The organism is Methanobrevibacter curvatus (assembly GCF_001639295.1).
Taxonomy (GTDB): domain Archaea; phylum Methanobacteriota; class Methanobacteria; order Methanobacteriales; family Methanobacteriaceae; genus Methanoflexus; species Methanoflexus curvatus.
The window spans coordinates 1-50,480 of record NZ_LWMV01000191.1 but is presented as its reverse complement, the minus strand read 5'-3'; the positions used below and the strand labels follow the sequence as shown (position 1 = coordinate 50,480).

The window sequence follows — 50,480 nt, the reverse complement described above, 5'->3', positions numbered from 1 at the left end:
GTCCTGAAAATAAAGTTTATAAGTAATGATATTTTTTAAAAGGTTTTATATTCATTTATTTTTCAATCTAAATAATTACAATATATATTTTTTTAATAATAAAATTATTAAATATTATTTTATAAGTTAAAGATAATAACAACTTATATTTATGAAATAGATTGATATTTAAATAAATCATTGATTAGAATCTTTTCTTTCAGGACTATAATTAAAAAAAATATTAGATATTTAACATGGATAAATTAAAAAAAAAAAGAAAAATAATTAAAAAAAATATTAGATATTTAACATAGCTAAATTAAAAAAAAGAAAAAAAGAATTAATAAGTATCAATTCCTTTATTAAATACTTGGGCTTGTCCATTTCTTAATATGTGGACATTATTACCAATTCTGTATCCTTCTTCTTCAGCTAATTCCCCATAGGCAACTAACATTTCTAAGTTGCCGTGAGCAGGAATAATATGCTTAGGTTTAAGCATTCTAATGAAATCTCTGTGGTCTTCGCGACCAGCATGCCCAGAAACGTGGGCATTTGAATACAACCTTGCACCATTTGAAATTAACTTCTTCTCCATAATGTGTCTATTTGCAGCATTGGTAGGGTTAGGAATAATTGGTGCAGAAATAATAACATTGTCTCCTTGGCGAATGCTAAATGGAGTTCTTCCACTAGCTATTCTAGGAAGAAGTGCATCAGTTTCACCTTGGTGTCCTGTAGTCACAAGTAAATATTCTTCTCTATTATCTTCAGCCAACATTAAAGCTTTGTTAACCATTTTTGGTCCGCCAATAACTTGGGCATTCTTAGGCAATTTAAGAATTCCTAAAGATTGTGCAATTCCACAAAATCTTTCCATAGACCGTCCTAAAAACATGATTTCCCTATGACTTTCTTTAGCAATGTCAGAAATTGTTTGAAGCCGTTCAATATGAGAAGAAAATGTAGTTATTAACATTCCTTTCTTTTCAGCCAATGGATCTTTCATTAAATCTTCTAAAATAGTTTTTGCCACTTTTTCAGAATAAGTTTTTACCTCATCGTATTGGGTGGCATTAGTAGTCTCAACAATAAGAGATAAAACTCCTTTTTTACCTAACTCTCTTAGTCTATCATAATCCGGTGGTGGAGATATTTTTTGGTGATTATCAAATTTAAAATCAAGTGCATAAACTATTATGCCATCAGGAGTATGAAGAACTGGAAAAACTGCCTGTGGTATACTGTGTGTAGATTGGACAAACTCTAAAACCACATTTTCTGAAAGTTTAACCTTACTTCCAGGATTTAAACTGTGTAATGGATTATCCACTTCAAATTTTCTCTCACCTTTAATGGTTCGCTCAATTAAAGAAATTGTGTATGGTGTAGCTATTATAGGAGCATCATACCTATGTGCAAGTTTTGCAACAGCTCCAATATGATCTAAGTGACCGTGGGAAAAAATTATTGCTTTAACTTTGCCATCTACATCTTTCATTAAGGTATCATCTGGAATTACACCCCTTTCTATTAAATCTAATGAGTGCATTCTATCAATATCCGTATCTTCATGAATACTAATTCTATCTAGATGAATACCCATATCTAATATGATTACTTCGTCGTCGACCTTAATAGCGGTCATATTTTTTCCGACTTCCTCATATCCTCCAATTGCGATTATTTCTACTGTCAAATTATTTCCTCCTTGCATATTTTTTTGTGTTAAATCCTCTTTCATTTAACCATTCTTTAGTTTCGCCTTTTATAACTAAATCTGCATTTTTTAATTCTTCAATGCTTGAGGCACCAACTAAAAACATGGCAATTTCCAAAGATTTATTAAATTTATCAATATAATTAATTATTTCATTAACCCCATTAAATGCTTCTTGCATCATGGGCAAAGCTATTCCAACTGCATCAGCCCCTAAAGCTATGGCTTTTGCAGCATCTAAGCCAGATCTTATTCCGCCTGATGAAATTACTGGAATATTGACATTTTGGCTAACTTCAACAGTACTTACTGCTGTTGGAATTCCCCAATCCCAAAATAGCTCGCCAAGATACTTATCTTTTGAACGATAAGTTTCAACTGCTGCCCAACTGGTTCCTCCAGCTCCAGCAACATCAATAAAATTCACCCCAGTATCTTCTATAGCCTTTGCATCTGTAGATGAAACACCAGTTCCTGTTTCTTTTATCATAACAGGCACATCTACGTCATTTACAATATTTTCTATAGATTGAAGGTAATTTTTAGCATTTAAGTCGCCTTCAGGTTGTATCGATTCCTGTAAAGGATTTAGATGAATAGCTAAAATATCGGCATCAAGTATTTCAATGGCTTTATTAGCATAATCTATTTGTGGAGCACCTATATTCCCAATTAATAATGTAGAAGGTGCATTTTCTCTAGCAACAGTGTAAGTATCCCTTAATTGTGGATTCTCAACAGCTGCTCTTTGACTTCCAATACCTAAAGCTATTTTTTTCTCTTCAGCTGCAATGGCTAATCTCCTATTTATTTTCAATGCAGCAGGATGACCACCAGTTATTGCCGTTATAAAAAGTGGAGACTCTAATTTTTTACCAAAAACTTTGCAAGATAAATCTATTTCTTTCTGATCTATTTCTGGTAAAGCTTTATGGATAAGTTCTATATCTTGAAAGCCCGTTCTTTTATTTTTATATTGAACATCATGATGTTTACAAATACGTAAATGTTCAAGTTTTCTATCTGAAATCATAATTTTTCCATTTTCGTGTTAAATAAATAATTTATTTATATTTCCTGCACATATTTTATTTTTCATTTAAAATGTATTTAGAATACAAATATTTATTTATCTATTTATTATATTTCCTATTTATTATACTCTTATTGTTATACATTATTATATACTCGTAGACTGTACTTATATATTAATACTTGCATTATTAATATTTGTATTATTATATCTCCTATTTATTACATTTATTTGTTATCAAAGTTCCATTAACCTCATCATCATTTAAAATATTGAATATATTATTTTTTGTATTTGCATTTATAACAAATGAATCTACTCCCTCTTTAGAAAGCTCTAACAATTCTCTTATTTTTCCAATCATTCCTCCAGTCACATCAATATTTGTAGTGGAATCAAATTGTTCTAAGTCTTTTAATGAAGAAAGACATTTAAATAATTTAGCATCACTATTTGTTTTAGGGTTCTTATTGTAAACCCCATCAACATCACTGGCTAAAATTATTTTATCGGGATTTAAATACTTTCCTAAATAAGTTATTATCTGATCTCCAGATACAACAGCCATTTTAAGAGATTTATCTATTGCAACATCGCCATACAATACTGGAACATATCCTTCATCTAAATATTTATTAACTAAATCTATATTAAAACTGTCTATTCTTTTATTATTTGTAGTTAATATAGATGATGTTTGGATAGAAACTGCAGGAATATTATTTTTAATTAAAACATTTAAAACCTGTGAATTTAATGTTTTAACAGCCAATTGAGTTTGAGAAAATCCAATTCTTTTTTTTTGGTAATTGCTTAAATTAAATTTCTCTCCAATTTTGTATTTTTTTGCTGGAGGATGACCAAAAGACCCTGCACCGTGAATTATTATGAGTTTAGAGTCATAACTTTTAAGATAATTTGATATTTCAACAGCTATTCGATTTAAGTTGTCAAAGTCTAATTTAGCAGTCAAAGAATTTTTATCAGTTATTACACTTCCACCTAATTTTAAAATAATCATTAAAGCACCAAATGAAAATTATTCACGAACCTTTGCTAAAGCACCTTTTTGAGTGATTTTAGCTATTAATGCATTATCTTCAACTTTTAAGGCATTAAAAACTTTTTCTGCATTTTTAGGAACCAAAGCTAAAATACTGCCTCCACCACCAGCCCCAGTAATTTTAGCACCGATTGCCCCATTTCCTCTTGCAGTATAAATCATTCTACTGAGTTCATAAGTATTGATTCCTAAAGAATCTAGCAATCCTTGATTTATATTCATTAATTCACCTAATTTAGAGTTATTGTCAGTCATTAAAGCATCTTTAGCTTCATCTGTAGCTTTACCAATAGTCTTTATAATTGAATCTAATATTCGTGGATGTTTATTCTTTAAAAATTTAACTGACTTAACAATTTGTCCAGTGTTACCTTTTTTATTAGTGTATCCTATAACAAAGTTTGATTTAATATCAGTGTTAAATTTAGATATTTCTTTTTCTCGAGATAAATAAACAAGCCCACCAAAAGTACTTACAGCAGTATCTAAAGGACTAGCCATTCCTTGAACACTTTGTTCAATTTTATGGGCTTCATTGGCTAAAACTCTTTTATTAAATGGGAATCCTGTGTAATTGTATAGTGCAGCTAATGTTGCAACTGTAACAGCCGCAGATGAACCTAAACCTGAACCAATAGGAATATTTAAAGACAATTTTACATCAATTGGAGTATGTTCATCATGCCATTTATTTAAAATTTCTAAAACATAACGAATTATTCCAGGCTTTCCTTTAATTAATTTATAAGTTTTTTTCCTAGTATCTAACTCTGCTTCAAAGCCTAAATCATCAGATCTAAATGTTGTAACTCCTTTAGGATTGTCTTTGATAGTAACAATAGCTCTTTTATCAACAGCAGCTGCTATTGCTGGTTGATTATATACAACTGCATGTTCTCCAAAAAGAATTGTCTTTCCAGGTGCTGACGCAACGGATTCCATAAAAATTACCTTTATTTAATTTAAATTTAATTATTTTTAATTAATATAGCTAATATTTAGTATAATTTAATTAATTATTTAACTAATTATTTAATAGATCAGCTATTTAATAGATCAGCTATTTAATAGACAGTAAATATTTAATATAATTTAATTAGTTATTTAATTATAATTTAATTAATGTCTAATTGATATTTAAATAGATTTAATATTAATTTTAATTATTTTAATTGATATTTATTTTAATTTTTCAATAATTAGAGGAATATAAATTTTACAATGCTATTTTTAGAACATTATTCAAATGTGCCAGATAAGTAAGCAACAACAGAATTGTAATCTCCTGAAACATCCCCACTATTTCCATATTTCAATAAATTAAATTTATTTGAACCTAATTTATTAGAAACAATCATTGTAACAATAATTGATCCAAATCCACATATTGAAATATTGTATTTTTCTATTAAATCTAAAATTTTCAATGGGTTAAAGTTAGCTATTTCATCAATAACCAATTTATCTAACTCGTTAGCAGAATCTCCAGAAACATAATGACTGAAATCACTACTCCCAATAATGGTAACTGATCTTTTTGTAGATTCTATTGTGTTAAATAATGCATTAGATAAAATATCAATAGATTCAAGGTTTTGAACAGACATTACAATTGGAACTATTTTAAAATCCTTTGAAAAATACTGTAAAAATGGCAAGTGAACTTCACAGCTGTGTTCTCTTAAATGTGCATAAGAATCATTTGAAATAAACTCAGATTGAGATATTAAATTTTCAGCAAATTCTTTATCTATTTCAACTTCCCCTAAAGGAGTTTCCCATAATTCTTCATCAGATACAGAAATTGGTGCATTTCCAAAACCTGTGTGGTTGGGACAAATAATAATAAATGTCTCTGGAAAGCCATTTTCAACAATGGCTGTGTAAGCATGACTTGCAATAGAACCAGAATAATAATGACCAGCATGTGGTGCAATTAAACCATAAATATTCTTTTTATTTATTCTATCCTTATTGCTATTAGTGTCATGATTGATATTATTATTATTATTATTATTATTAAATTTAGGAATATATCCTACGCCTAAACCATCTAAAAAATTATCTTCAATTGATTTAATTAAATTTTGAGGATTTTCATAATAAAATGTTCCAGCAACAGCTGCTTTCCTTTTCATTTTTTCACTATAAATATGAGTTAATTAAGATGAAAATTAATTTGAAAATTACTAAAAATTTAAAAGATTAAAATAATAATTAAAATTATAAAAATTATTAAATTTATTAAATTTATTAAATCTATTAAATTTGTTAAATCTATTAAATTTATTAAATTTGTTAAATCTATTAAATTTATTAAAACAACTCTTAAGCTATTAACACTTATTTTTAAATGCTAAAATTAGAATTGATGTTCAAAGTCTTCTGATTTGACTTCCCATTCTTCATCTTCAGTTAAAACTATTTCTTCTCTAATTTTTTTGATTTCTCTTGCCAATAACCAATAAACTAATGCAATAGCTTTTCTACCTTTATTATTAACAGGAATAGTTAAATCTACAGTACTTAAGAGGTTTTCAGTATCACATAAACCTACAATAGGCACCCCAATTTGTTTAGACTCTAATATTGCCTGAGCATCAGATCTTGGGTCAGTTACAACAATTACTTTTGGTTCTATAAATTTAGCATACTTAGGGTTTGTTAATGAACCTGGAATAAATCTACCTGGAATGGTTTTAGTTCCAATAATCTCTCCAAACTTTTTAACTGGTGCTTGACCGTACTGTCTTGTTGAAACAACCAAAATATCTTCAGGGTCATATTTTGATAAGAATTTTGCTGCTGCAAGAATTCTCTCATTGGTTTTATTAATATCTAATACATATAAACCATCTTGTCTAACTCTGTAAATGTATTTTTCCATATCATGAGTTTTTTGCTGAGTTCCAATATGTAACCCAGCAGCTAAGTACTTATCTAAGGGTATTAATAATTCTGACATATTACCTTCCTATATTCATTTATCATAAAAAAAATTTAACGTGAAATGATTTTAAACTATGATTTTTTAAAGTAAATTTATTTTAAAAAAAAACTAACTTCATAAAATACTATTTTTTAAATAAAAAATTTTCTAAATAACAGATTTTAAAATCTAAATAACTAATTTAAAAAATATCCATTTTAAAAAAAAATCTAAAAATTTAAAAGTTATTATAATTTAAAATAATCAACAGTTGATTTAAATTTAAAAATTTTTAAAAATCAAAAATAATTATTCATCATCTTCTACTTCAATACATTCTTCTGGACAGACATCCATACAAACTTCACAGACACTACATTCTTCAGGGTCAACAATAACAACTTTATCTCCCTCAAGAACTAAAACTTCCATTGGACAAGCATCTACACATTCACCACAGTCTGATCCTTCACACTTATTGTAATCTATTTCAATTTTTACCATAATATCAAACCCAAAAGGGAAAAAATTTATGAGAAATAATAATAAATTAATAAAAAATTTAATCAAATTTAGCCATTGATGGATTGGCTAGCTCTTCTTCAATTCTAATTAATTCATTTAACTTAGCTATTCTTTCTCCACCAACAGCACCAGTTTTAATTAATGGTGCGGAAAATGCTACAGCTAAATGGGCAATGGTTTCATCAGTAGTTTCACCAGAGCGATGAGAAACAATAGGAGTTATATTATTTTCTTTTGCTAATTTAACAGTTTCATAAGTGGCAGATAAAGAACCTATTTGATTAGGTTTAATAATAATACCATTTCCTGCTTTTAATTCTATTCCTTTAGCTAAAAGGTTTTTATTTGTAACAAAGCTGTCATCTCCGACAATAAGACATTTATCACCAACAGCTTTGGTTAATTGAGCAAAACCATCAAAATCTGCTTCATCAAATGGATCTTCAACATAAAACATGCCATAGGTTTCTATGATTTCTTTTACATATTCAATTTGTTCACCACTATCTCTTGAAATATTATCTTGACCATAAACATATTTTTCAACAGAAGAATCCCATAACTCAGATGCTGCTAAATCTAAGGAAGGTTTGATTGTAATTCCAATCTCATCACCAATTTCTTCACAAGCTTGATGTTGAATTTCTAATGCATCATAATTGCTGATATTAGGAACCCATCCACCTTCATCACCTTTTCCTCCAGTGAAATTTTTGTCTTTTTCTTGAATAAGCTCTTTTAAACGTTTGTGTACTGCAACATTAGCGAAAATAGCTTCTGAAATATTCTTTGCAGAAACTGGTACAACTAAAAACTCTTGTATGTCTGGAGCATGAATTCCTGCATGAGCTCCACCATTTAAAATATTTCCTAAAGGATAAGGAATTTCATTTTTAAAGTTTCCACCTAAATACCTATACAATGGAAGAGAATATGAAGATGCTGCTGCTTTTGCAACAGCCATTGATACTGCAACAGCAGTATTTCCTCCAATATTTGAATAATCATCAGTTCCATCAATTTCTTTCAAAACAGAATCAATATCTGTCAAATCTTCACTATCCATTCCAATGAGTTCAGATGAAATTAAATCTTCTACATCAGTAATCACTTCATCTACTCCACCTTGAGGAAAAGCTGCTACTTCATTAGATCCAGTACTCGCCCCACTTGGAGCTGCTACTCTTCCAAAACCGTTCCATGTAATAATATCTACTTCGACAGTGGGATTTCCTCTACTATCCAAGATTTTTCTTACACGAACATCTTCGATTATACTATCCATAAAAACACCATAAAATTAACAAATTCATTTAAACATGTTAAAATTTTTTTTATAAAAAAATGCAAATTATTAAAATAAATATTTTTTAGATTGATACTTTTTAAATTAATACTTTTTAAATTAATATTTTTTAAATTAATTTTATTCAAAATAAAAATTTTAAAATAAAAATTCTAATAATCTTATCAAAAAACTAATTAAAAAAATATCATTTAATATAATGTTGTTTTTAAAAGCTTAAGTAAAATTAAATTCAAAGAAAAAAACATTAATTAAATATACAATTGCAAATAAACTAATTAAATCATTATAACATTAAAATAATTAATTATAAAAATCAATTAGATATTAAAGCAATACTTTGAATATTAAAAATCGTTTATTGAAAAAATTTTTAAATTACTTATGCAAAAAATTAAGATTGATAACTATCTTTTTATAATTAGAGTCTAATAGAATAAAAGTTAGTGGTTGATTATTAGATTATCTAAAAATAATATAGTCTGAAATTTAAATTATAATATAGATGACATATAAGTATATTGATATATAAATGTATTAATTTATAAGTATATAAACTTAAAGATTTTAAATAAAAATATATAACTCACATCAAATTAAAATATAAATCGCATTTAAAATAAAATATAAAAATTATTCTTCTGGATGTTTTACTTCTAAAGGCAAAACATCTTCTTCTAATTCTTTTTTCGCAATATCTATTGGATCAATAGAATCAGTTATTTTAACCTTAGGTCTAGCACCTAAAGAAAGTTGTAATGCTCTTGCACCTAAAATTCTTGCTTTTTCAAATCTATTTAATTTAGTTGCCATATTATCTCCTAAGTAAAATGAATTAATTTAAAAATAAATTAAACTATAAATTAAATTATAAATTCTGTAAACTTATTCCCATGTTTCAACATGAGTAATAAACATTCTTCTACAACAATATCTCTTCAGCCCTAAATCATCTAAAATATCTTTTTTGCTTTCACCATCAGCTACTCTATTTTGATATTCCTCAAAAAATGCTGAAACTGGTTTACCGCAACTTAAACATCTAACTGGTATCATGTTAAAACTTCTTTTAATGATTGAATATTTAAAATTAAGAAAATAAAATATGAAATAAAATTTTAAAATTACATAGTAATTAAAAAAAATAAATATTAAAAAATTTAAAAAATATTAAAAAAATAAATATTGAAATTCATAATGTATAATTAAAAAAAAAAAAAAAAAATACATAATCAATATTTATAATTTTAAATTAACGGTAACTCTTTTGTTTACGAGCTCTTGCTCCAGGACCGCCGTATTTTTTAGGTTCAGAACGTCTCGGGTCTCCAACTAACATGGTTCTATCATACTGAATATATTTTTCTTTTAAATCCACATCATTGGTCCATTGAACTAAACCTTTAGCAATAACCATACGAGCAGCTTCAGCTTGACCCATAACTCCTCCGCCGATGACTTTAACATTAATATCTAAATCATCAACTATGTCACCAGCAATGGCTAAAGGTTCTTGTAATTTTAACCTTGCAAGTTCTGGAGAGTATAGTTCAATAGGAACCTTATTAATTCTAACTCTTCCTTTACCTTTTCTAACAGTTCCACGTGCAATAGCTGTTTTACGCTTACCGCTTGTATGAATAACATCTACCATAATTCCACATCCATAATATTTAAATTAAAGAAATTCTTAAAATTTAGCCCCTAAAAGCTTTGAAATTTCTCCTAATTCAATTCCTTTTTTAACATCAGAAAACTGAGCTTGAGGAACATTATTTAGCTCGACATCTTTAAATTCTTTTGGAACACCTACAAATGCTTTTAAACCTCTAAAAGCATCTTTTCCTTTAGATTTTTTAAAAGGCAACATTCCCCTTACAGTTCTTCTAAAAATTTCTTCAGGCATTCTAGGATATTTAGGTCCCATATCACGTGGATTTGAAATACTTGCTCTATCCACTCTTTGTTTATATTTTGCATAGGCCCATTCTTTATTACCTGTAAGCATTATTTTTTCAGCATTTAACACAATGATTTCTTCTCCTTCAAGAAGTTTTTTGCTAATAATACTTGCAAGTCTTCCTAAAATATGACCTTCACCATTAATAATCATTATTACACCTATATGTTAATTAATAAGATATTGAGAAATACAATAATAAAATATAATAAAATAACTTAATTTAATATTAAAATTAATTAAATATTAATAAAAAGCTTATTAAATATTATAGAATAACTTAATTAAATAGTTAAAGGCTTAATTAAATATTAAGCTTAATTAAATAGTATAAAAGTTAATTAAATCTATAATTATATGATTAAATCTCTAATAACCTATTCTAAAATTTTTATATTGTTTCCCTTTGGGTTTTCTTCCAATATTTCAGTAAGTGAAATAGTTTTTCCACCAGCATTTTCAATTTTTGTACTGGCTGATTCAGAAAATTTTAAAGCAACAACATTAACTTTATGATCTAAAACTCCATCGGATAAAACTTTTCCTGGAATTAAAACAGTTTCCCCATCAGCAGAATATCTATTTATTTTTGATAGATTAACATCAGGATAACTACGAGTAGATCTTTCTAATTTCTTAGCAACATTGATCCAAATAGCTACATCTTCACTATGGGATTTGTCTTTAAGAGTTCTTATAATTTGAACAAGATTAGGATTGGTTTTGGTATTTTTTCTTACCATTTACTTATCCTCCTTTAAAAAATGTGATAAATTTGTCTGTTTTTTGGTTTAAAACATCACAAGATCTTAATAAAATCTCTTCTGGACTAATTGAACCATCACTTTCTATAGTAAAAATAAAAGTATCATCAATAAAGTCAACATTAATAGCTGAGTTTACACTGTTGGCAATACTTTGAGAAGTTCTGACACATGTTTTACACATTGAGCAGTTTTCAAGATTTCCAAGAGTTATTTTTTTATTCTCTTTATCAAAGCTTAAAATATTTCTTGGACAAGCATCTGCTATTTCTTTAGTAACTTCCATATTTTCATTAAAAGTGATTTTAGGAAACTGTTTATATGCACATACTGTGGTTGGCATCCATTTTGCATGGTCTAACCCTTTACCAATTCTTGCAATAGCTTCCAATTCAACATTTTCGTCTTCTTTAAGTTTAAGAAGAGGTATTGTATCATAAACAGGTTTAATTTTTGAGTCTGAAGAAATTAAATCTCCAGAATATACAATAGCTGGACCTGATTTTTGAAGTGTGAAAGAAACAGTAGAATCAGAATCTAGTAACCCTTCAATAGTTTCTTTATCAGACATAATAGGAACTAAACCTAATCTGTGTGCTAAAACTTCATTAAACATTGCAGAATCATTGACATAAACATTCACTTCATCAATAGCTATTTTTGGAACTTCCATCATAGCAATTCTACGAATAGCATTAACAAATGGAACTTCAGCATTTCTAATAATGAAAACTAGCTCATCTCCATTTTTCTCTCTGACTTCAATTTCCATATTAAACCCTTCTACCCCTTTTACCTCCTGGTCTACCAGTACCATCATGAGGTATAGGAGTTATATCTTCTATTTTACCGATTTTCATTCCAGCACGAGCCAAAGCACGTATTGTAGCTTGAGCACCAGGACCTGGACTTCTTGGACCATTTCCTCCAGGAGCTCTGACTTTAATATGTAAACCAATAAAACCTTTTTCCCTAGCATCATCAGCTGCACGAGTAGCAGCTTCCATTGCAGCGAAAGGAGATGCTTCTTGTCTATCTGCACGAACAACTTTTCCACCAGACCATTGACAAATGGTTTCAGCACCAGTGATATCGGTTACAGTAATTATAGTATTGTTAAATGATGAATAAACATTAGCTATTCCCCATTTTTCATCTTTTGCCATAATAACACCTTATATAATAAAAATAATTGTAATTAAGATTTAGCATTGATAATATTATCCTGATTTCTTAGCACCAGGTTTATTAGCATTTGATTTATTGTCAGTAGCTTTATTATCATTTGACTTCTTATTATCAAATTTTCTGCCAGATCTTCTATTACTTCCTCCACGATTATCTCTTCTATCGTTTCTTCTGCCTCTGCCACCTCGTCCACGAGGTTTTTTAGATTTTTCCTCATCTTCTGGTTTTTTCAAAGCTTTTATTTTGTTGTATTCTTCAATTTGTTTAGAAACAGTTGAATTAGGATAAAAACCAATAGCATCTTCCTGTGATTTTTTAACAAAATAGCTTGGAGAATCTATTTTTTTGCCATCTAATGCAATATGTCCATGTACAACAAATACTCTTGCTTCCTTAGGAGTTCTTGAAAAGCCTTTTTGGAATACAATAGATTGTAATCTTCTTTTTAATACATCTTCAACAGTTAAATTAAGAATATCTTCTAATGGAGCACCTTCAGGTAAAATACCTAAACGATACAAGTGTCCTAATAATTCATTTTTTTCATGAACAATTTGATCTTCAGAAAAACCAAGTAAGTATCTTGCTTCCCTACTGTATTTCCTAACTAAAGTATCGGCTTTCCAAATTTCTTTTTTATTTTTTAAACCATATTTGGACATTAATTTGTTTTCTTCTTTAATCCTTTCAGCATTCCAAGGATGTGGTGGTGTATCATATTTTTTGCTTGATTTTCTTGGATGTCCCATAAAATCTCCTCATTATTAATATTACTAAATTAGCCTCTTCTACGTCTTACACCAACAGATGAACCTTTTCTAAAAGTAGATTTAGTTCTTTGTCCACGAACAGGAAGTCCAACTTCGTGTCTTCTACCTTTGTAACTTCTAGTTTTTTTCATTCTGTTTAAATCGTCTCTTAGAGTCATAGCTAAGTCTGATTCAATTAAATGAAGGGTTTCACCAGTTGTATAATCTTCACGTCTATTTAACATCCAATCAGGAATATTAACACTTTTAGGATCTTTGATAACACTTTCAATTTTTAAAATTTCATCATCAGAGAGATATCCTATTTTTTGGTTTAAATCAAGCCCCATCTCAATACCTATTGTTCTGGATAAAGATAATCCAACACCTCTAATACCAGTTAAAGCATGCTTAATTGTCTTTTTTCCATCTACATCCTTACGAGAAATACGGACTAAATGCTTAAAATCTTCTTCCATTAAATAACCTCCAAAGTTACAGAGCGAATTTTCAGATTTAAAAATTCGAATGTTAAATTCATAAAAACTATTTCAAATAATTATTCAAATATAATAAGAACAAGTAAAACCTATAAATAATATTTTGATATTAATTAATGAAATAATATGAACATAACACAGTTTTTATTAATAATAATCTTTTATTTATGCTAAAATCAATTAAATTAAAATAAGTTAGGTAATAATTAACTAATAATCAACAAATTAGAAGAATATTAAAAAATTAAATAAATACTAAAAAATTGATTTAAAAAAATAAATATTATTAAGTACAAATATTAGTCAATAAAACAAAATCAAATACAGAACTTGGACGGAAAACAGTATTTAAAATTAAAATTATTAACAACGCCGGGACTGGGATTTGAACCCAGGAGGGGAAAATCCCCACGAGATTTCCAGTCTCGCGCCTTACCAGGCTAGACTATCCCGGCTAACAAATTCTAAAATAAATAACATAAAAACATGATATATTAAAAATAGTCATATAATTATAGTACTAAAATATATACAGATTAAAGTATATAAATCTTTTGTAAAAAATTTACTAAAATAATTTTTAATTATATTAAATAGCTTATAATATTATTATAACATTGCTATAATATTATCATAATAGTTTATAATAAATTTGAAATTTTAAAAATAAAATAAAAGTAAAATAATAAAATAATAAAGTAATGAAATAATAAAGTAATAAAAAAAATGAAATAAAAAAATGAAATAATAAAAAAATTAATAAGAAATTTATTATTAAAAAATAATTGAAACAGTTATTTCCACATTATAGGGTATGACCCAGGTTTCATAAAAACTTTAGATGTATTAAAAGCTATTCCTTGTTTGTTTAAAGCAATATCTTCAAAATTTACAGAAGAAATAGCTGAAGCAACAAGTTCTCCTTTTAAAGTTTCTATAACTACTGTGTCTCCAATCCTAATATTCTCATATAAACCTACAATACCACCTATGGATAAATTAGCACCGTGACAAATAGCTTCAACAGCAGAATCTTTAATAATGACTTTTGGTAAATGCTGTGAAGCTTTTTCCATTGGCATTACAATTTTTCTAAGTTCTTCTTCACTGCCTTCATTTTTCCAGTAATAAAATGCATCAGTCAAGTCTTGTAAAGTATGTAAATTTTCTCTTTCAGAAAAGGGTCCAACAATAGCTCTTCTAAGCTCTGCCATATGTGCTCCTGCACCTAAAGCTTCACCAATGTCTCTACAGTATGTACGAACATAAGTTCCAGCTTCACAACCAATTTTAAATAAAACATCTCGTCCATTAATTTCATATATAGTTGAATAATAAATGTTTCTTACTCTCAACTCTCTTTTAACAGCAGATTTAAGTGGTGGAGTCTGATAAATCTTTCCTTGAAATTCATTAAACATTTTTTTAATGTCTTCTTCAGGTATTTCTTTATGCAAATTCATTAAACATACATACTCTTTTGGAGCAGATAACAACAATTGAATAACTCTAGTGGCTTGATTTATCCCAATAGGTAATACTCCAGTGACTTTAGGATCAAGAGTCCCTCCATGACCAATCTTTTCTACATTAAGTATTCTTTTTACCCAAGAGTCTATTTCATGAGATGTAGGTCCAGAAGGTTTATCTAAATTTATAACTCCTTTATCTAAAAAATCTTCAATTGACCTATCTTCAGGAATACATCCATAATTAGGATTTGTTTTAGATTTTGATACCACAACAATATTTTCCATAAAAACAACCATTAATAATTAAAATTATACTAACTCAAATCAAAAGGTAAAAAGCCATTAAAAAAAATAGAAATTAAAACACGATTAAAAATTAAAACACAATTAAAAATTAAATAAAATAAAAAAGATAAAAAGAAATAAAAAAAATAAAAAAATAATATGTAAAAAACAAAAATAGAACATAAAACAAATATGAAAGCAAGCTATAGAAGACGAATTAAATTTTAAACAGATAATTAAATTAATAATCTATAACTAATTAAACTTTTAATTATGACAAAAATATTTAATATTTGAAATATTATAACTTAAAATTTTTCATTAAAAGGGTTAAAAAGTCCTATTTGTTAATAAAATAAAAAATAATAATAAATTAAATATTAATATTCTTAAAACATTAAAAAAAATTATTCATCATCACTATTGCTATAATTTATACTTATTCTTCATCTAAATTATCTTCAGCTTCATCAGCATCAGTAGCCTCTTCAACTTCTACTTCATTATTCTCTTCGATTTCAGAGGTCTCGCTTGCAGAAACTTCTTCTACTTCTTCTACTTCTTCTGTTTCGTCTGCAATAGGTTCTAAATGATTAATATTACATCTTCTATTTTTAATTGAACTTCCATCAACAGATTTTACTTCAACAAAACTACTGTCAATTATATCGACAATTTCACATTTTTCTCCAGCTTCTCTACCTGCTGTCTTAATACAAACTCTTCCAATTTCAATTGCTGCCATCTATATCACCTTTAAACTTGTTAAAATTAAATTAGCAATAGCTTCAGGATTAAAACTATTGGTATTTACTATTAAATCATAGAGTTCTAAATTAGAAATATCTATGTTGTGAATCTCTTTATATCTAAGGGCTTCACTATTTTCTCGAATTAAAATTTCTTCAATAGCTAAATCATATGGCTTAGATTCTCTGTCACAAATCCTGTTTGTTCTTATATCTAAAGGAGCAGTTAACCAAACTTTTAAATCTGCATCAACGAAATGAGCAGATAACCGTCCTTCTAAAATGAGATTTTCAGATTTTTTAGCTATTTCAGATTGTCTTCTATCAATATCGATGTCTACATCGTTGTTGTCTTCAGCGAATTCAGAGAACTCTAAAATAGACATTCCAGACTCTTTTGCTAAAGTTCTAAAAATGTCTCCAGCAGATATAAATGGAATGTCTAATTTTTTAGACAAAACTTCTGAAGCAGTGGTAGTACCAGTACCTGCTAAGCCACCGATAGTTATTATCATTATGTCCTTGCCTCAGCTTTAAATAATTTTCTAGCACATTTAGAACATAAATATCCTCCAAATGGTCTATTAGGTTTCTTTTGAGATTTAGACAATTTTTTTATTTCATATGGTCTTCCTCTTGGAACACCATGTAAAAGTTGACCACATTCAGCACAAACATGCTTACTTGGTTTCTTCTTTTTATATCTGAGTACAGTTTTGCCACCAGGAGTTCTTTTAAAAGTCCTTCTATATGATCTTGATCTGAATCTATTTGCAGGCATTTTTTCACCATTAGTAATTAATTTAAAAAATTATTTTTTTAAAATTTAAATGTTTTTTATAACATTTAATATAAAGTTATTTATTGAGTAGTAAATAAAATTCATGATATACGAGATTTAAGAGAGATATAAATTATTAAATCATTATAAAAAAAATAATAAAAAAATAATAAAGTTAATAATTTAATAAAATTCATGAGAGTAAAAAAATTGATATAAATTAATATAAATTAATATGAAAAATGAATATATAAAAAATTGATATAAATCAAAAATACACATCAAAACATTCAAATGATAATCTCTAAAAACATCTATTGAAAATAAATATTAAAAGAAAATACGAAAATATACATGTGAAAATATGTAATTAAAAAAATAATTACACACCAGTTTTGATTCCTATTAGCTTTCTAAAGATTTGGGATAGTGTAAACGTGCAAAGAATATACCAACCTAGCCATCCAGCTATATAAGGAATAGTGGAACCAGCCCCATAATGGAATACTGCAATATAAACCCATTTCCAGAGAGGAACCAATAAGACATAATAAACAAGAGGAGGTAATGAAACAGCTACTTTATTTAAAACAGATTGAGTCAACCAATAAAACACAAGTAAAATTGGTACAAAAGTGACTATCATTGGTTTAAATGACATTTTCATCATTTCTGATTGTTTTTTCATAAAATCAGATTGCTCAGACTGCATTTTAGCCATTGCTTTAGCATCCCCAGATTTTTGAGCTTCTTTTAAATTATTTTGATAAACCTTCATTTCTTCTCTTAATACTTCCATTTTTTTATGATCCACTAAGTATTTATTAGCAAGTGTGGTGATTATACTAACAATAAGTGAGATGCAAGATAAAGTAATGAAAGGATTTGAAGGGTCGGGATTTAAAACTAACAGTGGAGCAAATAATTGATCCATACTATGAAAAATTACATCTAAAACCATACTTTTCCTCGTTGCTAAATACTATAAATAAACATATATTAAAAAATTAAATTATTGAAATAAATTCATTGAAATTAAATATTTATAAAATAAAATTTCAAATAATTTATAAAACTAAATGAGCTAATGAATTAAATATTTAAAATTAAATATTAAAATTAAATAATTAAAATTAAATGCTTTAAAATTAAACACTTAAAGTTTCAACCAACATTGGAACAACTTTGTCTAATTCACCATTATGATTTTCTAAAATCTTTACTGTGGCTCCAGTTAAAGTAGCATAAGCCATTGCTGTAGCTCTATTAATCTCTTGATGAAGATTAATATCAGAGGCTCGTTGAGAATCTCTATTTCTAGTTTCATCAGAAATTCTTCTTAAAATAATCTCATCAGGATCTGCCTCAACAATAATAAATGTATCAGGGTTTAACTCTTCTAAAACCCAACTAGGAAGTCCTGGTAAAAAACCTGCAGAAGTAGAAATAGTACAATGTGTGTCAACAATAACATTTTGACTAAGAGATTGTTCTTTAATTCTTGCTGCAGCAATTTTTTGAATGTCTTTTTGAATTTCTGGAGATAGTTTTCTTAAATCATCTCTGTCTTCAGCTAATCCTTCTTCTCGAGAAAGTTCAATCATGATATCTCCATAATTTAAATGGAGAAAATCAACTTCTTCTAATGCTTTTGAAAGAACAGTAGTACTTCCTGAACCTGGAATTCCAGTTAAAACAATCAATTTCAATTAAATGCCCCCTATGTGTGGAATATCGATTTACTTATTTTCCACCTAAGAATTTCCTTAACATTGGGTGTGTATCCATAAGTTGTTCTTGAGCTATTTCTTCATAGAGCTTATAGACAATACCTACAGTAAGAAGAACACCAGTTCCTCCACCAAGAGCACTTGTTAAATCAGCACCAAATGCTAAAATACCAACAAACAAACCACCAAATACAGTTAAAGCAGGAATGTATCGTTTCATTAATTTATATAATTGAGTTTTACTACTTCTAAAACCTGGAACTTGTATTCCCGAGTTATAAAGTTGATTAGATACTTCTCGAGCATTTAAACTTCCAATTTCAACCCACAAAACAGCAAAAAGAACACAAAATGCTAAATAAAATATTGCATAAACAAGAACTCTTAAAGGATCAGTCCACAATACAGATAATGTAGGCGTGGTTAAATACAATGCTAAACCACTAATAGCTCTTCCTTGAGAAACCGTTCCAAATATAGGAAGCCCAATTTTTTGGAAAACACTTGCAATAAGCGAAACATTAACCAAAAGAGCACTAGTCAAAATAACAGGCATATTACTTGCATATATAAATTTTAAAGGATATTTACCTACATTTCCTCTAATTTTACCATGGCGACGTGCGGATCCTTGAGATATTGGAATTTCAACACGAATACTCTCCCCATAAACAGCAACTAAAAATACAATTATTGTGGCGAATAATGGTAGCAAAGAAGCAGGGTTAGGTGAACCATTAACCACGGATTGTATAAAACCTGGAATCATACCTGGTAAAATACCTGGTTGAGTAACAGAAGGCACAAAATTAAATGTACCTGTAATTATTGTCTGTGAAACACCTGCAGCAATAAACAGACCTACACCACTTCCAAAGCCCCATTTTGAGATAACTTCATCAAGGAAAATAACTAAAATAGCTCCAATACTTAATTGTAAAATTAACAACATCTCAGAACCTGGAGATGGAGCTAAAACACCAGTAAAAACCATAATAGCTGATTCAAAAACTGAGAATACAATAGCTAAAACCTTTTGAGTTCCTTGAAACAAAGACTTATGTTCATGTCTAGACAAATCTAAGTTAAGGATTTTAGCCCCAACAAGAACCTGTAAAACAATTGAAGATGTAACAATTGGTCCTATGCCTAAAGTTAAAATAGAACCAAAACTACCTGCCAGTACTGCTCTTAACTGTGCAAATTGATCCACAGCACCAGGCATTAAACCGTATAGTGGTATTAACATTAAAAAGAAATATAATACCAAAATAATAGCTGTCCACTTCAATTTTTCATTAAAACTTTGCTTGTGATGAGGAGTTCTAACCTCAGGCAATAATGAAAATAATGGTTTTAACGCATCTAATATCATTTTTATCCTCTAAATAAAATCAAGTATTGAAATCAAGTAGTATAACCAAATAGTTTGTAATCAAATAATTATAATCGCATTATAATCAATTTTTGAGAAAACATTATAACTTCATATCATTTAAGCAGTTATTAAGTATATTACTCTAATTTTTATATAAAATAAAATTTAAATTATCAAATTTTTATTTAATATTAATAGATTTTTTAAGATAAATGTATATTTAAATTTATATAATAATAAAATATCTTTTTTTATACAATATAAATCTTGTTGTTATCAATATATTTTTAAAAATATTTTATATAAATATAAAATAAATAAAAAAATAAAATGAATAAAATAAATATTTAAAGTTAAAAAAATAAAAGTTAAAAAATTGGAAATTAAAAAACCAAAGTTAAAAAAAAAGGATTTAAACTTTGTTTAATTTAAATTATCTTAAATTTAATATAAGTTTAAATAACAATAGCTTCTCCACCAGCTTCTTCAATTTTCTCTTCAGCAGAGTTTGAAAAGCTTGGAGATTTTATGGTTAAAGGGTTTAAGAGTTTTCCTTTACCTAAAACTTTATTGTAACCTAACTCAGTAACATCAATAACAATAGAATTACCCTCTTTGGTGGCTTTTCCTTTGTTAATAAATTTTTCATAATTTGTATCTAAATATTCAAGATTTACTGGATTTATTTTAGTAACAATAGATTTATTTCTTTTAAATCCATGTTTACCAAATCGATCAGGATCAAATTTAACTACCCAAGTCCAATGATGTTTTTTTCCACCAGCTCGTCCTTTTCCACCTTTATGACCTGCACCTCTACGTTTTTTAGTGCATCCTCCACCATTAGAACGAGATCCTCTCAATTTAGTAATTTTACGTTTTGTTCTAATCATTATTTCACCATAATTATCATAATAAAAAAATAAAATTGAATAATAAAAGCTAAACTTTTAAAATTAAGTCATTTTTTTAACTAAATCTTTAATAAGTTCTCCTCTAAAACCTAAAGTTCCACCTTCATTAAATGAAACACGAATAGCTTCATATCCTTTTCTTGGAGGATGTAAACGGAAAACAGGTTTTAATTTAATTTCATCGTAGTCAACTTCACTTTTCAATAAAGCATTAGCTAATTCTTTAATAGAATTATAATTGGTATTTTCACTTAAATACTCATTAGTGACTTTAGATCCACCGACTAGTTCTCCTCTTTTTGAAATAATTTCAACTAAGGTTTCTTCATCAATTTCTCCCCAAGTAATATAATCTTTTGCTTTTTGAAGCATTCCATTAAGACTTGGAGTTTCATCTACTAAAACACCATGATTAAGTCTATGTAACCTTAACATTTTTAAAGTATCAGCAATGTTCTTTTTAACACCAGTGGTTCCTCTAACTCTAACAACAAAATACATGACAAACACTCTCACCTAAATTGAACAAACCCCTAATTGTTTAAGGGATTTATCACTTGCTTTTACTTTACTTAAGCCTTTTAATGCTTCAAAAACTGCATTAGCAAAATTAACAGTAGTTTGAGTTTGTCCACTAGTTTGTGACCATACATCTCCAATACCTGCAAGTGTAAGGATTTTCTTTCCTACATCTCCAACAGTTAAGCCTAAACCTGCTGGTGCTGGGATTAAAGTAACTTTTACACTACCAGTCTTACCACTGACCTTAAATGGAACAGTGTGTTCCCTACCACAAACACAACCCCAATCTCCACAACCTCTTCTAACTTTAATGATGTTATATTTTGCATCATCAACAGCTTTTCTAATAGCTGGACCAACTTCTCTTGATTTACCTTGACCTAAACCAACATAACCGTTTTTATTTCCAACAGCAACAATTACTCTAAAGTTGACTTTTCTACCAGATTTGTGCATTCTTTGAACTAAGTTGACATCCATTACTTCTTCGTCTAAATCTGGAAGTAAAGTATCAATTACTTCTAATTCCATAATTGGAAGACCTTTTTCAAAAATTTCGTCAATATCAGTAATGGTTCCATCTTTAACCATTTGTCCAACTTTTGTTTTTGGTTCCCAATCTTCTAAATCATAATTCATAATTAAACCTCTGCCTCATCAATTTTAGTTTTAATATCATTGAAATGCTTAGATAAATCAGCAGGTTGAAGACCTCTTTCAAGATATTTGGAGAATTTAGCTTTTAATTCCTCTTCATCTAAAGCATTTGCATAATTTACAATATGTTGACCACTAATTCTATCTTCCTCTGGAAGAATTGATTCATTGTGAGGTACATATAACTCTGCATCATTTGCTCCTTTTAATGCAGCATACAGTTTTGAACCTTTGGTTGAAGTTTTTAAACCTATATCTAAATTGGCTTTATCAATACCATTACTAACTGCTTTTTTACCACATAAATATCCAGTTAAATAAGCAGCACTAGTATTTTTAAAACCACCTAACCAACCATAGTTAGATAACTCCTTACTATGTGCTGAAACTATAGTTTTATCACCAATATCATTGTATTTAATAATTTGAACAGTAACATAAGAATTAGATAATCTTACAACTAATCTATAGTTATCGAAATCAACAAGTTTAATCCTAGCACCATAGTTAGTTTTTCCTTCTCTTCTACGTCTAAATGCGACTTTATATTTTGAACCTTGTGCCAAATCCATTCCCCCTCATTTTAATAAGTTATGATCCCTAGCATAAGTTTTCATGTAGGATTTACTTCTAAAGGCTCCGCCTTTAGCCATTCTATATAACTTTCTATAGGTAGTAGGATCAATTTCTTCTGCTTCACGCATAGATTTTAAATCTCTTCTTAAAGCTCTTATAGTAGTCATCCAAGCTTTTTTCTTAGGGTGTCGAGCAAATTTAGCTCCTTTAACACTACCTCTACCTTTTCTTTTTCCTTTTTTCTTTTGTTCAGCTAACTTTTTTGATCTAAAACTACTAATCCCTTGCTGAGGTTTAGCTTTAATAATGTTTTGACCAATTAAGTCTTTGATATTTTCTCTTGAGATTGCTCTTGAAACTTCTTCGTTACGTTTTGGATTTATCCAAACACGGTTTTCTCCCACTTTTAGAATGCTTGCAGCCAATCTCTTTTGAGTTTTAAGATTCATTGAAAACCTCCAATTTACTAAAACTTATATTTTTGAGTATTAAGTTAAATATTAATATTAATTTAAATATCGATACTAAATAAATAATGATATTAAATAATAATATTAAATAATAATATTAAATAATGATATTAAATAATGATATTAAATAATGTTTAAATATCGATATTAACTATTTAGATATTATTAGAATAACTAAATATAAGACATTAAATAAAAAACTTAAAATTATATTATGATAATGAAAATTATTTATTTAAAATTTTAATTCCTAATTCATTTGCTTTTTCTAACAATTGAATTTTTTTCTTTAAACCAATACTGGCAGAAATTCTTCCTGCCTCAGAAGAAGGATCTAATTCAACTAAATCTTTAAGATTGTAAATTAAAACATCCTTATAACCTGATGGATGGAGTCCTCGTAAGTTTTTAGGAGAACCATATCCTATAGAAGGCATTGCAGGCTTACCTGCTTCATATCTTCTCATTTTACTGGTCTTACCTCTTGGTCTTCTCCACTTAATACCTAATTTTTTGTATCTGGCATATTCTTGTCTTTTAAATTTTTTTTGCATAATATCACCAAACCATTATTCCTTACTGACAAGATATATTCCATCCTGAAATACTCTTGGATCTCTTCCTTTAATTTTAGTTGCTTGCTCTAAATTAGCCATTGTTTGACCAACATCTTCCTTGTTAATTCCAGTAACAGTAACATCATCACCTTTAACATTTACTTCAGCACCACCAGCTATTTTAGCAGTTCTTGGATGACGCTCACCAAGGAAATTATCGATAACAACTTTATCACCATTTACTTTCACAGTCATTGGAAAGTGAGCAAATACTATCTTCATTCTATAGGTAAAACCATCAGTAACCCCAGTAATCATATTATTTATATGGGCACGTGTGGTACCAATCATAGATTTATCCTTTTTCTTAGGAAAGGAAGTTTTTAAGGTTAACTTATCATTTTCTTTCTTAAAGGAAACATTAGGATAAGTGAACTTTCTAGAGATTTCACCTTTAGGACCTTTTACCTCAAGTTCCTCACCAATATTTATTTCAACATCAGCAGGAATTTCTATTTCTTCTGTAAAACTAGCAGCTAATACCATAAAAACACCTAATACATATAAGCCAACAAACGTCCGCCAATTTCTTTTTCTTTTGCTTCTAAATGAGTCATTATTCCCTCAGGAGTAGTGACAATTAAAATACCAAAATTCTTTGCAGGCAAATATCTTTGTTCAAACTTCTCAAATTCATCTTTTTTTACTGAATGACGAGGTTTAATAACACCACATTGATTAATATTACCTTCTAATTCAACTATGAATTTTCCAGCTCTCCCGTCATCAACAAATTCAAATTCTCCAATATAATTCTCTTTTTGCATTGTACTTAAAACATGACCAATTAACCTTGAAGCAGGTGAAATAGAACATTTATTATTTACCTGTAATTCATTGTTACGGATATTAGTTAAAGCATCTGCAAGAGGGTCCATAAGAGTCATAAATACACCTCTATAAATAAATACATAAAATTTCAATTAAATTCATTAAAATTAAAAAAATTGGTAATATAAAACTTAGTTAATAATTGTTTAAACTAAACTGATTAATATTAAACCTGATTAATATTAAACATGATTAATGTAAACCTGATTAATATTAAATTTGATTAATTTAAAAACTGTTTAATATTTAATAGTATTAAAAATTAATTAATTATATTTTTTAAATCCAATTTTTGGGGCAACTTCCCTAAAACACTGTCTACATAAATTAAGACCATATCTTCTAATCATGGCAGAATGATCTCCACATCTTTCACATTTTCTTGCAGCTTTTCCATATTTTCTTGGCAAAATATCACCTATTCAATTTTAATTTGGAAATTATCCTTCATATATTGAATTGTATCTTCTTTACTAACTAAATGCTTTTGAGGGATTTTCTTTTTTTGAATTCTTCTTTTTTTGATTCTGTAACCTGGTTTTTCAAAGGTTACATTAACATTAATACCAAAAATACCAATGTCTGGATCATATCTAATTCCTGGCATATCAATGTGCTCACCAATTCCAAAAGAAACATTGCCAAATTCATCAAATTGAGATTCTCTCAAAATATTACCTATGCCATCTAAGACTAATTTAATTGCATTATTTGCTTTTTCACCGCGTAATGTGACTTTGCAAGCTATTGGTTGATGTTTTCTAATACCAAATTCAGGGTTTGTAACTTTAGAATAAGTTTTAACAGGTTCTTGACTGGTTAACTCAGTTAAAAGATTAATTGCACGAGAAAGTCTTTCTCCACCTTCACCAACACCAATATTTAAAGTGGCTTTAGCAATATGTACTTCTTCCATTGGATTCATTATTTACCTCCAGGAAGGGATATAATCGCTTTATCTTTACCAATTACAAATGCATAGTCTCTTAAAGTGACAAAAGTATCTTTTTTACTATTTTCAACAACAATAGTATTTGGATTAGAAGATTTATTAACTACAATTTCATTAATTTTACCTATTTCACCAGTATGCTTACCTGCAGTTACCAATACAGTTGCTCCTTCTTCAAAAGAGAAAGATTCAGTAATCTCTTGTTCAGGTACTTTTAAATTAATAACATCCCCAACAGAAATATCTTCTTCAGTTAATAAATTTCTACCATCATGAAGATTTAACTGGTTTTTACCTTCCTCAATTGTGGTTTTATTTGATACTTTACATAATTTAAATTCTGCATTTTCTTTAGGAATAACATGTAAAGTTAATCTGCCTTTAGCATCAGGTAAAACCCTATAAGTCTCATTTGTATCTGGAATTTCAATAATATCCATGAAACCAACAGGAAACTTGTAATCTTTACTAATTCTACCATCGATTAAAATCTTACCAGTGTTAATTATTCTTTTTGCTTCACGAGCAGTGTCTGCTAAAGATAGAATATCTCTAACTACTATTAACAATGATAAAGAATCCTCAATAGCATGAGGTCCAGCAGAAGGTTTAACAGTCCATTTATTTTCTTTTGGATGAATAGACCAATTTTTAGGAGCTTTAAATCTTTTTAAATGCTTTCTAGATCCCATATTTGCCATTTTATTCTCCCCTCTCTAAAATTTTATTTCTTCTATCATCTTTCATATCAGCATCAACAATAACAAGATTTGATGGATGTATAGGGAAAACAACATTAGTACCATCAGTTTTATTTACATTGACCCCTTCAATGAGAACTTGAAACTTTTTAACATCAACTTTTTCAACTTTACCTTCAGTGTCTTTAAATTCACCACGAACAACTTTGACAGTGTCCCCAACTTTTACAGCTAAAGATCTTTTACCAAAATCTTCTCTTAAATCATGACTTAAATTAACATTCATATATTTACGACGAGCATGAAGTGGTGCATTGTAAAGAACTTTTCTTTGTTTTCTTGGTTGTTTTGACATATAATCACCATAAAACTAATTTTTAAATAAATATTATATTAAAATGCTTGCAGCACTTCCAACACTTGGCCATCTATCAGCTGCTTCTTTAGCAACAGGCCCTCTAATTTCAGAACCTTTTAAAACACCTTCAGGAGTTATAATTACTGCAGCATTGTCCTCAAATTTAACACGAAGACCATCAGCACGACGATATTCTTTTTTTTGCCTTACAACAACTGCATTAACAACTTCTCTTCTCATATCAGCTGTGCCTTTTTTAACAGATGCAACGATTAAATCGCCAACACCAGCCACATCAAGTCGACGACGGACACCTTTATAACCTTTAACTGAGATAATTTCAATTTGACGAGCCCCAGTATTGTCTACACATTGAAGGTTTGCACCAATAGGAAGGGACTTAGAAATATTTGACGTTAATGCTTTCATTGTGAAACACCTTTAACTTCTACAAGCACAAAATGTTTGGTTTTACTTAAAGGTCTACATTCAGCGATTTTTACAGCATCTCCAACATTTACATCTAAACAATCAGGTTTATGAACACTGACTTTAGATTTTCTTTTTTCGTAACGCTCGTATTTTTTTATAAACTTATAAAAACTTCTTTCTACTGTAATTGTCCTTTCTGCTTTGTTGGTTGCAACAATTCCCTCAAGGATTTGTCCACGAACAGGTAAACTTCCATGAAAAGGACAGTTAGGATCATTACATTCTTTTTCTGGTTCTGGAACATCAAGACCGACCATATTATCACCTTAAATTTTTTTAAATTTTTTTTTGATTCTATCTTCAGGACGTGAGACTAAAATTTTCCCATTAATTTCAACAATTTCTCCATTTGGAAGAAATATATTCATTATAACTACATCCTTAGGAATGATTTTTATTTTTTTATTTTTAGTTAAATCGCTTGAAACTTCTAAAGATAATGTCTTTTTACTTTCATCAACTATTTTTCCGTACAAACCAATAAGAGAATCATTAGAAGAATTTACTATCTCCATATTCAACCCTATTAACTCATGACGAAAAATATTATTTGCATCTATCATATTACATCTATCATATTGATACATAGTTTAATAATATAAAATAAAAATTTAAATAAAAATCAAAAATAATTTTGTAAAATGAAAATATTAAGAAATAATTTTAAAAATGAAACTATTAAAAAACAATTTTAAAAATAAAATTATTAAAAAATAATTCTTAAAGTCTTTTAAAATATAATTTTAAAAATTCTTTAACTGGAAAAAACTTTAGTTATAACAATAAATCATTAGAAAACTTACTTTCTAGATTTTCTCTTATTGAATTTTTTATTGGGTTCTCTAATTTCAATTGTATCAGAAGAAAAACCTAAATCTGCAAGAACATCTTTAACTTTTTTCTTATGATCTCCTTGGAGTTCAATTTGACCTTTTTTGGCAGTTCCCCCACAAGCACATCTATTTTTTAGCTCTTTAGTTAAATCTTTAATATCAACATCATGTTCGTCGATACCTTCAACAATTGTCATAAGTTTTCCAAATCGCCTTCTTACTGTAAAAACTTTAACAGTTTGAACTTCTTTTGCAATTTCCTCACAAACACAAAGTTCTTCTGGAAGACCACAAACATCACAAATTTTCATTTATTTCTCCTTCTGTTTTTGACTAATAATAGTAATAACACGAGCTATAGTTCTTTTTAACTCTCTAATTTTGCCCGGATTCTCATTAATACCAGCAGCAGCACTTTTAGAAATGTTTTTTGCTAATTCACTTTTGAGCTCATCTAATTTCTCTTGAATGTCCTCAATTTCCATTTCCCAAATTTCTTTGCTTCTTAAAATTGCCATTTTATCAACCTTGATAATTATTGAATCTAAAATAAATAAAGCAAAAATAAGATTTAAAAATATGAAAAATATAAGTGTATAAAAATTATAAATGTATAAAAATTATAAATCCATAAAAATTATTTATATATCATATTAAAAATCTTAAAATACTTAGAATATTTAATTTGATTCATCACCTTCTTCTTCATCAACCTTCTCAAGGTCATCGATGTCTTTTATATCTTCTAATTCCTCAGTAACAGGCTCAACTGACTCATCAGATTTATTACTTTCAGAGGTTTCTACATCTTCAAGCCCTTGACTATCTTCAACCTCTTCAAGGTCTTCGATATCTTCAAGTTCAACAGACTCATCAACATCATCGATTTCTTCAATATCCTCAATATCTTCAATGTCTTGAGCATCTACATTTTCATCAGTTGATTCTAATTTTTCTAACTCTTCAATATCTTCAACAACAGAATGATCTTTTGCATTAGTGTCATTATTTGATTCTTCTACTGGTTTTTCTATTGATTCTTCTATTGATTCTTCAATTTTTGGAGGAAGAATATCAACTTTATCTGGTAAATCAGCATCAGGAGGCATAATTCTTACAAAAATACCTAAAACTCCAGGTTTTAACTGAACAGTAGAAAAACCTTGTTTAACTAATCTAATTGATGGTTCACCACATTTTTTTATGTATCCTTCAACAAATTTGGCTGTTGCAGATCTTGAACCTCTAATTTTACCAGAAATTGTCACTTCAACACCTTGAGCTCCTGCACCCATAATTCTTCTAATAGTAGAATAAGCTACTCTTCTAAAGTGCATACCTCTTTGTAACATTGAAGCTATTTTTGAAGCCTGTATTTTAGGATTTAATTCTGGAATATTTACTTCTTTAACTTCTACTTGAGGATTGTCAAGGGAATATTCTTCTCTTAATGTGTCAGTAATAGATCGGACAGTTTTTCCTCCTCTACCAATAACCATTCCTGGTCGTTCAGCATAAACAACTACCATTGTTCCAAGAGGATTTTTTTGAACATCCATTCCTCCATATCCTGCTCTTTCTAGCTTAGATTCAAGGAATTCATCAATTTTAGTTCTTTTAAGTCCTTCTGTAACAAAATCTTTTTCTATCATATTTAGACCTCCCCTAAAACAATTTGAATATGTGTAGTTGGAGTGTTAAAAGGAGTTGCTCTTCCAAATGCTCTCGGAATTGATCCTCTAAAAATAAAACCTCTGTGACTAGAGATATGTTCAATTTTTAAGCTTTCAGTATCTAAACCAATGTACTCTGCATTAGCTTCAGCATTTTCTAAAACTTGTAAAATATGAGTTGCAGCTTTAACAGGATAGCGACCACTTGGCCATCCTTGAAGTCCTTTCCTGTGACCAACTTTTTTATTGTGTCTTTTAAAAGGAACAGCTTTATTCATATTAATAACATCATTTAAATAATTTTTAGCTTTTTCGACTTCCAGTCCTCTAATTTCCCTACAAATTTCAACAGAATGCTTTGGAGAAATTTTTAATGACTTGCCCATTGCACGAGCAGTCTTTTTCTCTTCAAATTCTTTGTTGTCCTCTTTATTATAAGCATAATTAACTTTTACCATATTATAAACTCCGTAAAACTCTTATAAGTATCTTAAGAAATCTCTACAAAAATATTTACAAAAATATCTATAAAAATCTCCTTATTTAAGAGGTACAAACATAGAGGAACGTGTAGCTCCCATACCTGGGTCTCCGTGTTGAACTTTTTGGCGAGTAGGTGCAAATTCACCAAAATAACAACCAATCATTTCAGGAGTAAATGTTACTTCAACAAAGACCTTTCCATTATAAATCCCAAAAGTAGTTCCCACCATTTCAGGAAGGACTATCATATCCCTACAATGAGTTCTAACAACAGTAGGTCTTCCACCTTCTGTTTCTTCACCTTTCAACTTTCTCATTTTATCAAGAACAGCTTGTTGTCTTGGTAAAAATCCTCTTTTCAATGACCTTCTTTGTCTTGAAGGGAGTAATTTAATTATGTCATCTAAAGACATTTCTTTTAATTCTTCAATAGTATAATTATGATATTTAAAAATTTTTCTTGCCAGAATAGTCACCTCCTTAACTACCTTCTTTTACCAGTTCTCTTTGCAGCAATTGAACCAACTTTTCTACCTGGAGGAGCATGTCTTGAAACAGTAGTAGGCTTACCAGGGTGTTGTCTATTTCCACCACCGTGAGGGTGATCTACAGCATTCATTGCAACTCCACGAACTGTCATGAACTTTTTACCTTTTGCTTTATAAGCATGCCATCTATTACCTGCTTTGAGGTATGGTTTTTCTTTTCTTCCTCCACCAGCGACAACACCAATTGTTGCTCTACATTGAGGATGGAAAGATTTTAACTCACCTGAAGGTAATTCAATAACAGATTTATCTACATCATGTGTAATTAAAGAAGCATAAGTTCCAGAAGACCTTACTAATTTTCCACCATCCCCAGGACGGTTTTCAATATTGTATATCGGAGTCCCTTCAGGAATTTCTGCTAAAGGTAATGAATTTCCAAAACTAATTGAAGCTGAAATACCACACTCAATTGTATCATCAACTTGAATAGTTTCAGGAGCTAAAATATTCCTTTTTTCACCATTTTCAAATTTAACAAGAGCTATTGGGGCATTTCTACCAGGATCATGAATAATTTCTACAACTTGTCCTTTTAAGCTTGATTCTTTTTCTATTTGATCATAGACTCGGTATTGAATTTTATCTTTAAATCTAAAAGAAGCACTACGATGGGTTGGAGTTCCACGACCTCTTCTCTGATGTATTAAACGTTTTCCCATAAACAGTCCCCCTAAAATACTCCCATACGAACAGCTACATCTTCTGCCTTATTTTCATTTACTAACTTAATAAAAGCAATTTTAATGCCTTTTGAAGTAATATGAGTATTTACATTTTTAACAGATTCTTGAAATAATTGTTCAAATGCATTTTTAATCTGCTTTTTATTACTTTCTCTGTAAACAACAAATGCAAGTTCATTTTTTTCTTCAATAAGATTCATTGTTTTTTCACTAATATGAGGTTTTACAATAATTGAATAAGCATCCATAATATCACCAAATTTATTTTCAATAATTCTTTTCATTACCATTTATATATCTAAAATAAATGGTTAAAGAAATTTATTGAAATAAACCTCCTAATTTTTCTATAGCAGATTTAGTAAAAAGAGTTAATCTACCAGGATGAGTCCCAGGAGCCAATAACTCGGCATTTAAATTTTCAACATTAACCACATCTACACCAGGATAATTTCTAACAGCTAAATTAATACCTTTATCCTCACCAACAACAACTAGTGGTCCTTTTGCAGTTCTGTATTTTCTGCCTCTGAGTTTTCCTTTTCCAGATTTAATTTTTTTACTATTTTTAGCACGAGTAAGATCATCAATAAGACCTAATTTCTCAAATATTTGACGAGTTTCTTTAGTTTTCTTAATTGATGAAAATTCATCATCTACAATTATAGGAAACTGAGGAACATTTTCAACTTTATGTCCTCTATTGGCAACAAGTTCTGATTTAGATGTTGCAGCAACAGCAGACCTTATTGCAAAACGTCTTTCTTTAATGTTAATTTTCTCTTTATACGTTTTAACAGGTCTAGGTGGGTGAGCTCTTCTTCCACCAATAGCTTGTGGTATAAATGCTGCCTTAGAACCATTTTTAATTCTAGGAACCATAGCAGCTCCTCTACCAGAACCCCAACTTTTTGCAGATGTTCTTTTGCCTGCCATTGGATCAGTACCCCAAGGTTGAACTCTTGCTGTCTGAGAAGAAATAACTGCTCTTTTAATAAGATCGGGTCTAAACTCTTCATTAAATATTTTTGGAAGTTCTATCTCTTCAACAACTTCCCCTTCAATTGAATAAACATTAACTTTCATATAATCACACCGATAATAATATAATACATATACTAATTTTTTATTTCTATCTATACACCTTGTTTAGACTTAGTACTTATGAAGTTAATTTGCGGTGCTTCTTCAGACTTTCCATGAGCCCTAATAGCTTTTCTTAAAACGACTAATCTTTTATTTGGACCTGGAAGGGAACCTTTTACTAAAATGAAATCATTTTTAACAAATCCATATTTAACAAATCCACCATCAGGATTTACTTCATCTACTTGAGATGAATCAGCAATTTTTAAGATTTTTTTATTAAACTCAGTTCTTTTATGATATCCCATCTGTCCTGCCATTGGAACAGTCCACATAGTTCTTGATGGAGTCCATGGACCAATAGAACCAACATGTCTACCTTTACTACTTCTTGCAGCTTTACCATACTGAATTCTAATACCCCAACGCTTAACAGGACCTTGGAAACCTTTACCTTTAGTTGTAGCAATTGCATCGACAAGCTTGCCTTCTTGAAAAATTTCTTCAGCTTTAACTTCATTACCTAAAAGCTCTAAAGCATTATTTAATTTTTCTTCAGAGTTTTTACCACCGATTCCTATTTCTAAAATTTCAGGTTTCTTTTTAGGAACAGAAGTTGCTTTAGGATTTGTATGAATGAATACCCTTATTTCTTCAGTATAATCTAAGGCGTTTTGAAGTTTTTTAATAGCTTCTTCTTGATTGTAATTTTTAGGAAGTGTGATTTTCCTAGAAAGCTCTTTATCTAAATTGTCAGCAAGGACTTCTGTAATAACTTTTAATCCTTTAGTAGTTTTTTCATATGCCCTAATTCCCATAACTACAACTGGTGGAACTTCTAAAACAGTCACCGCTGTAGATACATCCAGTCCAAAAGTAGGAGAATTTTTATCATTGTCAACTAATATGACATGAGTCATTCCAACTTTATAACCTGCCAGAGCTAAAAGTTTGCCCTCATCTTCACTAGGCCATGCATGGATACTTGGAGTTTCTTTTGCTACTCTTTTTCTTGGAGAAAAAGCAACAGACCCTTTCCTTGGTTGATGATGTCTAACCATTATTTACCTCCTTAATTATTCTATTGAATTATTTTATTGATTTATTCTATTGATATTATTTTATTGATTTATTCTAAATTTTATAATTTTGAATAATTTTTTAAAAAATTCTTTAAATAAATTTGATTGAATAAATTTAATTGTATAAATCCAAGTGAATCATTGATTGTTAAAATACTAATAGAATAAGCATTATAAGCTATATATTCTATTACATCATCAAATATTCATTATGATTTAGTTTAAGATTAATTAATCACTTTAATTAAAATTAAGAGAGTATAAATAATATTAAACATATCATTAGATTATAAAAGATATTAAACCTCATTAGATAAAAATATAATCTATAAGATATCATATTTTTAGTTTTTAATTAAAAATATAATACCTTAAACATAATATAAGATAAAGAATAATGAACAACCAATGAACAACTTAAAAACAGCTAAATAAATTAACTTATTAAAATTAACTAAAAAAAGATAAGTCATTTAAAACAATCTATTGAGCAATGCCAATAGATATGCAAAGCTAATTAATGTTAATTGATTAAATTAATTAAGATTAAATTAATAGCATTTAAACTAATTACAACAGTAACACTAACTAGATAAAATTTAAACTAATTAGTATGACCTGGTCACAATTTAAAAAAAGGCAATATTGAATTTTAGAAATTCAAGACATTTAATATAGCCATTGTAGAAATAACTGCTTCTTCAGCCCTTACAGTTTCTGTTCCTTGATCTGGAATCATATTAATCTTAATATATTCCCATAAAGAACTATCAATATTCTCGCTTATGCCAGAATAAGGACCTCCAAAACAAACAGCAATATTATTTGAATTTTGAATCTTAGATTCTAAATCATTAAAAATAGTATTTATTTCATCACCAAATTTAGTAGTTTCAATCACTAAATCGGGTTTTATTAATTTCAAGCTATTTTTAAGAGTTTTTTGAGAATAAGATGCATCATATCCCCAATATATGCCATCTGGTACTTCAGGTGTGACAATTATCTCTTTAGCAAACTTAATAATTTTAAAGCTAAAAACTTTATTTACCGTGAGTTGCTCTTTGCAAAAAGCCAGTTGATCTAAACCAATATCTACAAACGTTCCTTTTTTATTTCTTTTAAGAGTCAAACCTTGCCTATAAGTCACTGATTCTTCATCCATAGTTGGATGATTAGGAGTTCTAAGTGGAGGCAAAATTCCAGCATGCTTTAAATCAGCCTGTAAAGGAAAAACTTTTTTTCTAAGATATTGAGGAGTATCCATAAATTGAAGGATGTTGGCAATTAACTTACCATCTTTTTCAAAATCTTTGTCTGAAGATATATCTTTGTAAATTATTACTCGATTCGCTCTAAAAATAGCTGTTGCTCTTCCTATAATTCCAATTTTAGAAGATTTAAGCTTTAAATCTTTAGTTTCACTAAGAAAAGAATCTGGTAAAAAAATAGATATCTGTTTTTTTTGCATTAATCAATATATATTTTTATGAACATATAAATATATCCATAAAATATTTATAGCTATCACTGGGAAACACAAACTCAGTATCATATCAACTATAATACTGGTAGCTTTTATTGAAAGACTAAGCTACTTATTTATACAATTTATATATATTTAAAAAAATCATATTTAAATGTATCGATGAATATTAAAAATGGGTAAGCAAATATTAAAATATATTTTTTATGTATTAATCCCTAAGTTATAAATTATTTATAGATTATTTATTTATTTTTTCAAACCTAAAAGCAGTAACTTTAACATCTTTTGATTCTTTAGAGTGGAAATTATATATGTTTGCTATAGGAAAATTATAAGAAAATTTATGAGTCAATTCACCTCCAAATTCACTAAAATATTCTATAACAAACTTTTCAGTACTTTTCATATGAAAAGAATAAACAACAGGAGATATTTTCATTGCAAACTCTATAAAATCTCTATCTGCAGATTTTTTAGATTTTTTTTGAGAACCAAAAGGAGGATTTTGAATAACAGTATTAATATTCAATAAACAAGGGAATTTTTTCTTAAAAACAAATTCACTATCTATTATTTCTAAAATATGTTTTATGTCTTCAGATATAAATTTAATATTTTTTAAATTTAATTGTTTAGATGTAACTATGGCTGATTTAATGGATTCATCATCAATATCTATACCTAAAGAATATTTTGAATCTAACAAATTAGAAGCTATTGAGAAAATGCCTGTACCACATCCTAAATCTAATATTCTTTTATTATGTATATCTCCAATATTGAATGCATTCCACATTAGATCTGAAGCTATTAATGATGAGGTAGAATATTGTTCAAGTTCAACTTTAGGATTAGGATGGCTAGGAACTTTTTCTAAGAAAATTTCTAAGTTTTTCTTCTTTTTAATAATCATATTATCCAAAATATAAAATTAAGTCCTAAATAAATTAATATCTAAAAAATTATATTTAAAGATAAAAAATTATATTTAAAAAAACTAAAATAATTTAAAAAATATTATAAAATTAGTTATAAAGTTAATTATAAAACTAAATTATAAAAAAATATTTAATTTATAAACTAATATATTATTAATAAAAGATATTATATATATAATATATTAAATTTACTAAATTATTAAATTTACTAAATAAATATATTAAATTATTTTATAAATAAGTATAAAAAAAAGGTAAAAAATAGCTTAAAAATAAAATAAAAATAGCTTAAAAATAAAATAAAAATTATCAAAATCATTTCACAATATAAGAGGAAAATATGTTTAATAAAATTCTTATTGCAAATAGAGGGGAAATAGCTATTCGTATAATGAGGGCTTGTAGGGAATTAAATGTTGGAAGCGTTGCAGTTTATTCAGAGGCAGATGAAAAATCCCTTTACACTAATTATGCTGACGAAAAATATTTAATTGGAAAAGCTGATCCAAAAGATAGCTATTTAAACATTGAAAAGATAATAGCTGTTGCAAACGAATCTGGAGCAGAAGCCATTCATCCAGGTTATGGATTTTTAGCTGAAAATCCCCAGTTAGCTATTGAAGCTCAAAAAAACGGAATATCAATTATAGGTCCTTCACCAGAGATTATTGAATCCATGGGAGATAAAATAACTGCAAAAAAATTAATGAAAAAAGCAAATGTCCCTGTTATTGAAGGAACAGAAAAGGGTATTAGTGATGTAAATGAAGCTAAAGAAATAGCTGCTGCAATTGGATATCCTGTAATTATCAAAGCTTCTGCTGGTGGTGGAGGCATAGGAATGAGAGCAGTATACGAAGAAAATGAAATGGTTAGAGCAATGGAATCTACTCAAGAACTTGCTTTAAAAAATTTCGGAGATGCAACAGTTTTTATTGAAAAATATCTTGAAAAACCACGACATATTGAATTCCAGATATTAGCAGATAAATATGGAAACACAATTCATGTTGCAGACAGAGAATGCTCAATCCAAAGAAGGCATCAAAAGTTAATTGAAGAAGCACCATCCCCTATTATGACTGAAGAATTACGAGACAAAATGGGTGGAAGTGCAGTAAAAGCTGCTGAATATATTGGGTACAACAGTGCAGGCACTGTTGAGTTTTTATATGAAAATGATGAGTATTATTTCCTTGAAATGAACACTAGAATACAAGTAGAACATCCCATTACTGAAATCATTACCAATATAGATTTAATTAAAGAACAAATAAAAATAGCCTCTTGTGAAGAATTATATTACTCACAAAGTGATGTTGTAGTTAGAGGGCATGCAATTGAATGTAGAATAAATGCTGAAGATCCATTAGCTGATTTTATACCTACACCTGGAAAAATTACAGGATATAGATCACCTGGAGGTCCAGGAGTTAGATTAGACAGTGGAATACATACAAACTACACTATTCCTCCATTTTACGATTCTATGATTTCAAAATTAGTTGCCAATGGAAGAAATAGAAATGAAGCAATAAATAGGATGAAAAGGGCATTAAGTGAATATGTTATATTAGGAGTTAAGACAACTATTCCATTCCATAAAGCAATTATGAAAAATCAATACTTCATTGATGGGCATTTACATACCCATTTTATTGATGAATATAGAAAAGGAATTGAAGAAGAAATGATCAAGGTAATAGCCGAAGACACAGAAAGATTAAATCGTTTAAAATCAACATTTATGCCAAATCATAAAATTGCAGCCATTTCAGCAGCAGTTGAATATTATATGACACAACCAAGAGGGAAAAAATGAAAAATGAAATTATCAAGATTTTAGAAGAAAATGAAGACAACATCAATATAAAAAAAATTCCATCACAAATTACAGATGAAAATGAATTAGCAGAACTTTTAAAAAAAATTGGTTACAGTTCTTCAAAATCAAAAAAAAGGCAGGAAATAAATAATTATCTTAAAACCTATTACATTGGTAAAGAAATTTATTTGTTTAAAGAAGTTTTATCTACAAATAATGTTGCAAAATTTTTTGCAGAACATGGTACAGATGAAGGTGCTGTAATAATCTCTGAAACACAAAGCAAAGGAAAAGGAAGCAGAAGAAGAAAATGGAAATCTCCAAAAGGAGGAACATGGCTAACAATTGTTTTAAGACCTGAATTTTCCCCATCAAAAGCACCTTTAATTACATTAGCTACAGGTATAGCAGTTGCAAGAACTTTAAGAAAATATGGTGTTGATGCTCAAATAAAATGGCCTAATGATATTTTAATAGCTGGTAAAAAGGTTTCTGGGATTTTAACAGAAGCAAATGCAAAATTTGCAACATTGGATTATGTTGTAGTTGGTGTTGGAATAGATAGTAACATAGACCCTAATGAGTTTCCAGAGTTAAATAAATACGAAATTACATCATTAAAAGAGGAATTAGGTAGTGCAATTAATGAAAATAAGTTAATTGCTAACTTTTTAAATGAATTTGAATTAGTATATAATGATTTAAAAAATAAAAAATTCAAGGATCTCCTTTTTGAATGGAGAAGTCTTGCTCACACTATAGGCAATTATGTTGAAGTCCACCAACCTCTTGGAAAAACTTTAAAAGGATATGCAATTGGAATAAACAAAAAAGGAGCATTAATTATTGAGCTAAACAATGGAGAATTAAAAAAAATACTTAGTGGAGAAGTAATAAACCGAGACAAACCTTAAATCACTTTGACCAAAACAATTAATTTATTATTGCCCAAAAACAATTAATCTAGACTTTTCAATAGAATTAATGACTTTTAAAAATTTATCAAAAGCAGATTCAAATTTACTGGCTAAAACTTCCATGTTTAAATCTAATGCATCATTAGATGCAAAATCAAAGCGAATAGTAGATGATGCACCAGGCATAGACACAGCAGGAATAGTAATTATTCCTTCTGATTTAAGTAAAATAAAAGACAAAATAAAAGACAAATCAGATAATGAAAAATCATTTAAATTAAAGTAATTATATGAATTATTATTATTATTATTATTATTATTATTATTACTGTTATTAGTATTATTATTATCAGATAAGAAAGATTTTAAAAGAGTTTCATCGATTAAAACACCAGTAGGAGTTTCTTTAAAAAAGGGATAATTAGCTCTTAGAATATCCAAAAAGTCATTCCTTTTTTCAAAAGATTCTAATAGTTTACTTGAGTCAAAAGACTTTAAGCCATTTATCATTGCCAGAATGGCTGAAGATTGTGCTTCAAGACCAAATTGGTTTGATTTAACCTTAATTTTATTTATTAAATCTTTTTTTCCACTCATTAATCCTCCACGAGGTCCAGACATCAATTTATCAGTGCTTGTAATAACCAAATCGGCACCAAGTTCAATTGCAGCTTTTTGATTATAAATAGCAGTTCTAATTCTCGCACCGGAAGCATCATCAACGAAAACAGGTATAGATTCCTCATGTGCCATTTCAATTAATTTTTTAAAGATTTTTTCATCTATAATCTTGTGATCCATTGTTGAACCAGTAATGACTAAAAGAAGAGTATTTTTAGGAATATGAAATTCATCTAAATCATCAAATTCAATATATTTTCCACCACAAAGATTTACACTTCTTTCAATAGCTGGATGACCTGGTTTTTCAGCAGAATAATGAACAAGCCATTTATTTTCCTCAATAGAATTATTGCTAACATCTCTATTAATGTTACTATTAATACTGCTGTTAGCATTACTACTAATATTGCTATTAATATTGCTGTTAGCATTACTATTAATATTATTATTAGCATTACTATTAATATTATTATTAGTATTACTATTAATATTGTTATTAGTATTATTAAATAAGGCCATTACTGTAGCTAAAATACCTGAGCTTGTTCTATTAAAAGCCAATACTTTTTCTCCGCCAAGATGTAATTTAGCCAAAATTTCTAATTTTTCTTCAAAAATAGCTGGACCAAGATAAGTTTCTAAAAGACTAATTTCATCTAAACTTACCTTAAAACCACCAGATAATCCAGTTAAATCTATTAAACCTTCACGACCATATTTCTCAAAAATAGATTTAATAATTTTTAAGCTATTCGTTCTCTTTTTAAGCTCATCTTGTGGATTATTAATTAACATTTTATCGGATTATAGTAATAAAAACATGTAAACATCATATAAAATAAAAAGAATCATAATTTAGTAAAGGGTAAAAAATTAAAAAAAGATAGAATATTAAAAAAAATATAATATTAAAAAAAATTAAAAAAAGATTCTAATAAAAATATAAAATATATTAAAATAAAAAAAATTAACAAATTAAATCTAAAAATTTATTCTAATACATCATCTAGCTGTAGTTTGAAACCATCAAATAACTCTAATAATAGGTCTAAATCTTTACCTGTAATTTCTATTTGATGTGCTTCCCCTTCTTTTTCATAATAATATTCTGCAAAAGTGACTTTTCCATCAGGGGTAGTAATAAAATTAATACCATCGGCTTCTTCTTCAGGGTTTTTAGTTGGTAAAAATATTTCAACACTAGCAGCTAATTCTATAAAAAATTTGCTTTTCTCTTCATCATTTTTAATAGCTTTTTTAAACTTTCGGATTCTTGATTTATATTTTTTTTCTGTAAGCTCTTCTATTTCACTCATAAAAATCACCATATATATGAACTAATATCTCCATATCATAGCCATAAACATCTATATCAATAAACCACAATACTTTCAATTAAAAGCATGCGAAATATTTTAATTAAAGTTATATTTAATTAGATTTATTATTTATTGTATTTAAATTAGATTTATAGTTTGTTATATTTAAATTAAATTTATTAATTAAACATTAAAAAGCTAATAAATTGATTATAAAGTTAATAAATAAAGTGATAAATAAATTAATAATAATATTTTTAAGAATAAAAATTTATTTAACAATAAAATTTTTTTAAATAAACTATATAAATATAACTATTTTAATTTGGATAATTACAAAAAATAAAAAAATAATTGAAAAGTAGTGATAAAATAATTAAAAAATGTAATAAAATAATTGAAAAATGTAATAAAATAATTAAAAAAAATGAAAAACTAGTACAAAAATATTAAAAATGTTAGGAGTATTAAAAATATTAAAAAAAATGCAGAAAAGTTAGGCGGGTGGTATGGTGGTTACCTAACAATTCTGCAAAATTATATAGTGTCTTAACATATATAAGTTTTTGGATATATTTAAAAAAAATAAAATCGAAGGTAAAAAAAAGCTAATACAAAAATAATATATATGGATATATATAATAACATATATTAAAAAAGCATGTATTTATTTATCATATTAAAAAGTTAAAGCTATATCATTACTTATCATTGAATAAATTAATTTTTGATAATTCTAAAAATAATTAAAATAGTGGCATAATGGCTTAATTAAAAAAAAAATGGAGTATTAGATGAAAATAAATGTTTTAGATACCACATTAAGGGATGGAGAACAAACCCCTGGAGTTTCACTTACCAAATCAGAAAAACTTAGAATAGCTAGTAAATTAGATGAAATTGGTGTGAATATTATTGAAGCAGGTTCAGCTATTACATCTGCAGGAGAGAGAGAATCTATAAAAGCAATAAGTAAAGAAGGTTTAAATGCTGAAATTTGTAGTTTTGCTCGTAGTGTTAAAGTAGATATTGATATGGCACTTGAGTGTGATGTAGGTTCTGTTCACCTTGTAGTTCCAACATCTGATTTACATATTAAAGAAAAATTAAACACAACAAGGGAAAAATTGCTATCTCAAGCTGTTGAATCAACAGAGTATGCTCTTGATCATGGATTAATCGTTGAAGTATCTGCTGAAGATGGAACAAGAAGTGATATTGACTTTTTAAAAAAAGTTTTCACAGAAACAATAGCTGTTGGAGCACAAAGAATCTGTGCATGTGATACAGTTGGGATTTTGACTCCAGAGAAATCTTATGAGTTTTACAGTCAACTGAAAGATCTACCTGTTCCTCTAAGTGTTCATTGCCATAACGACTTTGGATTGGCTGTTTCAAATACATTATCTGCAATTAGAGCTGGTGCAAAACAATTTCATGGAACAATTAATGGAATTGGTGAAAGGGCAGGAAATGCAGCTATTGAAGAGGTAATTCTTTCATTAAATAGCTTGTATACTGATTATGAAACAGATGTTAAAATAGATAAGCTTTATGAAAGCTCCAAATTAGTTGCAAGATTAACTGGTGTTTATTTACAACCTAATAAAGCAATTGTTGGTGAAAATGCATTTGCACATGAATCTGGAATTCATACTGATGGCATAATAAAAAATGCTTCCACTTATGAATCAATCACTCCAGAAATATTAGGAAGGAAAAGAAAATTTGTTTTAGGGAAGCATATTGGCTCAAAAGGATTGAAAAAGCGTTTAGATGATTTAAAATTAAATTATAACGATGATCAATTTGTTGAAATCTTTAAAAAAATCAAATATCTTGGAGATTTAGGAAAATGTCTTAGTGATGTTGATTTAGAGGTAATAGCCGAGGAAATTTTAGATATACAAACTGAAACAAGAATTAAACTTGAAGAACTTTCAATTGTATCTGGAAACAAAGTAATTCCAACAGCTTCAATAAAACTTAAAATAGATGACAAAGATATATTAGAAGCAGGAATTGGTGTTGGACCTGTTGATGCGGCAATCAATGCTGTAAAAAAAGGAATAAAAGATTTTGCTGATGTTAAATTAGAAGAATATCATGTAGATGCGATTACTGGAGGAACAGATGCATTAATTGATGTTATTTTGAAATTAAAATCTAAAGATAAAATAATATCTGCAAGAGGAACTCAGCCAGACATTATTAATGCAAGTGTAGAAGCATACCTTAGTGGAGTAAACAGGCTACTAGAAAACCAATAGAAATGGAAAAATTAAAAAAAAATACTATAAAACAAAGGTGAAAATATACTATCAAATGTAGATATTGCAGGATTTAGAGGAGAAATAGAAGATATTAATGAAACTCTTAAAGACATCGAAAATATTAAAAATAGCTGTTGTGATGGCTGTATTATTCAATTAATGAATGCAGAAGCAATATCTGGAAAAATTCACCTAAAACATGCCGTAATCCATGCTTTAAATGCCTTTGAACGAAAAAATAATTTAGCCAATAATTTAGGAATTGAAATCCTAACAAGAGCATCAGCACAGAGACAAATTTCAAAAGCATTTGAAATACTTGGACTTAAGAAAGGAAATATGGAAATAGCTGCTGTTTTAATTAGTTGTCCTGATTACTACCTTGAAGAATTATCAAAACTATTTAAAAGAGAAGATGATGTTCTAAACCCAAATAATGATAAATTAAAAAAAATATATAATATTTCAAATGAAGAATTAAAAATCTACAATATTACAGATATTTTAATTGATAAAACATCACAATTAATTGTAGAACAATAAAAAAAATAAACAGCAAACTTAAGATATGATGATACCAACATTTATTACTGTAGGATTTTGGGGAGTACTGGGAAGTATAGCACTTATTTTAGGTGCCATTATTGGCTATCATTTTAATATATCCGAAAAAATAGTAGCTGCAATCACAGCTGTTAGTGCGGGTATTTTATCATCAGCAGTATGTTTTGAATTAATATTTGAATCATATTCATATGGAGGGTTTTATCCAACAATAACTGGTTTTATCATTGGTGTTCTAGCATTTACAGTTATGGATTATACTTTAAATCATTTAAATAAAAAATACTTCAAAAATCCACTAAAAAACTCTGAATATTATTCTTTTGACTATAAAAATAATCATAATGATGAAAATGCTTATTATAATAAAAAGAAAAATTCAAGCTTAAAAAAGTTTAAAAATAAAATTAAAGGATTTTTTATACATAAATACCAAAAACCTTTTAATAAATACCAAATAGAAAGTATGGTTACTGTTTCTGGTGCATTATTAGATGGTATTCCTGAATCAGTAGCTATTGGTTTAGTATTGATTATAGGTGGACCAATAAGTTTAGCCATGGTAGCAGCGGTTTTTATCTCAAATACTTTTGAAGGAATATTAAGCACAAAAAACATGAAGCTAAGTGGATGGAGAAAAAAATCTATTTTTAGTGTTTGGATATTTGTCACTATAATTACAGGCATATCTGCAATGTTAGGATACATAATATTCTCCCAAACAGATCACCATATACTCTCGTTTGCCTTAGCAATGGCTGCTGGAGCATTAATTTCCATGATTGCCGATGTTTTACTTCCTGAAAGCTATAAAATAACACATGAATTTACAGGACTATTTATGGCATTAGGATTTTTATTATCTTTTATTTTATCCCATTTATAAGTTAAAATAAACTAAAACTTTTCTAGAAGATACGATAAAATTTTTTTATTTTTTAAAAAAAATATTAATTTTTTATTTTTTTATTTCATTAATTGATATGTTAAGTATCTTATTTTATACTTTATTTTTTATAATAATTCATTGCTTTAAACCTCTTTTAATAAATAATATTTTTAGTTTTAGTATTTAGTTTTGTTTAAGATTTTTTTATGATTTTTTGAAAGGTTTAGTTTGTCGTTTAGTTTGTCAGCCAAGTCATAGTTAGTTTTAAGAAAATTTAGTTATGAATATAAACTATGAAAAGGGAGGAAATAAGTATATACTTAAAAAAAAGTAAGCTCAAATTAAAAGACATTTTCACAAATATTAATTATTTCATCAAGATTTTCTTTGTTCAGAGAGTTAGCATCCAAATTTTTTATTTCAATAGCTAAAGCTTTTTCTTTAATACGATTATAATTTGGGCATTTAGTTAAAATAGATTTTCCTTCAACAGTCTTTAAATCTTCGTTTAAAATCTTAAATAAATAATTTGGATTATCATTAGAAACTATTAAATTTATTCCTCTTTTATCATGATGAATAACATTGCTAAAAGACTTTTTAAGGTATCTAGTTGCAGTAACTGCCTTAGTGAAATTTTTTTTTGCATTGTTTAGCTCTGTGTCTATTCCCCTTGCAATAATAGGAGAAACTTTAAATGTATTGAGTAAAAGTTTAGAATTAGAAAAAATATTTTCATCATTAGATGAAATAAAGCCACCATAGCCAAAATTTACAATTTTTGGAGAACCCGAAGAGCAAACAATAATATCAGAATATCTTCCATTGGCTAAATGTTTTTTATCATCTCCTATACCTCCAGAAACATCTTCAACCAATGTTACTTCATTTTCATCACAAATTTTAGCTATTTCTTTAATATCCTGCTCGGCAGTATATCCAGCAAAGCTTGTTAAAAAAAAACCAGAGCTATAACTTACAATTGAGGAATATTTATGGAAAGAATCCTCTAAATCATCTAAATTTATTAATCCTTGATTGGTTTTAATAGAAACTATTTCTTTTTTTAAAAATTTAGCTATTTGTTTAAATCCATGCCATGCACCCTGATCAGGGATAAAAATAGGTCCACTTAAATTGTTCATAGCTATTAAAATTGCAGAATTTCCACTGTTAGTCAACTTAGCATGATTATGTCCAGTCAAAGAACTAATATGATCTTCTGCTGATTTAAAATATTCTTTTTCATTAAAGTTAAACCCATCATATTCAATAACTTCTAAAAGATCTAATTTAGATTCATTAGAACGTTTTTTATAGAACAAATCCATCATATCACCAAAAAAATAAAATAATAATAAAATAATAAGCAAATAATAAAATAATAAGTAAATTTTAAATAATACAAAAAATCAATAATAAAAATAAAATTCAAGTTAAAATCTCTAAAAATATAAATTAAACTTGATATTTTTTATCTTTTTTAAAATATGAATCTAAAGTTGTTTGTTTGTATTGAAGAAGTTCTTTAAGTAAATCACTTTGTTTTGTATACTTATTTAAAGGAATTTTAAGTTTTGATGAAAGATAATTTAAAGAATCTTTTAATGTTTCAAACTCTTTATATTTGCTATTCATTGCATGACGAATATTCTCTCTAACATTAAAAACCCCTAATGGAACATAACCTTCATATGCTTCCCTTAAAACAATTACTCCTGATTGAAGTTGATTTTTAGCCAAATAATCTAAAACAGCCATTTTACAAGTGTAGTAACATCCCCCAACTGAAGAATACTCTTTTTTATCTGTATTTGTTTCATAATCTGAAAATATCATTTCTTCTTTGCCTAAAATTTGGATAAATGCTTCCATCCATTCATACTGCCACTGCCCTGGAAGTAAAATTATACCATAGTAATTTTTTAAACTACTAAATTCAAAAATTCTATATGTATCTAAAGTATTGTAGTATCTAACTTCTTTTAAGAGATTATTAGCTATTGTGCTGTCGCAAGCTGTAATTGACCATCGGGTTGGAACCAACTTCCGGTTTTTTTTTAATCCAAATGCTCCAACAGAGAAAGCCTTTTGCATAGATGAGAAAGGAATCTTTTTTTCATGAAAGTTCATTATAGCATCATTTGATAATAAGTCAGTGTCATAAAAAGACTTTTCTAATTGTTTGTCCCAACGAACATTGTCTATTTCAAACTTTTCAATAACTGCACTTGGACCGTGAGGGGTGCTATCCTCACTTAACTGCATTCCTCGTGGAATTTTTCCAAATTTAGCTTCACTATCAATAGATTTAGAAGAAAGTGAAATTTCTTGAAGTTTTTCAACAAAAGGATTTTCTAAATCATTTATAGATATTAATTGTTTTCCTCTAACAAGGTTTAATCTGTAATCAATGATTTCTTCCTGTGTTTTATTTTCATTAATCCATTTTTCAGGAGAATCCATAATAGTTGTATCCCCATGCTCCCCTACCATCATTGGACCCGCATAAACCTTAGGATAACTCCATCTCCCAATAAAAACTGAAGGTGGTGTACTGCCATCTAAATTCTTCCCTACTTTAATCGATTTCATCTTAACTTTATCAGTTAACTTTTTCAAGTAAGCATTTTTCGATTTAATCATGAAACCAATATCCCTTTGAAATTTCAAAAAATTCTAAATAAATTTAAAAGATATCCAAAAAACAAAATAAAAAAATCATATAACAAAAAAATTAATCATTAAATCAAATCAATGTTTTTAAATTAAACCAGTCAATTAATCCATAACTAAACAATGCAACGCCATCTGCCCCACTATCCAATGCTCCTTGACAAATTTGTCTTAATTTATCTTTTGGAATTGGAGTGAGATTTGAATCACTCTCATATGTCTGTATACCTATACATAGATTAGCAAAGCCAGCATTAGATTTAAAATAATCAGTTGTCTCATTGACCCATTTAGGACCAGCCTTATAGTTACCCATATAAATCATAGGAACTATAACATCAACATAATATGAAATTGCTTTAATGTCTTGACCATAATTTCTTTTATCTTCTTTTTCAGGCATTACTGCAATTGAGAGAGTTAAATCTTTATCTTTAACAGGTTTACTAGCCATTTCAACAAATTTTGTAATTGCTTTAGATGGAGTAATATCATCAGAGTACCCATATTTATATGCATCACCAGGATAGCGAACATAATCTAAATGTATTCCAGATATTCCTGGAATGTGTGTATACCACTCAATTTCAGCGACTTTTTTCTTAAAAAAAGGATAATTAAAATCTTTAGTTTTGCTATCTATAGGATTTATCCACTTTCTATTGTAAAAGCATTTAACCCAAATATGAACTTTTATTCCATGTTCATTAGCTTCTTTTACCCATTTAGCAACTTTTTTCTCTCCATACAAATCAACTGCATTTGAATTTAGAAATATATTTTGCACTCCATTTTTAGAAAGTTGATTAAAGTCTACACTTTCCATGTTTCTTCCATTGATCCAAACAGCATTCCTAATATGATCTTTATTATAAAGGGCAAAAAGTAACACGGTAGAAGATATTATTAGCAATAAAACTATAAAAATAATTATATGGTTTCTATTTAATTCCTTCATTTTATCAAAAAACTTTTAAAAAAATAAAACAAATAAGCAAATAAAACAAATTAACTGCAATGCCAATAGATTAAAATTAGCTTAAAATAGCTTAAGTAGTTTTAAAATAATTAAATTACTTAAAATAAAATAGCTTAAAATAGCTTAAATTAGTTTAATATAGCTTAAATTAGTTTAAAATAGCCTAAAATAACAAAAAATACAGAATATATATATTTATTCATCATATTCTACATGAATTTTTTTAACTCTTTTATCTTTTTCGTCATCTATTAAAATAAGATTTCTTCCATTTTTAAGCATTATGACACCGGCTTCTTTTCCATGACCACAACAAACATACTGAGCACATTCAACATAACCAATACAATTATCATACCCTTCAGGAGATGGCATTTCTCCACAACGAACACATGGACGTTTTATATCAGCTATTTCTCCATTATCTGCATAAACATCTTTGTCATTTGGCCAATTTATAATTATTTCATGTCCTCTTTGAAACTTCCGTCCAGTATTTTTATTTTTTAAACTCATTTTATCGTTGTATTAAACTAATTATAGTTGGAAAAATTAAAAAAATATTTTTTTAATAAAAAAAATGAATAAACACTTAAAAATTAAAAAAATAAATAATAAAAAGATTAAATAATAAAAAAAATAAACAATTAAAAAAAATTATTTAAAATAATATAAAGGAAAAAGAAAAACAATGAAAAAAAAACTACTTAAAAAAATTAGTTAAAAAAGCTAGTTAAAAAAAGTAAATAATTAAAAATAAATAAAAAACTAATAAAATAAGATAAATTAGTTACTTTTCATTAATAAGAGCTTTAATTAAGTCATTTGCACGAATAATACCTATTAACTCTCCTTCTACACCAGTAACAGGAATTTGTTCAATTTTATTGTCTCTCATCCTTTTAGCACAATCAGTTACAGAAGTTTTACTATTTGCTGTAGAAATGTTCTGAGTAGCAACATCAAGAACTTGCTTGTCAAAAAATTTAAGGTGGTTTTTTTCCACATATAAAACAGAAGTACTGTCCCAAGACCATTTATCTCCTTCAGTTCCTACAGTAGAGCTATGGACACTTGTTTCTGAAATAACCTCACTTTCTTTAATAAAATCGGTTTCTGTTATTATTCCACTTAGTTGACCTTGATCATTTAATGAAACAACACATTTTAAGTTAAAAAATTTCATTATTTCAAATGCTACATTTAAAGGAGTTTTTTCCCAAGTTGTTGGGATAGTTCTAATCATATAACTTTCAACAGGTTCTTTAATCTCCATATCAGCAATAGCTTCTGAAACAAAATCTGAAGCTGTTACAATTCCAATTAATTCATCATTTTCTAAAACAGGAACTCTTCTAACATTTGCTTTTAACATTTTTTTAGCAACATCTTTAATATCTTCATTTAAAGTAGTTGTAACTAAATCTCTTGACATTATAAGTGCTAATTGTTCTTCATCAGGATTTTGAATTAAATCTGATCTTGTTACAATTCCTATTAATGTTTTGGTACCTTCTTTAACAACAGGCAATCCTGAAACATTTTCACTAATCATAAGCTCCAAAGCTTTATCACGATTTCCAGGGACTGAAACATAAGCTATTTTTTCAGTCATTATATCTTTTATTATCATTTTTACACCAGTAAAGTAAATAAATCAATATGAATATAATACAATCTAAACAACTTGTAAAATTATAAAATAAACTAATAAAATAAATTATGGAATAAATTATGGAATAAATTATGGAATAAAAAACTTAAAAACATGAATTAAAGAATATTATTAATGGACAACTAAAACTGAACAAGATGCAGATTTAATTACTTTTTCAGCAACACTCCCTATAATGAATCTTGATAATCCCGTTTTGCCAGAGCTTCCAATAACTGCAACATCAATTTCCTCAGTAACTATTGTATCTAAAATATTAGCTGCAGGAGAACCTTCAGAAATGATTTTTGTTACTTTAACTTCATTTCCATCACTGTTAACAGATTTTTCAAAATCCTCTAGGACAGCTTCAGCTTTTTTCCTTAAAATATTCTTTAAATTTTTAACAGAATCATCTTCAGGGATTCCGATATAAAAGTTGATTTCAATTACACTTAAAGCAATTAATTCTGCCCCACTAGATTTTGCTAAAAATTTTGCATGCTCTGCTGCTTTTTCGGCATAACTTGATCCATCGGTAGTAAACAATATTTTTTTATACATTTTAACACTTGAATTTTTAAAATAAAACTAAGATTAATATAATTTCTAATTGAAAAACAATTACTATCTTAAATACACTTATTATTTATAAAAAATAATTATTATCTATAAAACTATAATATTATTATCTATAAAATATAATTATTAATTTATTTTATGATTAATTTATTTAAT

The 50,480-nt window shown here is 27.9% G+C and carries 61 protein-coding genes, 1 tRNA gene and 3 pseudogenes; 5 read left to right on the top strand and 60 right to left on the bottom strand.

Annotation, left to right across the window (positions count from 1 at the left end; genetic code table 11):
- Positions 1-322: 322 nt before the first annotated feature.
- From MBCUR_RS07550 to MBCUR_RS07300, 52 genes and pseudogenes are all read right to left on the bottom strand, one after another.
- Positions 323-1,681, bottom strand: a complete 1,359-nt coding sequence (locus MBCUR_RS07550; protein ID WP_067092188.1) for an RNase J family beta-CASP ribonuclease — start codon at positions 1,679-1,681, stop codon at positions 323-325.
- Between the two features lies 1 nt (position 1,682).
- Positions 1,683-2,735: a type 2 isopentenyl-diphosphate Delta-isomerase gene (gene fni / locus MBCUR_RS07545; protein WP_067092177.1), complete on the bottom strand. Its 1,053-nt coding sequence runs from the start codon at positions 2,733-2,735 to the stop codon at positions 1,683-1,685.
- A 214-nt stretch (positions 2,736-2,949) separates the two neighbouring features.
- Complete coding sequence (locus MBCUR_RS07540; RefSeq protein WP_067092175.1) at positions 2,950-3,756, bottom strand: isopentenyl phosphate kinase; 807 nt, start codon at positions 3,754-3,756, stop codon at positions 2,950-2,952.
- A gap of 18 nt (positions 3,757-3,774) precedes the next feature.
- Positions 3,775-4,740 (bottom strand): mevalonate kinase, encoded by a 966-nt coding sequence (gene mvk / locus MBCUR_RS07535; RefSeq protein ID WP_067092173.1) that lies wholly within the window; start codon positions 4,738-4,740, stop codon positions 3,775-3,777.
- Positions 4,741-5,036: 296 nt separating this feature from the next.
- On the bottom strand, positions 5,037-5,936 hold the full coding sequence (gene amrB / locus MBCUR_RS07530) for an AmmeMemoRadiSam system protein B (RefSeq protein WP_067092171.1): 900 nt from the start codon (positions 5,934-5,936) through the stop codon (positions 5,037-5,039).
- 224 nt (positions 5,937-6,160) lie between these two features.
- Positions 6,161-6,763 (bottom strand): 30S ribosomal protein S2, encoded by a 603-nt coding sequence (gene rpsB / locus MBCUR_RS07525; protein ID WP_067092169.1) that lies wholly within the window; start codon positions 6,761-6,763, stop codon positions 6,161-6,163.
- Between the two features lie 273 nt (positions 6,764-7,036).
- Complete coding sequence (locus tag MBCUR_RS07520) at positions 7,037-7,231, bottom strand: 4Fe-4S binding protein (RefSeq protein WP_067092186.1); 195 nt, start codon at positions 7,229-7,231, stop codon at positions 7,037-7,039.
- Positions 7,232-7,289: 58 nt separating this feature from the next.
- Positions 7,290-8,537 carry a phosphopyruvate hydratase gene (gene eno, locus MBCUR_RS07515; RefSeq protein ID WP_067092167.1) on the bottom strand — a complete coding sequence of 416 codons (1,248 nt, stop codon included), beginning with the start codon at positions 8,535-8,537 and terminating at the stop codon, positions 7,290-7,292.
- A 654-nt stretch (positions 8,538-9,191) separates the two neighbouring features.
- Positions 9,192-9,371, bottom strand: coding sequence for a DNA-directed RNA polymerase subunit K (locus MBCUR_RS07510; protein WP_067092165.1), 180 nt, complete (start codon positions 9,369-9,371; stop codon positions 9,192-9,194).
- Positions 9,372-9,443: 72 nt separating this feature from the next.
- The gene (locus tag MBCUR_RS07505) at positions 9,444-9,614 is read right to left on the bottom strand and encodes a DNA-directed RNA polymerase subunit N (protein ID WP_067092163.1); all 171 of its coding nucleotides are present in this window, start codon (positions 9,612-9,614) and stop codon (positions 9,444-9,446) included.
- Between the two features lie 196 nt (positions 9,615-9,810).
- Positions 9,811-10,212: a 30S ribosomal protein S9 gene (locus MBCUR_RS07500; RefSeq protein WP_067092161.1), complete on the bottom strand. Its 402-nt coding sequence runs from the start codon at positions 10,210-10,212 to the stop codon at positions 9,811-9,813.
- 36 nt (positions 10,213-10,248) lie between these two features.
- On the bottom strand, positions 10,249-10,671 hold the full coding sequence (locus MBCUR_RS07495) for a 50S ribosomal protein L13 (protein WP_084269616.1): 423 nt from the start codon (positions 10,669-10,671) through the stop codon (positions 10,249-10,251).
- 224 nt (positions 10,672-10,895) lie between these two features.
- Complete coding sequence (locus tag MBCUR_RS07490; RefSeq protein ID WP_067092157.1) at positions 10,896-11,261, bottom strand: 50S ribosomal protein L18e; 366 nt, start codon at positions 11,259-11,261, stop codon at positions 10,896-10,898.
- A 4-nt stretch (positions 11,262-11,265) separates the two neighbouring features.
- On the bottom strand, positions 11,266-12,054 hold the full coding sequence (locus MBCUR_RS07485; RefSeq protein WP_067092155.1) for a DNA-directed RNA polymerase subunit D: 789 nt from the start codon (positions 12,052-12,054) through the stop codon (positions 11,266-11,268).
- A 1-nt stretch (position 12,055) separates the two neighbouring features.
- Positions 12,056-12,448, bottom strand: a complete 393-nt coding sequence (locus MBCUR_RS07480) for a 30S ribosomal protein S11 (RefSeq protein ID WP_067092153.1) — start codon at positions 12,446-12,448, stop codon at positions 12,056-12,058.
- A gap of 264 nt (positions 12,449-12,712) precedes the next feature.
- Positions 12,713-13,219: pseudogene (locus MBCUR_RS07475) on the bottom strand (30S ribosomal protein S4); the annotation flags it as partial.
- A 29-nt stretch (positions 13,220-13,248) separates the two neighbouring features.
- The gene (locus MBCUR_RS07470) at positions 13,249-13,698 is read right to left on the bottom strand and encodes a 30S ribosomal protein S13 (RefSeq protein ID WP_067092151.1); all 450 of its coding nucleotides are present in this window, start codon (positions 13,696-13,698) and stop codon (positions 13,249-13,251) included.
- A gap of 307 nt (positions 13,699-14,005) precedes the next feature.
- The gene (locus MBCUR_RS10960) at positions 14,006-14,131 is read right to left on the bottom strand and encodes a hypothetical protein (RefSeq protein ID WP_281190565.1); all 126 of its coding nucleotides are present in this window, start codon (positions 14,129-14,131) and stop codon (positions 14,006-14,008) included.
- Positions 14,090-14,174 (bottom strand) — tRNA-Ser (locus MBCUR_RS07465). The genes MBCUR_RS10960 and MBCUR_RS07465 overlap by 42 nt, the downstream gene beginning before the upstream one ends.
- A gap of 339 nt (positions 14,175-14,513) precedes the next feature.
- Positions 14,514-15,476, bottom strand: coding sequence for an RNA-guided pseudouridylation complex pseudouridine synthase subunit Cbf5 (locus MBCUR_RS07460; RefSeq protein WP_067092149.1), 963 nt, complete (start codon positions 15,474-15,476; stop codon positions 14,514-14,516).
- A gap of 538 nt (positions 15,477-16,014) precedes the next feature.
- Positions 16,015-16,221, bottom strand: a pseudogene (locus tag MBCUR_RS10405) (KOW motif-containing protein); the annotation flags it as partial.
- Positions 16,222-16,740: a (d)CMP kinase gene (gene cmk, locus MBCUR_RS07450; RefSeq protein WP_067092145.1), complete on the bottom strand. Its 519-nt coding sequence runs from the start codon at positions 16,738-16,740 to the stop codon at positions 16,222-16,224.
- A complete protein-coding gene (locus MBCUR_RS07445) occupies positions 16,740-17,006 on the bottom strand; it encodes a 50S ribosomal protein L34e (protein ID WP_067092143.1) in 267 nt (88 codons plus the stop codon). The genes cmk and MBCUR_RS07445 overlap by 1 nt, the downstream gene beginning before the upstream one ends.
- 382 nt (positions 17,007-17,388) lie before the next feature.
- Positions 17,389-17,967: a DUF106 domain-containing protein gene (locus tag MBCUR_RS07440; protein ID WP_067092141.1), complete on the bottom strand. Its 579-nt coding sequence runs from the start codon at positions 17,965-17,967 to the stop codon at positions 17,389-17,391.
- 187 nt (positions 17,968-18,154) lie between these two features.
- Complete coding sequence (locus MBCUR_RS07435; RefSeq protein WP_067092139.1) at positions 18,155-18,715, bottom strand: adenylate kinase; 561 nt, start codon at positions 18,713-18,715, stop codon at positions 18,155-18,157.
- 34 nt (positions 18,716-18,749) lie between these two features.
- The gene (secY, locus tag MBCUR_RS07430) at positions 18,750-20,111 is read right to left on the bottom strand and encodes a preprotein translocase subunit SecY (protein WP_067092137.1); all 1,362 of its coding nucleotides are present in this window, start codon (positions 20,109-20,111) and stop codon (positions 18,750-18,752) included.
- 458 nt (positions 20,112-20,569) lie between these two features.
- Entirely contained in the window at positions 20,570-21,007 is a 438-nt protein-coding gene (locus MBCUR_RS07425) for an uL15 family ribosomal protein (RefSeq protein ID WP_067092136.1), read from the bottom strand.
- A 63-nt stretch (positions 21,008-21,070) separates the two neighbouring features.
- Entirely contained in the window at positions 21,071-21,529 is a 459-nt protein-coding gene (locus MBCUR_RS07420) for a 50S ribosomal protein L30 (protein ID WP_067092134.1), read from the bottom strand.
- Between the two features lie 15 nt (positions 21,530-21,544).
- Positions 21,545-22,189 (bottom strand): 30S ribosomal protein S5, encoded by a 645-nt coding sequence (gene rpsE / locus MBCUR_RS07415; protein WP_067092132.1) that lies wholly within the window; start codon positions 22,187-22,189, stop codon positions 21,545-21,547.
- 2 nt (positions 22,190-22,191) lie between these two features.
- Positions 22,192-22,773: a 50S ribosomal protein L18 gene (locus MBCUR_RS07410; protein ID WP_067092184.1), complete on the bottom strand. Its 582-nt coding sequence runs from the start codon at positions 22,771-22,773 to the stop codon at positions 22,192-22,194.
- Between the two features lie 12 nt (positions 22,774-22,785).
- Positions 22,786-23,232: a 50S ribosomal protein L19e gene (locus MBCUR_RS07405; protein ID WP_067092130.1), complete on the bottom strand. Its 447-nt coding sequence runs from the start codon at positions 23,230-23,232 to the stop codon at positions 22,786-22,788.
- 248 nt (positions 23,233-23,480) lie between these two features.
- Positions 23,481-23,807, bottom strand: a complete 327-nt coding sequence (locus tag MBCUR_RS07400) for a 50S ribosomal protein L32e (RefSeq protein ID WP_067092128.1) — start codon at positions 23,805-23,807, stop codon at positions 23,481-23,483.
- A gap of 15 nt (positions 23,808-23,822) precedes the next feature.
- Positions 23,823-24,356 (bottom strand): 50S ribosomal protein L6, encoded by a 534-nt coding sequence (locus tag MBCUR_RS07395; RefSeq protein ID WP_067092126.1) that lies wholly within the window; start codon positions 24,354-24,356, stop codon positions 23,823-23,825.
- 8 nt (positions 24,357-24,364) lie between these two features.
- Positions 24,365-24,757: a 30S ribosomal protein S8 gene (locus MBCUR_RS07390; protein WP_067092124.1), complete on the bottom strand. Its 393-nt coding sequence runs from the start codon at positions 24,755-24,757 to the stop codon at positions 24,365-24,367.
- 210 nt (positions 24,758-24,967) lie between these two features.
- Positions 24,968-25,111, bottom strand: a complete 144-nt coding sequence (locus tag MBCUR_RS07385; protein WP_067092122.1) for a 30S ribosomal protein S14 — start codon at positions 25,109-25,111, stop codon at positions 24,968-24,970.
- An 8-nt stretch (positions 25,112-25,119) separates the two neighbouring features.
- The gene (locus tag MBCUR_RS07380; RefSeq protein WP_067092120.1) at positions 25,120-25,626 is read right to left on the bottom strand and encodes a 50S ribosomal protein L5; all 507 of its coding nucleotides are present in this window, start codon (positions 25,624-25,626) and stop codon (positions 25,120-25,122) included.
- Complete coding sequence (locus MBCUR_RS07375; protein ID WP_067092118.1) at positions 25,626-26,354, bottom strand: 30S ribosomal protein S4e; 729 nt, start codon at positions 26,352-26,354, stop codon at positions 25,626-25,628. Before MBCUR_RS07375 ends, MBCUR_RS07380 begins: the two co-directional genes overlap by 1 nt.
- A 1-nt stretch (position 26,355) precedes the next feature.
- On the bottom strand, positions 26,356-26,709 hold the full coding sequence (gene rplX, locus MBCUR_RS07370; RefSeq protein ID WP_067092116.1) for a 50S ribosomal protein L24: 354 nt from the start codon (positions 26,707-26,709) through the stop codon (positions 26,356-26,358).
- Positions 26,710-26,742: 33 nt separating this feature from the next.
- Positions 26,743-27,141 carry a 50S ribosomal protein L14 gene (locus tag MBCUR_RS07365; protein WP_067092114.1) on the bottom strand — a complete coding sequence of 133 codons (399 nt, stop codon included), beginning with the start codon at positions 27,139-27,141 and terminating at the stop codon, positions 26,743-26,745.
- Positions 27,138-27,461, bottom strand: coding sequence for a 30S ribosomal protein S17 (locus MBCUR_RS07360; protein ID WP_067092113.1), 324 nt, complete (start codon positions 27,459-27,461; stop codon positions 27,138-27,140). The genes MBCUR_RS07365 and MBCUR_RS07360 overlap by 4 nt, the downstream gene beginning before the upstream one ends.
- A gap of 9 nt (positions 27,462-27,470) precedes the next feature.
- Positions 27,471-27,767 (bottom strand): ribonuclease P protein component 1, encoded by a 297-nt coding sequence (locus tag MBCUR_RS07355; protein WP_067092111.1) that lies wholly within the window; start codon positions 27,765-27,767, stop codon positions 27,471-27,473.
- A gap of 236 nt (positions 27,768-28,003) precedes the next feature.
- Entirely contained in the window at positions 28,004-28,348 is a 345-nt protein-coding gene (yciH, locus tag MBCUR_RS07350) for a stress response translation initiation inhibitor YciH (protein WP_067092109.1), read from the bottom strand.
- A complete protein-coding gene (gene rpmC / locus MBCUR_RS07345; protein WP_067092107.1) occupies positions 28,349-28,555 on the bottom strand; it encodes a 50S ribosomal protein L29 in 207 nt (68 codons plus the stop codon). It lies immediately after the preceding gene.
- Between the two features lie 521 nt (positions 28,556-29,076).
- A pseudogene (locus MBCUR_RS11080) lies at positions 29,077-29,689 on the bottom strand (30S ribosomal protein S3); the annotation flags it as partial.
- Between the two features lie 2 nt (positions 29,690-29,691).
- Positions 29,692-30,168 (bottom strand): 50S ribosomal protein L22, encoded by a 477-nt coding sequence (rplV, locus tag MBCUR_RS07335; RefSeq protein WP_067092103.1) that lies wholly within the window; start codon positions 30,166-30,168, stop codon positions 29,692-29,694.
- An 81-nt stretch (positions 30,169-30,249) separates the two neighbouring features.
- The gene (gene rpsS, locus MBCUR_RS07330) at positions 30,250-30,660 is read right to left on the bottom strand and encodes a 30S ribosomal protein S19 (RefSeq protein WP_067092181.1); all 411 of its coding nucleotides are present in this window, start codon (positions 30,658-30,660) and stop codon (positions 30,250-30,252) included.
- A gap of 17 nt (positions 30,661-30,677) precedes the next feature.
- Entirely contained in the window at positions 30,678-31,403 is a 726-nt protein-coding gene (locus MBCUR_RS07325) for a 50S ribosomal protein L2 (protein WP_067092101.1), read from the bottom strand.
- 11 nt (positions 31,404-31,414) lie between these two features.
- Positions 31,415-31,675 carry a 50S ribosomal protein L23 gene (locus tag MBCUR_RS07320; RefSeq protein WP_067092179.1) on the bottom strand — a complete coding sequence of 87 codons (261 nt, stop codon included), beginning with the start codon at positions 31,673-31,675 and terminating at the stop codon, positions 31,415-31,417.
- Between the two features lie 73 nt (positions 31,676-31,748).
- The gene (gene rpl4p, locus MBCUR_RS07315) at positions 31,749-32,513 is read right to left on the bottom strand and encodes a 50S ribosomal protein L4 (RefSeq protein ID WP_067092099.1); all 765 of its coding nucleotides are present in this window, start codon (positions 32,511-32,513) and stop codon (positions 31,749-31,751) included.
- Positions 32,514-32,563: 50 nt separating this feature from the next.
- Positions 32,564-33,574: a 50S ribosomal protein L3 gene (rpl3p, locus tag MBCUR_RS07310; protein WP_067092098.1), complete on the bottom strand. Its 1,011-nt coding sequence runs from the start codon at positions 33,572-33,574 to the stop codon at positions 32,564-32,566.
- Between the two features lie 673 nt (positions 33,575-34,247).
- Positions 34,248-35,066: a putative RNA uridine N3 methyltransferase gene (locus tag MBCUR_RS07305; RefSeq protein WP_067092096.1), complete on the bottom strand. Its 819-nt coding sequence runs from the start codon at positions 35,064-35,066 to the stop codon at positions 34,248-34,250.
- 256 nt (positions 35,067-35,322) lie between these two features.
- Complete coding sequence (locus MBCUR_RS07300) at positions 35,323-35,997, bottom strand: METTL5 family protein (RefSeq protein WP_067092094.1); 675 nt, start codon at positions 35,995-35,997, stop codon at positions 35,323-35,325.
- Between the two features lie 365 nt (positions 35,998-36,362).
- Here MBCUR_RS07300 and MBCUR_RS07295 point away from each other — a divergent pair, with 365 nt between their 5' ends.
- Both MBCUR_RS07295 and MBCUR_RS07290 read left to right on the top strand, forming a co-directional pair.
- A complete protein-coding gene (locus MBCUR_RS07295) occupies positions 36,363-37,844 on the top strand; it encodes an acetyl-CoA carboxylase biotin carboxylase subunit (RefSeq protein WP_067092092.1) in 1,482 nt (493 codons plus the stop codon).
- Positions 37,841-38,761 (top strand): biotin--[acetyl-CoA-carboxylase] ligase, encoded by a 921-nt coding sequence (locus MBCUR_RS07290; protein ID WP_067092090.1) that lies wholly within the window; start codon positions 37,841-37,843, stop codon positions 38,759-38,761. The genes MBCUR_RS07295 and MBCUR_RS07290 overlap by 4 nt, the downstream gene beginning before the upstream one ends.
- A gap of 27 nt (positions 38,762-38,788) precedes the next feature.
- On the opposite strand, the gene MBCUR_RS10400 is transcribed toward MBCUR_RS07290, so the two are convergent.
- Positions 38,789-40,183, bottom strand: a complete 1,395-nt coding sequence (locus MBCUR_RS10400; protein ID WP_067092088.1) for a PLP-dependent aminotransferase family protein — start codon at positions 40,181-40,183, stop codon at positions 38,789-38,791.
- A gap of 194 nt (positions 40,184-40,377) precedes the next feature.
- On the bottom strand, positions 40,378-40,704 hold the full coding sequence (locus MBCUR_RS07280) for a hypothetical protein (RefSeq protein WP_067092087.1): 327 nt from the start codon (positions 40,702-40,704) through the stop codon (positions 40,378-40,380).
- Between the two features lie 797 nt (positions 40,705-41,501).
- Here MBCUR_RS07280 and MBCUR_RS07275 point away from each other — a divergent pair.
- From MBCUR_RS07275 to MBCUR_RS07265, 3 genes are read left to right on the top strand one after another with little or no spacing between them, the layout of a single operon-like run.
- Entirely contained in the window at positions 41,502-42,977 is a 1,476-nt protein-coding gene (locus MBCUR_RS07275; protein WP_067092085.1) for a (R)-citramalate synthase, read from the top strand.
- Between the two features lie 45 nt (positions 42,978-43,022).
- Positions 43,023-43,523 carry a KEOPS complex subunit Cgi121 gene (gene cgi121 / locus MBCUR_RS07270; protein WP_067092083.1) on the top strand — a complete coding sequence of 167 codons (501 nt, stop codon included), beginning with the start codon at positions 43,023-43,025 and terminating at the stop codon, positions 43,521-43,523.
- 28 nt (positions 43,524-43,551) lie between these two features.
- A complete protein-coding gene (locus MBCUR_RS07265; RefSeq protein ID WP_067092081.1) occupies positions 43,552-44,430 on the top strand; it encodes a ZIP family metal transporter in 879 nt (292 codons plus the stop codon).
- 344 nt (positions 44,431-44,774) lie between these two features.
- Here the strand turns inward: MBCUR_RS07265 and MBCUR_RS07260 are convergent, their stop codons facing one another.
- From MBCUR_RS07260 to MBCUR_RS07235, 6 genes are all read right to left on the bottom strand, one after another.
- A complete protein-coding gene (locus MBCUR_RS07260; RefSeq protein WP_067092079.1) occupies positions 44,775-45,764 on the bottom strand; it encodes a DegT/DnrJ/EryC1/StrS family aminotransferase in 990 nt (329 codons plus the stop codon).
- Between the two features lie 127 nt (positions 45,765-45,891).
- On the bottom strand, positions 45,892-47,079 hold the full coding sequence (locus MBCUR_RS07255) for an Nre family DNA repair protein (RefSeq protein ID WP_067092078.1): 1,188 nt from the start codon (positions 47,077-47,079) through the stop codon (positions 45,892-45,894).
- A gap of 103 nt (positions 47,080-47,182) precedes the next feature.
- A complete protein-coding gene (locus MBCUR_RS07250) occupies positions 47,183-48,067 on the bottom strand; it encodes a putative glycoside hydrolase (protein WP_084269610.1) in 885 nt (294 codons plus the stop codon).
- Between the two features lie 216 nt (positions 48,068-48,283).
- Positions 48,284-48,604 carry a hypothetical protein gene (locus tag MBCUR_RS07245; protein ID WP_067092075.1) on the bottom strand — a complete coding sequence of 107 codons (321 nt, stop codon included), beginning with the start codon at positions 48,602-48,604 and terminating at the stop codon, positions 48,284-48,286.
- A gap of 274 nt (positions 48,605-48,878) precedes the next feature.
- Positions 48,879-49,721: a CBS domain-containing protein gene (locus MBCUR_RS07240; RefSeq protein ID WP_067092073.1), complete on the bottom strand. Its 843-nt coding sequence runs from the start codon at positions 49,719-49,721 to the stop codon at positions 48,879-48,881.
- Between the two features lie 153 nt (positions 49,722-49,874).
- The gene (locus MBCUR_RS07235; protein WP_067092070.1) at positions 49,875-50,306 is read right to left on the bottom strand and encodes a universal stress protein; all 432 of its coding nucleotides are present in this window, start codon (positions 50,304-50,306) and stop codon (positions 49,875-49,877) included.
- Positions 50,307-50,480: the final 174 nt, after the last annotated feature.

Excerpts from the sequence above, each read along its gene's own strand:
- MBCUR_RS07505 (WP_067092163.1), bottom strand. The coding sequence starts at position 9,614 with ATGATACCAGTTAGATGTTTAAGTTGCGGTAAACCAGTTTCAGCATTT.
- MBCUR_RS07495 (WP_084269616.1), bottom strand. The coding sequence starts at position 10,671 with ATGATTATTAATGGTGAAGGTCATATTTTAGGAAGACTTGCAAGTATT.
- MBCUR_RS07325 (WP_067092101.1), bottom strand. The coding sequence starts at position 31,403 with ATGGGAAAACGTTTAATACATCAGAGAAGAGGTCGTGGAACTCCAACC.
- MBCUR_RS07425 (WP_067092136.1), bottom strand. The coding sequence starts at position 21,007 with ATGATTAGAACAAAACGTAAAATTACTAAATTGAGAGGATCTCGTTCT.
- rpl3p (WP_067092098.1), bottom strand. The coding sequence starts at position 33,574 with ATGGTTAGACATCATCAACCAAGGAAAGGGTCTGTTGCTTTTTCTCCA.
- MBCUR_RS07500 (WP_067092161.1), bottom strand. The coding sequence starts at position 10,212 with ATGGTAGATGTTATTCATACAAGCGGTAAGCGTAAAACAGCTATTGCA.
- MBCUR_RS07250 (WP_084269610.1), bottom strand. The coding sequence starts at position 48,067 with ATGAAGGAATTAAATAGAAACCATATAATTATTTTTATAGTTTTATTG.
- MBCUR_RS07360 (WP_067092113.1), bottom strand. The coding sequence starts at position 27,461 with ATGGTCGGTCTTGATGTTCCAGAACCAGAAAAAGAATGTAATGATCCT.
- amrB (WP_067092171.1), bottom strand. The coding sequence starts at position 5,936 with ATGAAAAGGAAAGCAGCTGTTGCTGGAACATTTTATTATGAAAATCCT.
- rplX (WP_067092116.1), bottom strand. The coding sequence starts at position 26,709 with ATGTCAAAACAACCAAGAAAACAAAGAAAAGTTCTTTACAATGCACCA.
- MBCUR_RS07365 (WP_067092114.1), bottom strand. The coding sequence starts at position 27,141 with ATGAAAGCATTAACGTCAAATATTTCTAAGTCCCTTCCTATTGGTGCA.
- MBCUR_RS07405 (WP_067092130.1), bottom strand. The coding sequence starts at position 23,232 with ATGAATCTTAAAACTCAAAAGAGATTGGCTGCAAGCATTCTAAAAGTG.
- MBCUR_RS07290 (WP_067092090.1), top strand. The coding sequence starts at position 37,841 with ATGAAAAATGAAATTATCAAGATTTTAGAAGAAAATGAAGACAACATC.
- MBCUR_RS07300 (WP_067092094.1), bottom strand. The coding sequence starts at position 35,997 with ATGATTATTAAAAAGAAGAAAAACTTAGAAATTTTCTTAGAAAAAGTT.
- yciH (WP_067092109.1), bottom strand. The coding sequence starts at position 28,348 with ATGAAAATTTGTGATGTTTGTGGTCTTCCAGAAGAACTTTGTGTTTGT.
- MBCUR_RS07305 (WP_067092096.1), bottom strand. The coding sequence starts at position 35,066 with ATGCAAAAAAAACAGATATCTATTTTTTTACCAGATTCTTTTCTTAGT.
- MBCUR_RS07440 (WP_067092141.1), bottom strand. The coding sequence starts at position 17,967 with ATGGTTTTAGATGTAATTTTTCATAGTATGGATCAATTATTTGCTCCA.
- rpmC (WP_067092107.1), bottom strand. The coding sequence starts at position 28,555 with ATGGCAATTTTAAGAAGCAAAGAAATTTGGGAAATGGAAATTGAGGAC.
- fni (WP_067092177.1), bottom strand. The coding sequence starts at position 2,735 with ATGATTTCAGATAGAAAACTTGAACATTTACGTATTTGTAAACATCAT.
- cmk (WP_067092145.1), bottom strand. The coding sequence starts at position 16,740 with ATGATAATAACTATCGGTGGCTTAGCAGGTACTGGTACTACCACTGCT.
- MBCUR_RS07260 (WP_067092079.1), bottom strand. The coding sequence starts at position 45,764 with ATGGATTTGTTCTATAAAAAACGTTCTAATGAATCTAAATTAGATCTT.
- MBCUR_RS07460 (WP_067092149.1), bottom strand. The coding sequence starts at position 15,476 with ATGGAAAATATTGTTGTGGTATCAAAATCTAAAACAAATCCTAATTAT.
- MBCUR_RS07245 (WP_067092075.1), bottom strand. The coding sequence starts at position 48,604 with ATGAGTTTAAAAAATAAAAATACTGGACGGAAGTTTCAAAGAGGACAT.
- MBCUR_RS07485 (WP_067092155.1), bottom strand. The coding sequence starts at position 12,054 with ATGGAAATTGAAGTCAGAGAGAAAAATGGAGATGAGCTAGTTTTCATT.
- MBCUR_RS10400 (WP_067092088.1), bottom strand. The coding sequence starts at position 40,183 with ATGTTAATTAATAATCCACAAGATGAGCTTAAAAAGAGAACGAATAGC.
- rpsE (WP_067092132.1), bottom strand. The coding sequence starts at position 22,189 with ATGAATTATGATTTAGAAGATTGGGAACCAAAAACAAAAGTTGGACAA.
- MBCUR_RS07390 (WP_067092124.1), bottom strand. The coding sequence starts at position 24,757 with ATGACTCTTATGGACCCTCTTGCAGATGCTTTAACTAATATCCGTAAC.
- MBCUR_RS07445 (WP_067092143.1), bottom strand. The coding sequence starts at position 17,006 with ATGCCTGCAAATAGATTCAGATCAAGATCATATAGAAGGACTTTTAAA.
- MBCUR_RS07420 (WP_067092134.1), bottom strand. The coding sequence starts at position 21,529 with ATGTATTTTGTTGTTAGAGTTAGAGGAACCACTGGTGTTAAAAAGAAC.
- mvk (WP_067092173.1), bottom strand. The coding sequence starts at position 4,740 with ATGGAATCCGTTGCGTCAGCACCTGGAAAGACAATTCTTTTTGGAGAA.
- MBCUR_RS07295 (WP_067092092.1), top strand. The coding sequence starts at position 36,363 with ATGTTTAATAAAATTCTTATTGCAAATAGAGGGGAAATAGCTATTCGT.
- MBCUR_RS07510 (WP_067092165.1), bottom strand. The coding sequence starts at position 9,371 with ATGGCAACTAAATTAAATAGATTTGAAAAAGCAAGAATTTTAGGTGCA.
- MBCUR_RS07400 (WP_067092128.1), bottom strand. The coding sequence starts at position 23,807 with ATGCAAAAAAAATTTAAAAGACAAGAATATGCCAGATACAAAAAATTA.
- MBCUR_RS07355 (WP_067092111.1), bottom strand. The coding sequence starts at position 27,767 with ATGATAGATGCAAATAATATTTTTCGTCATGAGTTAATAGGGTTGAAT.
- MBCUR_RS07395 (WP_067092126.1), bottom strand. The coding sequence starts at position 24,356 with ATGGTATTAGCTGCTAGTTTTACAGAAGAAATAGAAATTCCTGCTGAT.
- MBCUR_RS07480 (WP_067092153.1), bottom strand. The coding sequence starts at position 12,448 with ATGGCAAAAGATGAAAAATGGGGAATAGCTAATGTTTATTCATCATTT.
- MBCUR_RS07275 (WP_067092085.1), top strand. The coding sequence starts at position 41,502 with ATGAAAATAAATGTTTTAGATACCACATTAAGGGATGGAGAACAAACC.
- MBCUR_RS07540 (WP_067092175.1), bottom strand. The coding sequence starts at position 3,756 with ATGATTATTTTAAAATTAGGTGGAAGTGTAATAACTGATAAAAATTCT.
- MBCUR_RS07320 (WP_067092179.1), bottom strand. The coding sequence starts at position 31,675 with ATGGATGCTTATTCAATTATTGTAAAACCTCATATTAGTGAAAAAACA.
- MBCUR_RS07375 (WP_067092118.1), bottom strand. The coding sequence starts at position 26,354 with ATGGCAAATATGGGATCTAGAAAGCATTTAAAAAGATTTAAAGCTCCT.
- MBCUR_RS07380 (WP_067092120.1), bottom strand. The coding sequence starts at position 25,626 with ATGAATCCAATGGAAGAAGTACATATTGCTAAAGCCACTTTAAATATT.
- rpl4p (WP_067092099.1), bottom strand. The coding sequence starts at position 32,513 with ATGAAAGTTAATGTTTATTCAATTGAAGGGGAAGTTGTTGAAGAGATA.
- MBCUR_RS07265 (WP_067092081.1), top strand. The coding sequence starts at position 43,552 with ATGATACCAACATTTATTACTGTAGGATTTTGGGGAGTACTGGGAAGT.
- MBCUR_RS07280 (WP_067092087.1), bottom strand. The coding sequence starts at position 40,704 with ATGAGTGAAATAGAAGAGCTTACAGAAAAAAAATATAAATCAAGAATC.
- MBCUR_RS07240 (WP_067092073.1), bottom strand. The coding sequence starts at position 49,721 with ATGATAATAAAAGATATAATGACTGAAAAAATAGCTTATGTTTCAGTC.
- eno (WP_067092167.1), bottom strand. The coding sequence starts at position 8,537 with ATGGATAGTATAATCGAAGATGTTCGTGTAAGAAAAATCTTGGATAGT.
- rpsB (WP_067092169.1), bottom strand. The coding sequence starts at position 6,763 with ATGTCAGAATTATTAATACCCTTAGATAAGTACTTAGCTGCTGGGTTA.
- MBCUR_RS07235 (WP_067092070.1), bottom strand. The coding sequence starts at position 50,306 with ATGTATAAAAAAATATTGTTTACTACCGATGGATCAAGTTATGCCGAA.
- rplV (WP_067092103.1), bottom strand. The coding sequence starts at position 30,168 with ATGGTAAAAGTTAATTATGCTTATAATAAAGAGGACAACAAAGAATTT.
- secY (WP_067092137.1), bottom strand. The coding sequence starts at position 20,111 with ATGATATTAGATGCGTTAAAACCATTATTTTCATTATTGCCTGAGGTT.
- MBCUR_RS07520 (WP_067092186.1), bottom strand. The coding sequence starts at position 7,231 with ATGGTAAAAATTGAAATAGATTACAATAAGTGTGAAGGATCAGACTGT.
- MBCUR_RS07490 (WP_067092157.1), bottom strand. The coding sequence starts at position 11,261 with ATGGTAAGAAAAAATACCAAAACCAATCCTAATCTTGTTCAAATTATA.
- MBCUR_RS07255 (WP_067092078.1), bottom strand. The coding sequence starts at position 47,079 with ATGATTAAATCGAAAAATGCTTACTTGAAAAAGTTAACTGATAAAGTT.
- MBCUR_RS07470 (WP_067092151.1), bottom strand. The coding sequence starts at position 13,698 with ATGGAAGAAGATTTTAAGCATTTAGTCCGTATTTCTCGTAAGGATGTA.